The sequence below is a fragment of the Peptoniphilus duerdenii ATCC BAA-1640 genome (assembly GCF_000146345.1).
GTDB lineage: Bacteria > Bacillota > Clostridia > Tissierellales > Peptoniphilaceae > Peptoniphilus_B > Peptoniphilus_B duerdenii.
Map to the genome: position 1 here is coordinate 1,578,303 of NZ_GL397071.1, position 53,201 is coordinate 1,631,503.

Sequence of the window (53,201 nt, forward strand, 5' to 3'; positions counted from 1 at the left end):
GGTGGAATTGTGGCAGATGCATCTGAAGTTTGGGGAGGAAAATCAATTCCTTATCTTGCTTCATTTGAAGACAAATATTCTACTTATAATTGGGATATCTCTCTTAAAAATAGTGATCTAAAAAGAATATTTGGAAAAGATATATACTCTTTGGATCTAATTGAAAAAGATAGTTCAGGTAGGATTAAAAAGATTCTTATAAATGGGATTGAAGAATTAAAAACTTCTACATTTAGATCTAAAATAGGAAATGCAAAATTTAAATCTACACTTTTCGATATAGAAAGGACATCTGATGGATTTAAATTTACAGGAAGAGGATACGGTCACGGTGTTGGTTTTAGTCAATACGGGGCTGTTGAAATGGCGAAACAAGGTTTTAAAACCGAAGATATATTAAAATATTATTTTAAAGGTACAGACATAAGATGAGTTTAAAAACTAGTGATTTTTACTATGACTTACCACATGAATTAATAGCACAGCATCCTCTAAAGGATAGAGCTTCTTCTAGACTTTTAATAGTAAATAGAAACTCTAAAGATTTAGAAGAATGTCATTTTTATAATATTATTGATTATTTAAATGAAGGGGATGTTCTTGTAGTAAACAATAGCAGGGTTATCCCTGCTCGTTTATTTGGTCATAGAAAAGACAAAGAAGAAAAAATAGAAATTTTACTTTTAAAAAGGGAAGAGGACACCTGGCAATGTTTAGTAAAACCAGGAAAAAAAGCTAAAGTTGGAAGCGAAATTATATTTTCAGACAAATTAAAGTGTGAAGTTAAAAGAGTAGATGAAGAAGGCAATAGATATATCAAATTTCATTGTGACGGGATATTTGAAGAGATATTAGACGAACTTGGCAACATGCCACTTCCTCCATATATAACAGAAAAATTAGAAGACAAGGAAAGATATCAAACTGTCTATTCCAAAATTGATGGATCTGCCGCAGCACCAACAGCAGGACTACACTTTACCGAAGATCTACTTGATAGAATAAAAGAAAAAGGAATTAAAGTAGTGCCAATAACACTTCATGTTGGGCTTGGTACTTTTCGCCCTGTGAAGGTAGATGATGTTGAAAAACATCATATGCATTCAGAGTTTTATATGATGGATAAAGAGACTGCTAAAATAATAAATGATGCTAAGGAAAATGGTAAAAGAATTATAGCAGTGGGCACAACTTCTATGAGAACACTAGAAACCATAGGTAGAAATGGACGTGTGAAAGAAACTTCAGGATGGACTGATATTTTTATCTATCCTGGTTTCGAATTTAAAATAGTTGATGCTTTAATTACAAATTTCCATTTACCTGAATCGACACTTATGATGTTAGTATCTGCATTTGCAAGCAAAGATATAATATTTAATGCCTATGAATATGCAATAAAAAATAAATTTAGATTCTTTAGCTTTGGAGATGCTATGTTTATAAAGGGGAATTAATGCTAGAATATAAACTAATAAAAAAATCAAAAGATACAAAAGCAAGAGTTGGAGAAATAAAAACAAATCATGGAATAATTAAAACTCCTGTTTTTATGCCGGTTGGTACTCGAGCAACAGTTAAGACTATGACTCCAGAAGAAGTTAAAGACTTGGGTGCACAAATCATACTTTCAAATACCTATCATTTATTTTTAAGACCTGGTCCAGAAATTATAGAAAAAGCTGGAGGTCTTCACAAATTTATGAATTGGCATGGCCCTATTCTTACAGATAGTGGTGGATTTCAGGTTTTTAGTCTTAGTGCGAATAGAAAAATTACTGAAGAAGGAGTTACTTTTAGATCTCATATAGATGGATCTAAACAATTTTTATCTCCAGAAGTTTCAATTGATGTTCAAAATTCATTGGGCTCTGATATAATTATGGCTTTTGATGAATGTGCACCATATCCAGCTACCTATGAATATATTGAGCATTCTATGAACAGAACCACAAGATGGGCTAAGAGATGCAAAGATCATCATAAAAATACTGATAACCAAGCATTGTTTGGAATAGTTCAAGGTGGAATGTATAAAGATTTAAGAAAAAAATCTGCAGAAGATTTGGTAGCAATGGATTTTCCTGGATATGCTGTAGGTGGTCTATCTGTAGGTGAACCTAAAGATATAATGGTTGACATACTTGATTATACAACAGATTTTTTACCTGAAGATAAGCCAAGATATTTAATGGGAGTTGGTACTCCTGATTATTTATTTGAAGCAGTAGAGCATGGGATAGATATGGCAGATTGTGTTCTTCCTACTAGAATTGCAAGAAATGGAACTGCTATGACCTCAGTTGGTAGAGTAATTGCTAAAAATGGAAAGTATAAAGAAGATTTTACAAGTCTAGATGAAAACTGTGATTGCTACACTTGTAAAAATTATACGAAAGCATATATAAGACATCTTTTCAATGTCAATGAAATATTAGCCTACAGACTTCTATCTATCCACAATATATATTTTCTAACTAAATTAATGGAAAATATTAGAAATGCTATTTTAGAAGATAGATTTTTGGAATATAAAAAAGAATTTTACGAATCATATGGATATGAAGACTAAATATAAAGAGAAATCCTTTGACTACTATGTAGCAAAGGATTTTTTTATATCTTATTTTCTAGTTTATTTAATCTATATTGCACTTGATAAAATTTTAAATTAGAGCCACTCTTATTAAGCTGTTTTGCAATTTGTCTAGCACCAAGACCCATGCTTCTAAATTTTATAATTTGTTTAATTATTTCTTCTTCAGAAAGTTCTTTGTCAGCTAATTGATCATACTTTGTTTCGTGTATTTCTATGAGTCTACCTCGTAATTTGTCTAATATTACTCTTTCATCTTCATTTATATTTTCCAAAAATACTTCAAACAAGGCTGTACATTCATCCTTTGGTCCAGGTAAGGACAATATGATTGTATTTTTTTCAAGAACTATAGTAAGAGTGGAGAATAGATGACCATTTCTTCCATAAATATTTCTGGATAATATATTTTCAAAATTATTTTTTAAAACGTCGTGAACAATATCTTTGGAAAGAGATTCAGAAAAATTCCTGCCTCCACCAGTTCCTCCAATAATGATTATATAATCCGGATTTTTACTTAAATTTTGATTCAAAATTTCTAAGAAACCTTCACTATTATCTGGAGAAGGTTTGGATCTAATAATTGAAGAACCAGGGAGTTTTCTAATAATCATTCCTGCAATAATAGGGCTGTTTTGATCTTCAACTATCCCTTCTAATATTTCATCTCCAGTAGGAATAATTATAAATTTTTTATATGTAGATGAATTATCTTTATTATTTCTATTCAAAATTTTTATAATATTATTTCTAAGACTTTGTGCGAACTCAGCATTTAAAATATTTTTTATAAAAAATCTTATAGTTATTGAATTTTTTGTAATTCCTAGGATATTGAATTTATAATTTATAATTAGACTTAGTTCTTTTTCAAAATCGGAAATAGAGATTCCTCTTAAATCTATATTTTTTATATTAACAATATCATCTTTTATAGAAAAATCCATACATACCACCTCAAATATAGTATATCATTTATTTTTTAATTAAAGAACAAAATTGAGAAAAAATATAACAAATGTTATAATTATCTGAGGAGTGGAATATGGATATTAAAGAATTTTTAAATAAATTTAAAGAAGGTAAGATATCTCTAGAAGAGACAGAGACTTATTTAAAAAATCTTCCTTATGAGGATTTAGACTATGCCAAACTCGATTATCATAGATCAATAAGGTCTGGATTTGGTGAAGTTATTTTCTGCGAAGGTAAAGCAGATGAACATCTTCTAGGAATCTATAAGAGTTTTTCGCAAAGGGAAGGGAATGTTCTTGGAACCAGAGCATCTTCTAGGCAATATGAACTTATAAAAAAAGAAATTCCTGATGTGTTATTTGACGAAATATCAGGTGTTTTAAAGATAGAGAGAAATAAAAAGAAAAGAATAGGTAAAATTGTCGTTGCTACAGGGGGAACAGCTGATATTAGATTTGCAGAAGAAGCAGCTCAAACAGCAGAATTCTTCGGAGCTAATGTAGATAGACTATATGATGTAGGCATCTCTGGCCTACATAGGCTTTTAAATAATCTAAATCATTTTAAAGATGCAAATGCCATCATAGCCGTAGCAGGAATGGAAGGAGCGCTACCTGGAGTTATAGCTGGTCTTGTAGATGTTCCTGTAATAGCACTGCCTACTTCAGTTGGTTATGGAGCTAACTTCAAAGGAGTTTCAGCTCTCTTAACTATGCTTAATTCTTGTGCAGAAGGAATTAATGTTGTAAATATCGACAATGGTTTCGGAGCAGGGTACAATGCTGCTCAAATAAATAGATTGGTAGAAAGACATAATGGATATTAATATCGAAAAAAAATATAAAAAATTGGAAGATCTATTAAAGTCATACGGCAGGATTGCAGTGGCATTTTCTGGAGGAGTTGACTCTAGTTTTTTAGTAGTAGCAGCAAAAAAGATTTTAGGAAAAGAAAATATACTTGCAATAAACTTAATATCATCAATGCAACCAGAATCCGAAGAAAATTATGCTAAGGAATTTGCAGATAAATACGATATTGATTTAATTAGAATACCTGCAGATGAATATAGCATAGAAGGTTTCGTTGAAAATTCAAAGGACAGATGTTATTATTGCAAGCATTCAATCTTTTCAAAGGTTATAGAAATATCTGAAAAAAATGGTTTTAAAATAGTTGCTGATGGCACTAATGCAGACGATGAGGGTGATTATAGACCAGGGATGAAGGCTCTTAAAGAGCTAAATGTAAAGAGTCCTCTCAAAGAAGTTGAGCTTACTAAAAGTGAAATAAGGACTCTTCTTAAAGAAATGAATGTAGAAACTTATAATAAACCTTCTGCAGCATGTTTAGCTTCAAGAGTTCCATATGGAACCGAAATTACTAAAGAAATTTTAAAACAAGTCGAGCTTTCTGAAGAGTATTTAAAGTCTTTAGGATTTGTAAATCATAGAGTTAGATACCACGGAAATTTAGCCAGGATAGAAGTTACAGAGAATCAATTTGAACTCTTAATAGAACACAGATTAGAAATTGTAAAAAATCTAAAATCATTTGGTTTTATTTTTGTGACCTGCGACCTTTTGGGATACACAGTTGGTTCACATAATTTAGTATTAAAGGAGAAATAATTTATGGATTTATTATTAGAATGTTATTCAGGAATTTCCGGAAATATGTTTATAGGAGCTCTTTTAGACTTAGGAGTTCCATTTGAATATTTAAAAAATGAAATTGACAAATTAAATATACATGGATATGAGTTGGTGTATAAGAAGGTTGACAAGCTTGGAATAGATTCAACTTATTTTAATGTAAAATTACTAGAAGATGAACATCATACCCATGAACATTGTCACAATCACGAACATAATGATGATTTGAATGAAGATAAACATGATCATGGAGATGAGCATGAGCATAGTCACCATCATGAACATGACCAGGATAACCATGGGCATCACCATAGCCATGTCCACAGAAATTTAAATGATATAAAGACAATAATTAATGGTTCTGACCTATCAAATTATGTAAAAGAAAATTCTTTAAAGATATTTGAATATATTGCATGGGCCGAATCAAAAATTCATGGAAAATCTATTGATGAAGTTCATTTTCATGAAGTTGGTGCAATCGACTCAATAATTGACGCTGTAGGAGCCTCTGTATGCCTCGAATATTTAAAAGTGAACACAATATATGCCTCAAATATATACAAAGGCCACGGCTTTGTAAACTGCGCACACGGACTGTTTCCAGTTCCAGCACCAGCAACTCTTGAAATTTTAAACGAAACACCTTTTGAACTTAAACAATCAGTGGTGGAAAGTGAACTTATAACACCGACAGGAGCTGCAATCTTAGCTACTTTTGCCAAACCATTGATGAGTTCATACAAGAGCATCAAAACTTCTTATGGAGCTGGTACAAAAGATTTTGAAATACCAAATGTACTTAGAATTTCAGAAATTGAGCTTAAAGAGAATAAAAATAAAAAGACCAATGAAATTTTTCTATTAGAAACAAATTTAGATGACATAAGCGGAGAGGATCTCGGTTTCTTTATGAAGTTATGTATGAATGAAGGAGCACTAGACGTTTTCTATACGCCTATCTATATGAAGAAGAATAGACCAGCTTACAAACTATCAGTAATAGCAAAGAGAACAAATGTCAAATCAATGGCTAAGCTAATATTTAAGCATACTACATCTATTGGAGTAAGAATTTCTAAGTACAGAAGATTTGAAATGGATAGATCATTTGAGGACATTGACACTAAATATGGAAAAGTAACGAAAAAGATATTAAAATATGAAGATATAGAAAAAGAAAGCTATGAATACGAAGATTTAAAAAAAATAGCGACTGAAAATAATATATCTATAGAAGAGGTTAGATCAAATTTAAAATAGTAAATATAAACATAAAAAAATCCTGTATAACACAGGATTTTATTTTTTACATTTTTCTATACAGACCAACTATATGACCAAGGATTATAAGTTCTTTGGTGTAAATTGGATCCATAAATTCATTTTCAGGTTGTAATCTAAATCTATCTTCTTCTTTATAATAGGTCTTTATTGTAGCTTCATCGCCTATAAGCGCTAGAACTTTATCACCATTTCTAGCAGAGCTTCTCTTTTCTATAATTACGAAATCTCCATCTAGGATACCAGCATTAATCATAGATTCACCCTTAACTTTTAAAATGAATAAATCTTTATCCTTAGCAAAGTCAAGAGGTAAGGGGAAGGTATCTTCTATATTGTCAAAAGCCAGAATAGGCATACCCGCTGTGACAGTACCAACTATTGGTATATCTACAGTTTTCTTCTTTGCAAGAAGTAAGTCATCAGAAGGATCTAATATTTCTATAGCTCTAGGTTTAGAAGGATCTTTTCTAATATAATCTAACAATTCGAGTTTTTCCATAGCCGCATGAACAGTAGAGGTACTTTTAATGGAGCAACCATTACATATTTCTCTAACTGATGGCGGATAACCGTTATTTTCAATATATTTCTTTATAAATAAAAGTATGTCAACATCCCTTTGGGATAAATCTTCGTACATAATATCCTCCTAGCTATAATAATCTAATTTAATTATATCAAAACAAAATATTTAAAACAATAAAAAAGAACAAAAATTCGAACAAGTATTCTTTTTTCTGTTGACACGAACATATGATCGTGATATTATATGAATATAAAAGAACACTAGTTCAAACATATATTCAAACATGTATTCAGATATATTTTAATTTTAGATTATATAGAGGTGTAAAATGAAAAAGAAATCAATTTATTTAAAGAAAAAAAGAATACTTACATTATTAATATTAATGCTTTTATTCACAACAGGAATCACAACTTACAGCACTGAAAATAAAGACTACATTAAGCCAAGGTATCAAGAATACATTGTAAAAGAAAATGATACTATGTGGAAGATATCTGCGGGCTTTATAAATAGTAGTACAGATATAAGAAATTTTATTTCAAAAGTTGAAGAAATAAATAATATAGATTCACAAAAGTTAAAGCCAGGAATGGTAATATACATGCCAATAGAGCCTTAAATAGGTCCTTAATAAATTTCACTATGAAAAAAGCAAGTTTAACTTGCTTTTTTTATTTGTCGATATTACTTATATTTCGGAGGACTTAGTTTCGTAAAATTATTATTTAGCGAAGTTATATTTAAAATTAAACAATATTCTCTTCTAACAAATTTAAATAAAATATCTAAAAAAGACCTTCTATTATGGAAGGTCTAAGTTTATTTTTGATGTATTTATAAATTCTTTATTCGTTTTATATTTTTCTAAACTAGATAACATAAACTCTGTTACTTTTAATTTGTCATCATCTGAGGTAGCTCTTCTAATATAATTAGAAAATTCATATTCCTCTTTACTTAGTAGCAGCTCTTCTTTTCTAGTTCCTGATTTAAAGATATCTATGGCTGGGAATATTCTTTTTTCTGAAAGCTTTCTATTTAGATGCACTTCCATATTTCCAGTTCCTTTAAACTCTTCAAATATAATGTCATCCATTCTAGAACCTGTATCTACTAAAGCAGTTGCAAGTATCGTAAGAGATCCACCTTCTTCGATATTTCTAGCTGCTCCAAAGAACTTTTTAGGAGCATGTAGAGATAGTGGATCAAGTCCACCTGTTAAAGTCTTGCCACTTGGAGGTGTGACTAAATTGTATGCTCTTGCAAGTCTTGTAAGTGAATCTAATAGTATTACTACATCCCTTTTATTTTCAACAAGTCTCTTTGCTCTTTCAATGACCATTTCTGCGACCTTGGTATGATTCTTTGACATTTCATCAAATGTAGAAAATACAACTTCTCCATTTACCGATCTCTTCATATCAGTTACTTCCTCTGGTCTTTCATCAATTAATAAAACTATAAGATGTGTATCTGGATAGTTCTTTTCTATTGATTTAGCTATTTTCTTTAAAAGTGTTGTCTTACCACTCTTAGGTGGAGAAACTATAAGCCCCCTCTGCCCCTTTCCAAGTGGAGATACGATATCTATAAGTCTCATAGCTGTTTCTGTTGTTGTAGTTTCTAGTTTTAACCTTTCATTTGGATATATTGGTGTCAAATTATCAAAGTTAGGTCTTCTTGTGGCTGTTTGAGGAGGTAGGTCATTGACTTCATTTATATATATGAGAGCATTGAAATTTTCACCTTCTTTTGACGGCTTTACAACTCCTTGTACCTTGTCTCCTGTTCTTAATCTAAATCTTCTTATCTGTGAATGGCCTACATATACATCTCCATCTCCGGAAAGATAGTTTTTCATTCTTAAAAAGCCATAACCATCTGGAAGTATTTCTAAAAATCCCGTCACATAATTAATTTCATCCATTTTTTCAATTATTTTTTCTGCATTATTGGATAGATTTGTTGTATCAATTTTTGAAATATTTGAAGAGTTTTCTGATTTTATTTCTTCTTCGTTTGAAAAATCATCTTCACTTTCGTATTTATAGATATATTCCACAAGCTGATCTTTAGTAAGACTGTTTGGATTATCTAATCCGTATTCGATTGCCAAGGTTTTTAGATTGTCTATTGAAAGATTTTTTATGTCTAGATTATCATTGTTTTCATTATTTAAATTGAAGTTGTCTTGGGTAGATAAGATTTTTAAAATAAGGTCGCTTTTATTATATTTATAAGGGCTTTCAATATTGAAGAATTTTGCAATTTCTTTAATTGAAGTTAGATTTAAACTTTCTAAGTCTTCTTTTGAATAAGTCTTTGTTTTTACATTACCGGTTTCTATATACTCTATGTAGTCATTTTTATTAAATAAAAAATCATTAGCAAGGCCCATAGACCTTGCTATATTTTTTAAATCATCTAGTGATTTGCTATATAGTAAACCATTATTTTTGTTTACCATTATTTCGCATACTCCGGCTTCTTATTTAAATCATGGATACTTTTAATAAATCTAACTGTACCGCTTGGAAGTCTTAATACTAGTGTTTCGGTGGTAGCCTTGTTTCCTTTTAAATACTTAACTCCTTCTAAAAGTTCCCCAAAACTTACACCTGTTGCAGAAAATATTACATCATTTCCTTTAACTAGATCATCAATCTTATAGATTTTATTTAAATCTGAATGAAGTTCTTTGCATCTTTTCATTTGATGTTCATCTGTAGGAAGTAATCTTCCTTGGAAATCTCCATCTAAACACTTTAATGCTGCTGCTGCTATAACTCCTTCTGGAGCTCCGCCGATACCCATTACCATATCTACGCCTGAGCTTTCAAAACATGTTTCTATAGCAGTAAGTATATCTCCATCAGTAACCATCTTTATTCTGGCTCCTGTAGCTCTTATTTCTTCTACAAGTTTGTCATGTCTTTCTCTTTTTAAGACTGAAACTGTTATATCTTCAACTTTTTTTCCAAGAGCTTTAGCTACTCTATTTATATTGTTTTCTACTGAGTCTGTTAAATCGATGCATCCCTTTGCTCCAGGACCGCAAGCAATCTTGTCCATATAAACGTCGGGTGCATTAAGTAAACATCCTTTAGGTGCAGCTGCTAGTACTGAGATTGCATTATTCATACCATTTGCAATTGAGGTTGTACCATCTAGTGGATCAACTGCAATATCAACTTCATCTGCATTAGGTTTTTTGGTACCGATCTTTTCTCCAATATATAGCATTGGAGCTTCGTCAATTTCTCCTTCACCTATTACTACTTCTCCATTGATATCTACTGTATCAAATAATCTTCTCATTGCATCAACGGCAGCGCCGTCAGCTTCGTTCTTTTTTCCTTGTCCTAAAAATGATCCAGCAGATAAAGCAGCAGCTTCTGTTGCCCTTGCAAGATTTAGTGCTAAATTTCTGTTCATTATATCTCCTTTGTTTTTACATCTTTAAAGTCTTCTAAAAATTTTATAAGACCACTATCTGTTAGTGGGTGCTTAACCATTTGTTTCATAACTTTTGTTGGAACAGTAGCAATATCTGCTCCAGCAAGCATAGAATCTACTATATGAGTAGTATTTCGAATACTAGCTGCAATTATTTTAGTTTCTATATTATAATTTCTAAAAATTGTTGAAATTTCTTCTATTAAAGCCTTTGATGACACTCCTATATCATCAAGCCTTCCTAAAAAAGGACTTACATATGTTGCTCCAGCCCTTGCTGCTAAAATAGCTTGTGATGCTGAAAAAACAAGTGTTACATTTGTCTTTATGTTCTCTTTTGAAAGTATGCTTGTAGCTTTTAAACCTTCTTCAGTCATAGGGATTTTTATTATAACATTTTCTTTTATTTTGGAAAGTATTCTCCCCTCTTTTACCATGCCATCTGCATCAGTAGATACTACTTCTGCAGAAACTGGTCCATCTACAATCTTAGATATTTCGTCTATAACCTCTTCAAATACCCTTCCCTCTTTTGCAATTAGCGAAGGATTTGTAGTAACTCCTTCAATAACTCCCCAGGAATTAATTTCTTTAATTTCTTCGATATTTGCTGTATCTAAAAAGAATTTCACGCTTGATCCACCACCTTTTCTCCTAGTAATACTACCGCTTTAGCCGCTATTCCTTCACCGGTTCCTGTGAATCCTAAGCCTTCAGTAGTAGTGGCTTTTATAGAAATATTGCCTAGTGAAGTTTCTAGAGTATCCGCTATTTTTTTTCTCATTTCATCTCTATATGGGCTGAACTTAGGCTCATCTGCGATAATTACAGAATCAATATTTACAATATAAAAACCCTTGGTATTTATTATATCACTTACTTCTTTAAGTAAAACCAATGAACTAATATCTTTATATTTTGGGTCAGTATCAGGAAATATATATCCAATGTCGTTATAGCAAATTGCACCAAGCATTGCATCCATAATAGCATGTACTAATACATCCGCATCAGAATGACCAAGAAGCCCCTTTTTATGTGGAATTTCTACTCCACCCATTATGAGTTTTCTTCCTTCTACCAATCTGTGGACATCGTATCCTATGCCTATTCTCATAAATCCTCCTTTATTAAATATCTGTACTATTTATTAAAACTTCAGCTATTAGTAAATCTTCTGGTGTAGTTATCTTTATATTTTTATAGCTTCCCATCAAAATTTTAACCTTGCCACCATTTTTTTCAACAAAACTTGCATCGTCAGTGCCTGTGAAGTCTTCTTCCATAAGCCTATTATAAGCTGATACTATAATATCTTTTAAAAATACTTGAGGCGTTTGAATTTGAAATAATTCACTTCTAACAGGTGTAAAATCTACATTCATATTTGATTTTGAAACTTTGATTGTATCTTTTACAGGTACACCTACCACAAGTGATCCTGTTTCATTTACCTTTTCAATTGAAAGATCTATCAGCTCTGTATCTATAAATGGTCTAGCCCCATCATGTGTTAATACGATTTTAGTTTCTTCTGGTAAGTTTTTAAGTGCATTGAAGATTGAATCTGGCCTTGTTGAACCACCATAAACAATTTTGAACTTCTTATTTAGCTTTAATTTCGACAAAACTTCTCCAAGATAGCTGATGTCAGTTTCTTTAATAACTACAATTATATAATCTACGTATTTTGATTTATCAAATTTTCTTAAAGTGTGTTCCAGAACAGGAGTGTTATCTATGGTTAAAAACTGTTTATTCAGTTTCCTTTTCATTCTTGTTCCCATTCCAGCCGCTGCTATAATGGCAGTTACATAATTATCTAAATACATTTTAAATTCCTAAGTCTATGGAGTATTTCATGATATCTCCTGCTATTGGTGCTGCTATACTACCGCCGTAGTCATTTACATCTTCTAATACTACTGCTATGGCTATCTTAGGATCCTTAGCAGGTGCAAATCCGACAAACCAAGCGAAGTTTTCTTGTCCTTCTTGAGATTTTTGAGCTGTACCAGTCTTACCTGCAATGCCATATCCCCTTCTATAAGCATTTCTACCTGAACCTGATCCTACTACTGCTAGCATATAGTCTTTGATTTCAGCAGCTATTTCAGGAGTCAGAGCTTCACTTAATACCTCAGGTTCCTTTTTTAAAACTATTTCTCCCTTAGGACTTATAACAGATCCTACTAAATTCGGTTGCATCAATTTACCATCATTGGCTATCGCTGAAGCTACCATGCACATCTCAAGTGGAGTGGCAGAAACTGTTCCATGTCCTATACCTGAAGAAGCTAATTCCGTTTTAGAAATATCATTATACTTAAATAATGAACCATGATATGGTAGGTCAAATTTAAAATTCTGGTTAAACATAAATCTATCTGCAGTCTTGCCTAGAGCTTCTGCTCCAAGATCAGTGGTCTTTTTAACAAAATAGGTATTTACAGAATTAACGAATGCAGATTTTAAATCAAGTTTTCCATAAGTTTTTTCTAGAGCATTCTTAAATACTCTACCATCTATTTCCTGGCTACCTTCATCAATATAGTTTTGGTCTATATGATTTTCTAATATAGAAGCCGCTGTTATTATTTTAAATGTAGATCCAGGTGGATATTTAGTCCAAATAGCTCTATTATAAAGAGCACCCTTATTTTGTTCTGATAGCGCCTTATTATCTTTTGCAATTGATTCAGAGTTAAAGTCAGGTAGAGAAACCATAGCAAGTATATCTCCTGTTTTTGGATCCATAGCTACGATTGCTCCTGCGGCTCCAGTTTTGCTCAGAATTTCTCTAGAATAGTTTTGTATATTTGTATTTGTGGTTAGGTAGACATTGTTTCCTTTATCTAGCTCTACTTTTTTATTGTAAACTGACTTCAAAACCTTAATTGATCTAGGTACTTCTAATCCAAGCAAATAATTATCATAGCTTTTTTCAATGCCAGCTTTACCCATAACTTTGTCTGAATAGCCAATAATATGAGAATATGAAATTGGATAATTGTACTTTCTTATAGCTTTTGCTTTATCCCCTTCTGAATAAGCAAGAATATTGCCTTCTCTATCTAAGATAGATCCTCTCTCAATATTTTGTTCTATAATTGTTTCTCTTCTGTTCGCTGGATTGTCAATTATATTTTGTCCAACAAAAACAGTAAAATAACTTAGGTACAAAATAAGTGAAAGATATAAAACTATTACAGAAACAAGTACAACGAGTATTCTTTTATTATCTTTAAACATACTACCTCACTCATATTTATACGACATATCTTCGCTTGCAACCTGAAGTATTGCCAGACAAATAAAACTACTAAGCATAGAAGAACCTCCGTATGATATAAACGGAAGTGTTATACCAGTCATAGGAATGAATTTTACAACTCCACCTATGTTTAAAAATGCCTGAATAGCAAATAAAGTGCTGACACATATTGCTAGTATTCTATAAAATAGATACTCTTGACTAAGCGCAATTTTATAACCTCTATATGCAAGAAGCATGAACATCATAATAATTCCTATTCCAATAAATATTCCCATCTCTTCACAAATAAATGGAAATATTGAATCCGATTCTCTAACTGGAACGAGACTTGGAAACCCTCTTCCTATTCCCTTTCCAAAGAATCCACCTTCAGCAATTGCAAAAAGTGACTGTACAATCTGTGCACCATATCTATATGGATCATTCCATGGATTGACCCAAATTGATACTCTAACCTTTACGTGGTCAAATTGTGTGTATCCAAGTACAGATCCAAGTACAATTAAAATGAAATTTATTAGCAATATTTTTCTATCATTTTCATAAATATATACTGTTACTAAATATAGTGAAAGAAAAATTACAGACATACCTAAATCTCTTTCGATAAATAATATGCCTATAAAGAAATAAGTTATAAAAAGTAGATTATAAGCAGGCTTGTTTTTGTTTACAATGTCCATTTTATATCTATATTTTGTAAAATAAGAAGCTAATAAAAACATCATCAAAATCTTTGCAAACTCTGATGGTTGTACAGAAAATGAACCAATTCTAATCCAGTTGTAAGATCCATATTGTCTTCCCGTTTTAAAAACTACTGCAAAAATCAAAGTAGAAACTAAAAGAATAAAAATTCCTAATGCATAAAGCCTTGAATAATCCTCTAGTTTTCTAAATGCTCTTAACGCAAAATAGCAAACATAAAAAGAAAGAAGACCCAATAGAATCCAAACTAATTGCAAAAATCCCAAATGAGGACTTATTCTATAGATAGTTATGAGCCCAAGCGATAGAAGCATGGAAACTATCATAAATATATAGTTGTCCCCTTTTGAAATTCTTCCAAGTAGAAAATTAGATATATATATAATTAGGATTAATCCTACAAATAAAATAGTGATATATATATCTATGTGATTATTGTTGTAAAAAAACAATAAAATAAATGCTAAAAGTTCAAATAATAATAGAAGATCTCTAGGTCGTCTAAGTCTAGTAAAAAAGCTTAACATCCACTACCCCCTATTATCAACGAATATAAATTGAATTAAACCTACACCTATGGTATCGCCATTTCTAAGCTCAATAATATCTTCTATTTTATTTCCATTTAAAAATGTACCATTTGCTGAGTTTAAATCCTCAATAAAATAAGAACCTTCATCTTCAAAAATTTGTAGATGAACCTTGCTTACAAAATTATCTTTAATAGGAATTGTGCATCTGTTAGATCTTCCCATAGTAATTTTTTTGTCTAGAACATAGTATTCTTGCATTTTAAAACTAAGAGAATCAAGTCTATTTACAACCTTTAGGTAACAGGAGTCTATACTCGCTCCTACCTCGCTCATAGATTTAATATCTAAATACATAAGTCTAATAATACTTATTATAAAAATATAAATAATCACAATAAAAACATACTTAAGTACTTGTGAGACTATTTCAAACATATTTCACCTCATTATTACTTACTTTATAATAACATAAAATCATTATTTTTTACATAGAAAGATATAGAATTACTGTAAAAATCAACTTTTTCCTCTTATTAAATCGATTGAGAATAAAATTATCATATGATACAATCGAAATGAGGTAAATATGAATATTTTAAAAATTAGCTTTGATAAAAACACAAAGAAATACATAGTAGAGACTGATAAGGATACTTTCTACGTATATGAATCAACTTTCGTAAAATTTAATTTATATGTTGGTAAGGAAATAAACGAAGAAATCTGCGAAAAATTTAGCTATTATGATAAATTTCACGAAGCCAAAACAATATCTTTTAAGTTTCTAAAAAATTTAAAGACTGAATTTGAACTTCGAATGAAGTTAAAAAATTCATATATAGATGATGAAATAATAGATGAAACTATTAAATATATATATAGTTTAGACTTACTAGATGATAAGGACTATGCTTATAGTTATGCTCAGGATAAGAGTAAATTTAACAGATGGGGCAAGAATAAAATTAAATATAAGTTAAAAGAAAAAGGAGTTCCTGATAAATATATAGATTCAGCCTTAGAAACAATTTCAGATGACAATGAACTAAAAAATATTAGAAAAGATAAAGAAGCTAAAGAAAGATCTCTTAAACCGGATGCTAAGAATAGAAAGGCTAAAATAATGAACTTTTTATACAGGCGTGGGTACAGTATAAGTTTAATTAATAAGGTTATCGATGAATAATTATTATGTTTATATATTAAAATGTAGGGATAATACCCTTTATACTGGTATAACTACGGACTTAGAGCAGAGACTTACTAAGCACAATCAAGGCACAGGCGCAAAATATACTAGAGGTAGGACTCCTGTAGAGCTAGTTTACTATGAGAATGGATATACAAAATCAGAAGCTTTGAAAAGAGAAATAGCTATTAAAAAATTAACTAGAACAAAAAAAGAAAAATTAATAAATAGTTTTAATAACACAAAAAATTAAAAGAAGGTAGGTTTATAAAACTTACCTTCTTATTTTTTAATTGCTTACTATTCCAATAATTAGAGCAAATAATATGCTGACTAACCCTGCAGCAACACATGTTATAAATATAAAAATGTTGTTCAAACTAACAGGATCAAACAGATTGTCTATTACTGAAAAAATCGAGAATAAGCCTACAAATATGAGTACAATTCCTGGTAGGTACTTAACAAATTTAAGCTTTCTAGCTACAAAATTAAGCACTAGAGTCACAAAAACCGCAACTCCTATAATGACCAATGCAACACCCATGTACTCAGTATTGCCTGGAAAAATTTCTGTTATTTTACTTAATAATTTCCCCATTTGTTCCTCCCAATGTACTAATAAACTTCTGCCATGTATTAGTATAATCTCCTGTACTCCATTCAGTCATAATGGCTACTGGGTTCTTTATATCATCTTTATAAATCTCTTTCTTATCTATCTTTCCTCTATCTAGATTATAAACCATTATCCTATTATTTTCCAAGGTTATAATAAATTTATTATTAGGAGTTGTAAAAGCATCTGTTACAGCAGGAAGTGTCTTTCTAATATTGATTATAGGTATGGACAAACTTTCATATTTAACAATCTTTTTAGGGACAAGTACATTTATATCGAAGTCAGTATACTTATCGTAGTCAACGTATTGCGCCCTGCCAAAGAATTTCCAAAAACCTCTATTTCTTCTAAGCCCAAAATTAAAATCATCTATTATAACATTCTTGTCAGTAGAAATTTTGGATTTTGCACTTTCAGAAAATATTTTATCTCCATCTTCAAATAAGTCTTCAAGAGAAAGACTCTTATCGGCGTCTTCTCTACCTAATGACCTAAAATTTAAACTAATAAGCTCACCTTTTTGTGATTTTATATCCATTCCATAATAATCTGAACTTAGATAGTTTATTTCTTTCTTAGTTCCAGTGGCTTCATCTTTTGTAAGAGTCTTTTCAGAAACCATAGTTTTGCCTACTACATAATCACCATGATCCGTAGAATGCACTCCTACTTCTACAAATTCATTGTCTTTTGGACAGATAAGTTTATCTAACTTTTGAACTTCTTGTAGATTATTGCCTTCAAACTTGAAAAAATATGTTGCGTAGGAAACCTTGTTATTTTCATTAAATTTCAGTCCTAAAAGAAATCCATTTAACGAATCCTTTTTGGAACCATCCATATAAACAAGTCCACTATCTACATTTCTAAGAACCATTTCTTCAAAATCTTTTCCATCTATATCGTCTTTGACTTTAGATAATTTAATAAATGAAGAACCCATTCCATTCATAACAACATATGTGTTTTCAGGACTTTCTTTAATTATCTCGCAAAAGAAATCACCACTACTATACACATCTATTACTTCCAACATATCACTTTTAATTTCTAATTTTTCTTTGTTAGTGTTGTATTTATTAAGTAAGTAATTGAGTGCATTTACATTCTTAACTTTAAAGTTAGGATTTTGGATATAGTACTCCCCAATAAGTGCGCCGTTTGTACTAAATCCAACTTCTTTTCCTATGAAATCTTTTAAACCAAATGAATCTACAATATCTTTATTGTCAACGATTATTTTCGAAATAGTATATTGACCACTAAGTGGCGTGTTTGAAATTGTAGGTTTTTCAATTTCTGTAAACTCTTCTTTAATTATCGTGCAGCCTGTGAGCATGAAGATACATGTTATTATTAATAATATTCTTTTCAATTATGCTATTCCTTCTGTAACTATTGGTATCTTAACCTTAACCACAGTCCCAATATTTTCTTCTGAAAAAATATCTAAGGAACCGCCGTGAAGTTTTGCTATTTCTTCTGATATAGATAGTCCTAAGCCAGAATGACTTTTAGAATGTCTACCTTTATAAAACTTTTCTTTTACTAAGTTAATTTCATCTTTACTAATTCCAACGCCATTATCAGATACAATTATGACGAAATTTTCGTCCTCAACTTCTGTTTTTATCTTAACCCATCCCTTTTCAGATGTGAATTTAATTGCGTTGTCAAGGAGATTAATTAGTATTTGCTTAATTCTGTTTTCATCTCCTACAGTTATAACTATGTCAGGATAAATTTCAGTTATAAACTCTAGTCCATTTAGATTAGCACGAAGTTTCATCTGTTTTGCAACAGAAATAACTGTGGAGGTAATATTAAATGTATCCTTATCAAGAGTAATCCTTCCAGAGATGAAACGAGAAAAATCTAGTAAATCTTCTACCATTTTAGAAAGTCTATCAGATTCTTTTTCTATAATAGAAAGACCATCCTCCATAAGTTCTTCATTCTCCAATGAATCTTTTAAAACTACTGCCCACCCTTTAATGGATGTAAGTGGAGTTCTAAGTTCATGAGAAATAGAAGATATAAAATCATTTTTAATTTTATCTTTATTCACTATTTCGTCAGCAAGCGCGTTCAAAGCATCAGCGAGTGACTCTATTTCATCTCCAGTTTTAATATTTGCCCGTGATTTATATTGACCATCGATGTACAGAGAAGCTATCGTAGTTAACTCTCTAATCGGTTTTACAATAGTGTCTGCTATATAAGTAGCTGCAGTAATTGCAATAATCATAACAATTGCAGAAAATGCAAATATTGCTATTGCAGTATTAATAATTACGCTATTTTGAGATTTCAAACTTGATAAGAATCTCATATACCCAATAGTTTCGTTATTCGAATTTTCTATTTTACTAGTTACAGCAATGACAAACTCATTTCTTATATTATTCTTTCCTATCCAAGTTCCATAATTCTTTGTGTTTGCATCCCTAATATCAGAAGTATTTATTGGATTTTTATCTGTAACTCCTATGTTATCCATAAGAATTACTCCATCTTTATTTAAGATTTGAATTTCTGATGGTACATCTAGAAATAATAAATCAATTTCATCTGAAACAAGAGATTCTAAAGATCTATCAGCGTAGTTTTTATAATAATAGTCCATTGATATTTCAAGTCTATTTACTAGCTGACTTTCAACTGCCTTGTAGTAGAATTCCTTTATACCAAGTATTAAAAATATATCAGTTACAAGAACAACTAGAAGCGTAAGAATAGTAAAATTATTTCTTAACCTATTACTTATACTATTTTTCATCATTCCATCTGTATCCTAATCCCCATACAGTTTCAATATATTTTGGGTCTGCTGAATCTCCTTCAATTTTAGATCTAAGCCTTCTTATATTTACATCAACGATTTTAGAATCACCAATAAACTCTTCTCCCCAAACTTTATTTAAAAGCTCTTCCCTAGTTATAGCTCTTCCTTTATTTTCCAGGAATGTCTTCATAATTAAAAATTCTGTTGGAGTTAAATCCAATTCTTTCCCAGCTTTGTAAAACTTTCTAGAATATGTATCCATCTTGAAAATATCCGATTCTATAATATTTTTCTTGTCTTCTTCATCTTCTGGAATAACTCTTCTTTCTAAAGATTTAATTCTAAGAGTAAGTTCTGTTGGATTAAAAGGCTTAGTCATATAGTCGTCTGTTCCATATTGTAGACCCATTATTTTATCATAATCTTCTGCTTTAGCTGTAAGCATTATAATTCCTAAGTCCTTATATTTCTTTCGTAATGTTTCACAAACTTTAAATCCGTCAATTCCAGGTAACATTACATCCAAGACAACTATTTTTATATCTTCTGAATCAGCAATTTCTATGCCTTCTTCCCCTGTTCCAGCTTCGTAAACATCGTATCCTTCTCTTTCTAGATTTATTTTAATAAATTTTCTTATAGCATCTTCGTCTTCAACAAGAAGTATTTTTGTTTTCATTTAATCCTCCAAGTAATCTCATAATTTTAAAATTTAAGAGAAACAGTATCTATTTTATTGGCTAAACTTCAGTATTTAACAAATATATATTACTTTAATATTATCACAAAATAAGGATGTTGTACACTTTGTACACTATGGCAATTTTATAAGTTTTTGCTTATTAGTAAATAATAATTTTTAAAATTCTATTAAAATATATCGAATATTTGTTAGCCACATTATATTATGTTAAAATATTACTTATCGAATAAAGGAAGGTTTTATGAGCAATAATATAAATTTAACAACAAGAGCCGATATAAGAAATCGAATTTGGCAACTTTCTTACCCTGCAATGGTTTCTATGTTACTTCAAACAGTTTATGATTTAGTTGATATGGCTTGGGTTGGACAGATATCAAAACAGGCAATTGCAGCCGTTACTATATTTTCAACAATATTTTGGCTTTTTTTATTTTTTAATGAACTTATCGGTGCTAGTTCAGTATCTATGATTTCTCAAAATTATGGAAAAGGCGACAAAGAAATGACAAGACTTGTTTCAGAGCAAACTATGTCTTTCAAAGTTTTTATGGGATTTATTTCAGGTGTTTTACTGTACTTTACCATTAATCCACTATTAAATTTCTATTTAAAAAATCCATCCACAGTTAAATTAGCTATGGATTATGGATATATAAGAATATTTTTTCTTCCCGCAATGTATGCATCTTATTCTGTAAACACAATATTTAGATGCCAGGGAGATCCAAAAACTCCGATGAAAATTATGATTTTTTCCACAATTTTAAATATTATATTAGATCCAATTCTTATGTTTGAAACTATTCCATTTACAAACATCCCTGGATTTAATATGGGAGTTAAAGGTGCAGGAGTGGCTACAGTCATTTCTGTGATGTTTTCATTAATATATGGATTATCTATTTTATTATCAGGAAAAAATGAAATATACGTCTCATTAAAAGGATTGTTTAAATTAAACTGGAACATAGACTTAGACTTACTTAAGATTGGTCTTCCAAACGCGCTTAAACAGTTTGCAGGCGGTCTATTTATGGCAATAATGGTAAAATTTGTTTCCCATTACGGCGACTCTGTAATTACTGCTGTTGGAATAATTGCAAAGCTACAAACATTTATATATATGCCAGTAAATGGACTGATGATGGGAGGAAGTATCGTCGTTGGTCATTTCTTAGGAAGAAGAGAAATAGAAAATGCTGAGATTTCAGCATCAATAGCTTCTAGGATAAATTTTTTAATTATGGCATTTTTCTCAATACTATTTGCAATTTTCCCTCAATATCTTTTTAGTATTTTTAATAAAGACCCTGAAATAATTCAAATGGGAAAAGAATTAGTACCTATCGTAACCCTTACCATACCTCTAACAGGATATGCATTCGGACAATCCATAGTGTTTATGGGTTCAGGCTATACTAAACCTTACTTGGTAGGTTCGCTGGTCTCTCAATGGCTACTACAGCTTCCATTCGTTGCCATATGTGTATATGTACTAAAACTATCATATAGATCCATTGCATTTTCATTTCCTCTTGCAGATATAGTATATTTTGTAATTATACTAATATTCTTTAAGTCTGGAAAATGGAAAACTATGGATGTTACTAAAAAAATAAATAGTAATATGTAGTTTATAAAATAAATAATTTTCATATAAAACAAAAAATATTAGACAAAAAAAAGAAACCTTCTAAAAGGCTTCTTTTTTGTTTTATTATTTACTTATATAGTTTGGTGATTCTCTAGTTATTGTTATATTGTGTGGATGGTTTTCAATAAGGGTTGCAGGAGTTATCTTCATAAATTTAGAATTATTCATTAATTCTTCTATATTTCTTGAACCTGTGTAGCCCATTCCTGATCTCAAGCCACCCATAAGTTGGTAGACAACATCTCCAACAGAACCTTTGAATGGTACTCTACCTTCTACTCCTTCAGGTACTAATTTCTTTGTATCATTTTGGAAATATCTGTCTGAAGAGCCAGCTTTCATAGCGCCTATTGAACCCATACCTCTGTAAGTTTTATATCTTCTACCTTCAACAAATATTTCTTCTCCAGGTGATTCATCAGTACCAGCAAATAGTGATCCTATCATTATTACGTTTGCTCCAGCAGCTATAGCTTTAGCAACATCTCCTGAATACTTAATACCACCATCTCCTATAATTGGTTTTCCGAATTCTCTTGCGGCTTTTGCAGCTTCAAGAATTGCTGTTATTTGTGGAACACCAACACCAGATACTACTCTAGTTGTACATATTGATCCAGGTCCAATACCAACTTTGACACAGTCCGCTCCAGCTTTGAAAAGATTTTTTGTTCCTACATAGGTTGCAACATTTCCAGCTATAAGTTGTACATTTGGATAATGATGTTTTATATTTCTTATAGCATCTAGTACTCCTTTGGATTCTCCATGAGCAGTATCAACGGTAATAACATCTACCTTTGATTTAACAAGAGCATCTACTCTGTCTAGTATATCTTTAGTTATACCTACAGCAGCTCCAACTAATAATCTTCCTGATGCGTCTCTTGCAGAATCAGGATAATCTTTCATTTTTTCAATATCTTTTATGGTAATAAGTCCCTTTAGATAGTTACCATCGTCTACTAATGGAAGTTTTTCTATTTTATGACTCTTTAATATTTTAAGTGCATCGTCTAAGCTTATATTTTCAGGTGCAGTTATTAGATTTTCAGATGTCATAACTTCACAAATTGGTCTTTCATAATTAGTTTCAAATCTGATATCCCTATTAGTGATTATTCCTTCTAAATGTCCTTTTTCATTTACAATAGGAACACCAGAAATTTTATAATTAGACATTATATCAAGGGCATCTTTGATTTTATGATCTTTAGTCAAAAAGAAAGGATCAGTAATAACTCCATGTTCAGATCTTTTTACTCTGTCTACTTCTTTTGCTTGTTCTGCTATAGGCATATTTTTGTGAATTATACCTATACCTCCAACTCTTGCCATTGCTATAGCCATAGCTGATTCTGTTACTGTATCCATACCAGCACTCATTAGTGGTATGTTAAGCTTAATATCATTTGTTAAGTAAGTTGTAAGATCAGCCTCGTGTGGCAAAATTTCTGAATATGATGGCATCAAAAGAATATCATCAAATGTTAGTCCGTCTCCTATAAATTCCATATTACCTCCTTAATTATTTGTATTTTCATCAGATGTCAATTTAATTATAAAATTATTTGAAGCATCTACTAAGCTAACGCCTTCTGGAAGATCTAACTGCACATGTATTGGTCCCTTTTCCAAATCTTTTATATTAAATGGAACTGTCGGTATTTCTTTAACTTTGTTGATAACCGCACTATTGCCTTTAATTAAAACGGCGTTAGGATCAACAATCATGTGACTTTGATTTACTATATTTGAATATCCAAAAGGTCTCATTTTAATTGGAACAGTTTCTGTTTTTAAAACAGGAACTCCCACCTCAATTTTTTCAGGATTAAGTGTAACTCCAGATAATTCATCATGATTCTTATCTAGAACTTTAACTTTTTCAGTAAGAATAGTAGTTTCTGAAATTCCTGAAATATTAACTGTACATACTAATTTATCAATGGTATCTACTAATGATTTGGCGCCTGTTACTTCTATTTCAGTTTCAGGTGACATCTTACCAAGAACATAATCTTTAGCAAGACTACCAACCGTATTAATAGATACCTTCATATTTTTACTTATTTTTTCATCAATTTTAAAAATAGCTGAATCTGGTTCAAACCTTTCTGCTCTAATTCCTTTATCTAGTACATTTATAAATATCGGTATTTTCTGTTCACCGGATGTAGCATTTTTAAAATCAACATAGGCTACAATTGCCTCTTTTCTGATATTTCTCATATCAGATGTTTTTCCTTTTAAAGTAACATTAACTGTAAGCTCACCTGGAGACATAAGTACGAGATTATTATCCTTTAGAGAAAGAACATTATCATACCTAACAGGTATCCCCTTTATAGTTTCTATTGTCTCTGGATCCACTTCATTTCTTACATATGAAAAAAGTAAAAGCGCAAATATTATTGAAAATAATTTCATAGTAGTATTTTGACCCAATATATTCTTAAACATATCTTTATTCATTTTCAATATCTTCACCCTTTCCCTTTGATCTAGCAAAAAATTTAGTAAACACTGTATCATCCATTGAATTAGAATACAGAGATGTAAGGATATTTTCAAGAGTTTCTATATCTAAGTATCTGCTTATTTCACCATTTTCAGCGATAGAGATACTTCCATTCTCTTCAGAAACTATAAGAGATAAAGCGTCAGATCTTTCCGTAACACCTATACCAGCTCTATGCCTTGTTCCAAGTTCTTTCGCGATACTATTTGAATCAGATAGTGGTAAAAAACATGCTGCCGCCTTAATTCTATCACCTTTAATTATAACCGCTCCATCGTGAAGAGGTGTATTTGGAATAAATATATTTATTAATAGAGAACTACTTATATAGCTATCTAATCTAGTACCTGTATCAGCTATATCATCTAATCCTGTTTTTCGTTCAAATATTATTAAAGCTCCAATTTTTTGTCTAGACAGAGAAGCCACAGCATCTACTATTTCTGTTACTTGAGAAGGAACTTTATTTTCTTTATTTAATAAAGCATTTTTAATTGAGCTAGTTCTACCTAAAAACTCTAATCCCCTTCTAAGCTCTGGTTGAAATACAATTAAAATTGCAATAAAACCAAAATTCATTATATTAGAAAAGATCCATTTTATAGTATAAAGCCTTAATAAGTCAGAAATTTTTGTAAGTATTAAAATTACCAAAATTCCTTTGAAAAGCTGTTCTGCTCTTGTTCCTTTAATAATCTTTATAACATAATAAAACATGATTGCTACTAAGGCAACATCCACAATGTCTTTAAACCTTATTAGCTCGAAAAATTTTAGTATAAAGTCCACTTTTAATTCTCCTTAGTCGACAAAATATATATAAATATTCCAATTGAAATCAATATATCACCTATGCTTATTAATCTAGGATAAATGTAAGGCATTGGAATAGGAATAATATCAGATAAAAATTTAAGTTTAGCATTATCTATAAAACCATGACTTAAAATTTTTCCATTTTTTATCATTTCATATTTATCATAATCCATTACTAGATGTGCAAAATTTTCTGAAACAGGCATTTTTCTATTTAAAAAAATTACCAATGAATTAAGTAGTGTTCCTAGTCCACAAATACATAGACTCTTCCCATTTGAAAAGAAAAATATTGATAACAATAATAAAAATATCGAATCAATCAAGTAATAGTTATTAGCTAAAATTTCAATACTTAAAAAATTTTTAACTAATAATTTTGCGGTAACAATTATAAATAAAAAATATACTTTTTTTAAATTGAAATTATTAATGAATTTAAAATTTTTATCTTTAAAATATCTAATAATTAAACCCACAAGAGTTAATTCTATTATCATAATTACCTCTTATAATAAATAATATCACAGATTTCTTTTAAACTACAAGTAGTAGCTAAGTATTTCTTTTATAAGTAAGCTCTTAGTAATCCTGCCTACACCGCCAGGTACTGGGCTAATTGCAGATACTTTATCAACTACATCATCGAATAAGACATCTCCTGTTACTTTGCCAGATTTATAATTTGTAGAAATATCTACTACTATATTTTGAGAATTAAAATAACTAGAATCAAAAAAATCTGCTTTCCCTATTGCAGTAAAAATATACTTATTATTCTTTATCAAAGATTTTAAATCTTTAGATTTAGAATGGGCAATAGTCACTGTCGCATTTTCTTTAAGTAGCATTAGGCTAAGAGGTATTCCAACCACTTGAGACCTATTGATAACAAGACATTTTTCACCAGTTAAATCGTATCCATAGAATTTTAATAGTTCTAATGAAGCTAGAGCTGTTATAGGAACATGTCCAGAAAAATCCAAATCATAAATTTTAGCTTTACTTCTAAAATTAACAGCATCTAGATCCCTTTTATAATCTATTATGTCATCAAGTTTTGATTCTAATTCTTTATTTTTAAATGGTTTTAATAAGAGTATGCCTCCTATGGAATCATCATCTAAATATTTTTTAACTTGATCTATGATTTCATTTTCATTATCATCTTCATTAAAAATTAACTTAATATATTCCCCACCATAGCTATTTATAGTTTTTTCAAGAGATTTTTCATAAAGAATAGAACCGTAGTCATCACCAACTCGTATGCTTAATAGTTTGACCTTAATATTCTTTTCTTTTAGCTCTTGTAAAATTTCAAAATTTTCTTTATTTATTTTATTTTCTAAATCTATCGCTTTTAATAACATTTAACACCTTATAAAAAAGCTTCCCTTAACGGGAAGCTAAATTTCTAATTATTCACCTAAATTATCAAGGTCAATGTCGATTAGATCTCCAATTGTTGTATTAAATTCATCTTGTTTTGGTTCGATAATTTCTGGTTTAAATTCTTTCTTTGGTCTTTCTTTTTTAACTCTAGGTTTTTCTTCTTTCTTTTCTGGTTCTGGAAGAAGAGCCTTGATTGAAAGAGATATCTTTTTATTTTCTTCATCTATATCTGTAACTTTAACAGTTACTTCATCGCCGATATTTAGTATATCAGCAGGTTTTTCGATATGATCTCTTGAAATTTGAGATACGTGAAGAAGTCCATCAACACCTGATTCTAATCTTACAAAAGCTCCAAAATCAAGTAGATTTACAACATGTCCTGTAACTGTATCTCCAACTTCAACTGATGAAACAAATTCATCCCAAGGTCTTTTAGTAGTTTGTTTTAATCCTAGTGCAATTCTATTTTTTTCTTCATCAAGGTTTAAAATTTGTACTTCAACATTTTCTCCTGGAGCTACTACTTCTGAAGGATGTTTAATTCTATTCCAAGACATTTCTGAAATATGAATTAGTCCATCAACTCCTCCAACATCTACAAATGCTCCAAAGTCAGTAAGTCTTTGTACTGTACCTTCAATTACATCACCTTCGTGAAGTTTTGAAAATACTTCTTTTCTTGTATCTTCAAATTGTTTTTCTTCTATATTTTTTCTAGAAAGAACAATTCTTCTCTTAGCCTTATCGAAATCTATAATTTCACATTCAAGGTCTTGACCAACGAATTTATTTAAATCTCTTTGGAATCTCATAGCTACATGTGAAGCAGGTATAAAAGCTTTTAGACCATCTACATCTGCAGTAAGTCCACCTTTAACTACATTCTTAACATGAGCAACTACATTTTCCTTATTTTCGAATTTTTGTTCAAACTCGTCCCAAACTTTCATAGCTTCAACTCTTTTATGAGATAAAACTACATTACCATCACCATCATCAATTTTAATTACATAAACTTGAATGGTATCTCCTGGTTTAAACAAATCAGATGGTTTTACATCAGGGTTTGAAGATAATTCTTCTCTTGAAACTATTCCATCAGATCTGTATCCGATGTTAACCATAATTTCATTGTCGGTTACATAAAGGACTTCCCCTTCTACTATTTCGCCACGTCTAACTCTTTTAAATGAGTTTTCAATGGCTTCCATCATTTCATTGTTGTCAAAATTTTCCATACTACTAACAGCCTCCTTGATTACTGAATCCGGAGTGGATGCTCCGGCAGTAATACCAATTTTATTAAATTTTTTTAACTCGTCAAGATCTACCTGATGAATATTTTCTACTAAATATACATTATCTAAATATTCTTTGGCAACGATAGCGAGTTTTTTCGTATTTGAAGAATTTACTCCTCCAAGAACGATCATTGCGTCAACTTCTTTTGCAAGATTTTTGACTTCATCTTGCCTAACTTTAGTTGCACTACAAATAGTATTATAAACTAAAACGTCATCTTTTAAAATAGCTTTTATGATATTTGTTACATTTTTAAAGAAATTTTGTTCATTTGTAGTCTGAGAAACAATAATTGACGGTTTTATTTCTATATTTTTAATGTCATCTAAATTTTCAATTATTATACCTTTATCATCACAATAAGAATTAATTCCTATTACTTCTGGATGATCTTTTTTACCTATAATAATTATCTGTCTATCTTCTTTATATTTTTCGACAATTGTATAGACATATTTAACTTTTGGGCAAACACAGTCAATTATTTCATTTTCATCATTTATTAAATCCTTAAGTATATTTTTATGAACTCCATGGGATCTTATAATTATCTTCTTATTTCTTATATTTTTATTATATTGTTTTACACCTTTAGCTGCTAATTCTTGTACAACATCTTTGTTGTGTACCAATTCCCCATAAGCGTAAGTATTATCTGAAGCATTCTCATTGGCCAATTTAACAGCTCTCTTCACTCCGAAACAAAACCCTGCTGATTTTGCTAATAAAATCTCCATTTAATCACCATAATAAACTTTTTTCATTATATCCACTGATAAATCTAAGTAGTCTTCATTAGTAAGCTTAGGGACATCTGCAAAATCTATCGGATCTCTAACTAAAAGTCTCATCTTTCGAAATATTTTATAATCTCCCTCTATATATATTGGTACAACCTTAGATTTTGTCCTTTGAGCTATCATTGCTATTCCAGGTTTAACTTTTGATTCATCAAATTTTCCAACTCTTGTGCCTTCTGGAAATATGCCTAGCACAGAGTTATTTCTTAAAATAACCATAGATTTTTTTACTGCGGCAATATCCGCAATATCTCTATCTACAGGAAATGCTCCAAGTTTATATAAAATCTTTGCCAATAACTTATTTTCAAAGAGTTCTATCTTTGCCATCCAACTAATTTTCCTCTTTATAAGGGAACTTATGAGGAGTGGATCCTGAGCATTTTTATGATTTGCAATAATTATTACAGGTCCATCCAAAGGAATTTTTTCAGATCCAATTATTTCTATATTAAATACAAGCTTATAAATTATAAATGTTATAGTCTTTAAAATTGTATAAAACATTTAATCACCTACATATGACAAAATTTTATTTACTACATCTTCAACAGTCATTTCACTGGTATCTATATAGTTTGAATCTTTGGTTATTTGCAGCGGCGAATTTTCTCTAGTTTTATCTCTCTTATCTCTTTCTTCAATTTCTGCAATAAGCTCATCTAAAGTTATTTTGCTGTCTTTACCCTTTAAATCATTTAATCTTCTTTTTGCTCTTACCATTGGATTTGCATCTAAATAAAATTTATATTCAGCATCTTTTAATACAACTGAAGTGATATCTCTTCCCTCCATTACACAAGAAACTTTATCAGCAAGTTTTCTCTGTAAATCTACTAACTTTTCCCTAATTTCTTTATCTTTTGAAACTTTTGAAGCCAGACTAGAAATCTCATTTGTTCGAATAAAATCAGAAATATCTTTTCCATTAATAAATGTTCTCTCTTTTTTAAATTCTATATTAATCAAATCCATCTCATTCTTTAATTCTTGAAGAGATAAATTATTTTCATTCATATAGAATGCAAGAGCTCTATACATAGCCCCTGTATCAATATATTCTATACCTAATGTCTTCGCTAATTTTTTTGCAATTGTACTCTTACCTGATCCTGCTGGACCATCTATTGCTATCTTCATATGTCCTCCGAAATGCTCTTGCCGCATAGCGCTCCTGTTGACCACGCTATTTGTAAATTAAATCCACCAGTTACTGCATCTAAATCAAGTACTTCTCCTACAAAATATAATCCCTCTACTAATTTGGATTCCAAAGTAGATGGATTGATCTGTCTTAAGTCAATTCCTCCTTGAGTTATAATTCCAGTTGAAATATCCATAAGAGATTTAAAATCTAATTGATAATTTTTAATAATCTTTACTAGTTCTTGTCTCTTAGACTTTGTCATTTGATTGACAACTGTATTTTGATTTCCACTTTTATTAACAATTATTGGAATTATAGCTTTTGGCAACAATTGGTAAAGAGCATTGACTACTAATTTATTTTTATTTTCCTCAAAGTCTCTAAGTATTCTTGCATCTAATTTTTCTTCATCTAGCCCAGGTTTAAAATCAATAGATAACTTAACTTTATCTTCATCATTTATAAAGCATGATGCAGAAAGAACTAGTGGTCCAGTTATACCAAAGTGAGAAAACATCATTTCTCCTATATCTTCAAATATAATTTTCTTATTTTTCTTAACTCTAAACTTTACATTTTTTAAACTAAGTCCAGTTAAAGAATCTTCTGGATTGTTTAACATTATCCCGCATAGACTAGCCTTAAGCTTTGTAATTTTATGTCCAAATGATTTTGCAAATTTATATCCGTCCCCTGTCGAACCCGTCATAGGATAAGAGATTCCACCTGTTGCAATTACAAGTTTATCAAACTCTTCTCCATCGATTATAAATTTATCATTTTCTTTTTTTATATTTTTTACGTTATGATTTAACACTACTTTTACATTATTTTTATTGAGAATTTTTAAAAGTGTAGCTAGAACATCCGAAGATTTATCAGATTTTGGAAAAATCCTGCCTCCTCTTTCAACCTTTGTTGTAAGACCATTCTCATTTAAAAGTTTAATAATATCTTTGTTGTCAAAATATTCAAACGCAGAGTAAAGAAACTTTTTATTTTTTACAATATTATCAAAGAACAGATCCTTTTCGCAATCATTAGTAATATTGCATCTACCTTTTCCAGTTATAAATAGCTTCTTTCCAATTTTTTCATTTTTTTCAAATATTGTTACATTGTTATTTTTTGACGCAAATATTGCAGCCATCATTCCAGCAGGTCCAGCGCCTATAATAGCTATATTTTTCATAGTTTCTCCGCCAAATAAACAATCGGAGGATTATTTATTTGATTATAAAATTCATTTTTTAAAACTCTAAATTTCTTTTGACATAAATTTTTAAAAAAAACATCAGTAATCTCACTTTCTTCAAATGATCCCTCATGTCCAATATACTGAGCAAAAAATATTACTCCTCCAGTCTTTAAAGCTTCTACAGAAATTTCTAAAGCTTTAGTTAAAGTCTGTCCATCAGTAATTATTTTTTTATCAGAGCCTGGTAAATATCCTGTGTTGAACACTATTAAATCAGGACTGTCTTTTAAATATCTATCCATATTGGAATGAGAATCTAAAATGAGATTATACCTATCTCTACTAAAAGTTTTTAATTTTTCCAAAGAAGATTCTAACGCCATTTCTTGAATATCAAAAGATGTTACATGAGCATCTGTATATTTCAATATACTATATGTGTCGTTTCCATTTCCTAATGTAGCATCAACACCATAAGAAAAATTATTTTCTTTTAATAGATTCAAAAATATATGTTTAAAATTATAACTAATCATATAGATTTTAACTCTTTAATTTCTTCATTTGTTAAGTATCTATATGCCCCAATTTCAAGATTTGCAAGTTCTATTGGTCCAAAACTTATTCTTTTTAATTTCTTGACAGGATTTCCAATTCTTTCAAACATCTTTTTAACCTGTCTGTTTCTACCCTCGTGAATAGTTACTCTTACTATTGAGTCAGACTCATATGATTTTAAAATTTTAATTTCAGATTTGCTTAACTTGTAACCATCAATGGTAATTCCATTTCTAAGTTTATCCAAACCAGATTTTGAAGGAGTTCCTTCTACAGTTGCTATATATACCTTATCAATTTCTTTTCTTGGATGCATTAATTTATTTGCTAATTCTCCATCATTTGTAAGTATTAATAGTCCTGTCGTGTCAATATCTAGTCTTCCTATAGGATATATTCTTTCATCATTTGGAACTAAATCTACAACTGTTTTCCTATTTTTTTCATCCTTAGCTGTAGATACAATTCCTATTGGTTTATTAATCATTACATAGGTATATTCTCTTACTAATTTTAATTTTTTGTCATCAAAGTAAACTTTGTCTTTCAATGGATCTACTTTATATCCTAGTTCAGTGACAACCTCTCCATTTACTTTTACTCTACCATTTAATATTAACTCTTCTGACGTTCTTCTAGATGCTACACCAGCATGAGCTAAATATTTTTGTAATCTCATTTTCCCTCCAAGAAAGTTAGTTCTTCATTTTCTTTAAAATTATCTACTTCTGGTAAATCTTCAATTTTTTCCAGACCAAACTGTTTTAAAAATTCTGAAGTTGTCCCATAAATTATTGGCTTACCTATTCTATCTAACCTTCCAACCTCAGTAATAAGATTTAAGTCAGATAGAGTTTTTAAAGTGTAGTCACACTTAACTCCTCTTATCTCTTCTATTTCAATCTTAGTTATCGGTTGTTTATAAGCAATAATTGAAAGAGTTTCCATTGAAGCACCTGAGATATTCTTTTTATTTCTATCTACAACAAAATCATTTATATAATCATATATTTCAGGTTTTGTACCTATTTGCACAGAGTCATCAATTCTTATTATTCGAAGGCCTCTAGATGAATTATCCATATCACCTATCATTTCATCTATATATTTATTAGTTTCTTTTTCAGATATCTCTAAAGATTTTGCAATTTCCGAAACTTTAACTTTGTCGCCCCAAGCGAATAAAATCCCTTCAATTATAGCTTTGAAATCCATTCTATCTCCTTAATATTAGGATATCACTTAGATCTTCATTCTGATCTAATGTAATCTTTCCATTCTTTGCTAATTCTAATATTGCTAAAAAATATGTGATTATATTTTCTAGACTTTGATCTTTTACAACTTCAATAAAACTAAGTTGTTTACAAATTTTTAATTTTTCTCTTATAATATTCATAGCCATTTTGTTAGTGAAAAGCTCTGTTCTAATAGTATAGTTCTTTTCTTCGGCTTTCATATTTTTAATAATATTAGAAAAAGCAATAGCTAGTTTATCTGTCGTTAAATTTTTTATAAAATCAACATCATCTATAGATGCAAAATCTTCTTGTAGTTTATAAATACTCCTATTTTCAAAATCATGGGATGTCTTTAAAATATTAGAAACCTCCCTGAATTTTTCATATTCAAGAATTTTTTGAACTAACTCTTGTCTTGGATCCTCTGTCTCCTCTTCTGATTCATCTTCATCTTGATGTTTAGGTAGTAGCATCTTAGATTTTATCTCTATAAGGGTCGCAGCCATCAATATAAAGTCGGATGTAATATCCATGTTTAAAGTCTTACTCAAGTTTAAATATTCTAAAAACTGTTCAGTTATTAAATGTATCGGAATATCATAAATATCAACTTCATTTTTTTTAATCAAGTCCAACAGTAGATCCATTGGACCTTCATATGACTTCAAACTAATATTGTAACCCAAATTTTAACTCCTATATTAAAGAAAAAATTGACTATAGACATTATTATCGGACTTATTATTTTACTTACTACTCCTGTCATTACAAGTATAAAAAGTGCAAAGTAAAAATATCTTTCATATTTATATACTAAGTATTTCGTGTCATCTGGCATAAATGATAGCAAAATTTTAGATCCATCTAGTGGTGGTAGAGGAACAAGGTTGAATACTCCAAGCATTACATTGTACCACATTACCATCATTACAAATCTATTTAAAAGTTCATAACCAGAATTCTTAACCATTAGATATGCATAGATTATTGCAAATAGAAAAGCAAATACAAAGTTTGTTACTACTCCTGCTATAGAAATAATAAACATGCCTATATTTTTATTACCTTTTATTTTACTCATGTTAATTGGAACAGCTTTTGCCCAACCAAATCTGAATATAACCATTGCTAAAATTCCAAGAGGATCTATATGGTTTAAAGGGTTTAAAGACAATCTTCCATCATCTTTTGCCGTGCTATCTCCTAGCATGTATGATGCATATCCATGAGCTATTTCATGTGGTATTATGACGAACATAAGAGCTATTGCTGTTACTAAAAAATCTTTTATGTCAGGCGTCAAAATACCCATTATTCAATCTCCTTATAAATTAACTTGTAAGGTTGACTATTTTTTTCGCCTATTTTATAAGCTTTTTTAATATTTTTTATGGCATTTACTACTTCATCATCTTTATTTGTGTAAATAGTTGCAAGCAAATCTCCTTTGGTTACTTCATCATCAATCTTTTTATTTAGAACTATTCCAGAGCCAAGATCAAGAACTGTATCTTTAGTTATTCTACCTGCTCCAAGATCTCTAGCTACCTCTCCAATAAGTAATGCATCGATTGATTTTACATAGCCATCACATTCTGCATAAACCTCTTGTTTTATATTAGATAATTTAAATTTTGAAGGATCTTTGATATAAGAAGAGTCTCCTCCTTGTTTTTCAACAAGTTCTACTAATTTTTCCAATGCTAATCCATTTTTAACATTTTCTTCAAGTAAATTAATGGCTTCTTCTTCACAAGTACATTTTCCACTCATCACTAGAAGCTTAGATCCAAGTTTTAAACATAGATTATACAAATCCCTAGGACCATGTCCTTTTAGTGTTTCTATAGCTTCTATAACCTCTAATGAGTTTCCAATGGCATATCCAAGTGGTTCTTCCATAGATGTAATCAATATTTTTGTATGTCTATTAAATTTCTTGCTAACTTCAATCATCATTTTTGAAAGTTCTTCAGCCATTTCTAAATCTTTCATAAATGCGCCAGAACCAACTTTTACATCAAGCACAAGACAATCAGCTCCCATAGCAAATTTCTTACTTAAAATTGATGAAGTTATTAAAGAAATATTATCTACAGTAGCAGTGATATCTCTTAAGGCGTATAACTTTTTATCTGCTGGTGTTATATTAGAAGTTTGCCCAGCTATAGCTATCTTAATTTCATTAGTGTTATCTATTAATTCTTCAGTTGAAAGATCTATGTGCATTCCTGGAATTGACTCTAGTTTATCCAAAGTACCACCAGTATGACCTAGCCCTCTACCGCTCATCTTCGCAAAAGGAATACCAAGAGATGCTACCATTGGTCCTAGAACAAGAGTCGTAGTATCTCCTACTCCCCCTGTAGAATGTTTGTCCACTTTTTTACCTTCGATTTTTGATAGATCTATTTTATCTCCTGACTCTATCATTGCTTTTGTAAGAGTATATGTTTCAGAAACATTAAGTCCTTTAAAATATATTGCCATGAGAAGTGCAGCCATTTGATAATCTGGAATTTTATCTTCAGTAAAATCATTAACTACATATTTAATTTCCTCATCGGTTAAAATTTGACCGTGTTTTTTCTTTTCAATAATATCGTAAATATTCATCTTAGATTTCCTTTAAAATTTCAGTAATAAAATTCTTAAATGTATTTTTAACTCTATTAGATACTTCTATAACCTCTTTGTGATCAAGAGGTTTATCTAACATTCCAGCTGCCATGTTGGTTATACATGAAATTCCAAGTACTTTTACTCCCCTATGATTAGCTACTATTACTTCTGGAACGGTACTCATACCTACTGCATCTGCTCCAACTATCCTCGCAAATTTAACTTCAGCTGGTGTTTCATAAGTAGGGCCAGAAAACCACATATAGACTCCTTCTTTTAAATCCATATCCAATTTCTTTGCTACAGCTTTTGCGGTATTTCTTAAATCTCTATCATAGGCATAGGATTGATCCAAAAATCTTGGCCCTACAGAGTCATCATTCGGTCCTATTAATGGATTTACTCCAGCAAAGTTGATATGATCAGAAATAAGCATTAAATCTCCAGGATTAAATGTTTCATTCGCACCACCGGCAGCGTTTGTAACTATAAGTGTCTTTATCCCTAAGTCACACAAAACTTTGGTTGGATAGACAACTTTTTCTATACCAATTCCTTCATAGAAGTGAATTCTTCCTTTCATAGCTACAACTTCTAGATTACCTATATTACCAAAAATAAGTTCTCCACTGTGTCCTTTAACAGTTGATATAGGAAAGTTTTCAAATTCTCCGTATTTAATTACTACTTTATTTTCAATATTATCAGCAAAATCTCCCAAACCAGATCCTAATATTAATCCTACTTCAGGAGTTTTATTAATTTTTGATTTTATATATTCTATTGATTTATCCATTATTTACCTCTACTAAATTTATCATAAAAAAGTATTGATGAAATTGTTTTTCCATCCATTATTTCTCCAGATTCTATCATACTCATAGTTTCTTCTAACGGCATTTCAACTACTTCTAGATTTTCTCCTTCATCTAGATTTTGACCTACAAATTCTAAATCCTTTGCGTAAAAGATAGAAAGTTTCTCTGTACAAAATCCGGGAGTAGAATAAAATTCAGTCAAATATTCAATGTTTTTTGCTCTGTATCCAGTTTCTTCTTCTAATTCTCTTAGTGCTGCATCTTTTGGATTCTCATCATGTTCTATCATTCCTGCAGGAACTTCGTAAATAATTTTGTCCACAGAAATTCTATATTGTTTAACAAGTAAAATCTTGTCATCGTGGATTGCAACTACTGCTACTGCATTGTCGTGAAGCACTATTTCCCTTTTGGAATACTTTTGATCAGGTAACTCCACTGTGCTTAACTTAACAGATAAAATTTTTCCTGAATAAACTTTTTCAGACTTTATTGTTCTTTCTATAATCTCCATCTCATTCTCCTCTAAGCATCTCTTTAGCTGCTTTTATTGTATTGTCAGTTATAACTGGACCGCCTATAAGTCTTGCTATTTCATCAATTCTTTCATCATTTTTAAGTTTTAAAATATTTGAAACGGTCTTATCTCCAACTTCTTCTTTATAAATCTTAAAGTGTGAGTCTCCTAAAGCTACAATCTGTGGCAAGTGGGAAATCGCAATTATCTGTCTCTTCTTTGAAAGTTCTTTTATCTTTTTACCTACAATATTCGCGGTAAATCCACTCAACCCTGTATCAATCTCATCAAAAATAAGTGTTTCTATTTCATCATAATTTGAAATGATAGACTTAAATGCGAGCATAATTCTGCTCATTTCTCCGCCAGATGCTGTCTTTGCTAAACTTAAAAAATTCATTCCCAAATTTGTTTTTATAAAGAATTCAGCATTATCAATACCGTTCTTGGTAAGATTTTGCTCTTCAATCTTTATCATAAAGTCAGAATTTTTTATATTTAAATCTCTCATTTCAGATTTTAATTTAAGTTCTAGATCTTTTGCCGTTGACTTTCTCTTGCAGCTTATATTTTTTGCAATTTCATAAGCTTTTTTATATAAATCTTCCTCTTTGATTTGCAAATTAGATAGAATAGATTCTAAATTTTCAAGTTCATTTAATCTTTCTTTAGTTTTAGAATAGAATTCTTCTATATCAGCTAAAGTATTGCCATATTTCTTTTTAAGATTATTCACTAGGTCCAATCTACTCTCTAAGTATCTCAAATTATCTTCATCGACTTCTTCTGTTGAAAGTTTTCTATTTAAATATAATGAAATGTCTTGAATTCTATATTTTATATCTTCTAATTCACTTATTGTATCTTGGTAAGTTTCATCATATTTAGAAATATTTAACATCTCTCCAATTGCAGAATCAATTATGCTAAGAGCATCGTTATTTTCATAATCTGAATTTAAATACTCTTTAGCTATATTAAGATGAGCTATTATCTCAGACATATTATTTTGTTTCTTATAATCTTGTTCTAATTCTTCTTCATCATATGGAGATAAATTAGAAGAATCTATTTCATCAATTTGGTATTTTAGAACATCTAACTCCCTTTCCCTATTTTCGGATTTATCTTTTAGGCTATCTATTTTTTTTCTAATCAATGAAATTTCATTGATTAAGTTTTCAAGAATACTTAGATTTTCTGATTGTTCTTTGCCACATAAAAAATCAAGTAATTTAAGTTGATTCTTTGTATCCATCAAAGATTGACTCTCCTCTTGGGCAAATATATCAATAAGATTTTCTGTAATTTCATTTAGAACGTTTAGAGTAACAGCGGCTCCATTAATTCTAGAAATAGATGGACGATCTAATTTAATAATTCTGTTAATAACCACCAAATCTTCTATCTCAATTCCAAGATTTTTTATTTTATTCTTTATCTGTTCACTTGATGTAGAAAAAACTGCCTCTACATATGCACTTTCACATCCAGCTTTGATCATTTCTTTATAGGCTTTCCCACCAAGTACCGTAGAAAGAGCATCTATGATTATTGATTTTCCTGAACCAGTTTCACCAGTAAGAATATTTAATCCATCTGTAAATTCTATGGTAACATCATCTATTATTGCAAAATTTTGAATTTTTAATTCAAGTAACATATATCACTCCAAGTTTTCGCTTCTGAGCAAAACATCATCGATTATTTTTTTATCTAGTGCTTCTATTTTATTATTTTTTAACAAGACTAGAAATTCAACATTTCCCTTTGCGCCTTTAATTGGACTATAGGTTAAATTTACTGGAGAAAACCCAATATCTATAGAAAAATTAAATATATCTTCAATTACATCTTTTCGTGCTTTTATATCTCTAACTATTCCATTCTTTCCTACTAGTTCTTTTCCAACTTCAAATTGTGGTTTAATTAGTGCCACGATATATCCATTCTCTTTTAATATTTCTTTTGCTACAGGTAGCACAAGTTTAAGAGAAATAAAAGAAACATCTATAGATATAAAATCAATTTCATTTGTTATTAAAGATTTATCCAGATATCTAATATTTGTTTTTTCCATAACTACAACCCTAGGATCTATCCTAAGTTTGTAGTCAAGTTGGTTATAGCCAACATCTATCGCATATACCAATTTAGCACCATTTCTAAGCATAACATCGGTAAATCCTCCGGTAGAAGCTCCAATATCAACAGCAGTTACATCTTCTAAATCTAAATCGAAATAGTCTATTGCTTTTTCTAACTTTAAACCTCCACGAGAAACATAGTCTACCTTGGATTCTTTGATAGTGATCTTTTCATCTTCATCTATCTGTTCGCCCGGTTTTTCGATTCTCATAGTGCCTAAAAGCGCTCTGCCTTCCATTATTATTCTCTTTGCTTTTTCTCTAGATGGTGCAAGCCCTTGTTCAAATATTAAAACATCAGCTCTTTTTTTTGCCATTACTTACTCCTGTTTAAAAGATCTCTAGCAATGTTCTTTAATTCATCGGTATTTCTATCTATCTCTTCCAAATAATTAATTGCTTTATTATATGTCTTCATAAGCAGGCTTTCCAATTCTTCCTTGCTAACAAGCTTAGATAATGTAGCAACATCACTATTTAAATCATCTTCATAATCTAGAATATCATCCTTAATTTGATATTGAAGTCCTAGTTGTTCAGCATATCCTTCTATTGAAATCAGCTCTTCTGGTGTTGCTCCACCCATTATTGCACCTACAGCTAAAGGGGCTTTTATAAGCGCACCTGTCTTAAGTTTGTACATTGTTTCAACCTCTTCTAAACTCATTTCATCTACTGAAAGGTCTATGTCTATTGTCTGTCCGCCGACCATTCCTTGAATTCCAGAGCTTGAAAAAATATATCTAAATGATTTTATAGCTCTTTTTAATTTTATTGGATCTGTTATACCTTCTAATTCTTTGGCTACAACTTCAGCAGCTAAGTTTAATAAACCGTCACCTGCCAATATAGCTATAGCTTCATTATAAACCTTGTGATTTGTTGGTTTTCCTCTACGTATATCGTCATTATCCATTGCTGGAAGATCATCATGAATTAAACTGTAGGTGTGAATATATTCTAAAGCTACAGCAAATGGAATAATTTCAGAGAAATTTTTTGAATCATCATTAAAAATACTATAACTCACAAGAGCTAGAATTGGTCTTACTCTCTTGCCTCCAGTTGATAGTGAGTATTTCATAGATTCATAAATCTTTTTTTGAAAATCATCAGTAGTTGGAATATTGGTATATAAATTTTGATCGATTATATTTATAAGTTCTTCATACCTATTTGTTGTCACGACTAAATTCCTCCAGTTTTATTTCTCCGTCTTGATTTTTAGAAAGAATTTCTACTTTATTTTCATATTCTTGCAAGAGCTTACTGCAGTTTTTATAAAGTGCTATTCCTTCTTCGTATTTTTTTATTGATTCATCTAAACTTAAGTTTCCGCTTTCCAAATCTTCAACAATCTTTTCTAATCTCTTTACAGATTCTTCATAACTAAGATTTTCCATTTATTTCCTCACTTTTTCTATACTTGTAACCTCTAAGTTAAGTATTCCATCTTCCAATAAAGATTTAATTGTACTTCCTACTTCTACATCATTTACAGATTTTATAAGTTTACCGTCTTTATAAATTCCAAAATTCTTTCTATGTTCCATATCTAATTTTGATTTTAAAATATTAAGTTTTAACAAATTATTCTGTAATTTTGAATCAATATTTGACTTTATCTTAGATTCAATAGAATTTATATCAATTCTAAGATGCTTTATTTTAAAATAAAGATCTCTAAGAGATATTTCGTTATAAAGTGCTTTATTCTTTTGATATGCTTTGCTAATTTCAAGGAGTATATGTTTATCAAGCCTATTCTTATTGTAAATTAACCGAGTTTTTTTATAGTATAAATTATTTTGTAAAGATGCACTTATAAATCTATAGTTTTTTAAATTAATTTTGTGTCTATTTATATTTTCTGCAATAAGTCTATCTTTAAAATTTTTTAATTTTACAACTTCTAATCTATTACTAGTTATCCTTTCCTTGGTGGACCAAGTAATCCTATCTCTATATAAACTTAACTTATGTTTATTTTCGTTTATTAGTAAAACAGGAGAATGAGAATTTAAACCATATCTTAATCTTTGCAATTTTGTATCCCTAATCATTAGCTTGTTAGAAATACTAACATCCATTCTCTTTTTTAAATCAAAAATATTTTCAATCATATCAGACAGCTTACATGAGACAAGCTCTGCTGCTGCTGATGGAGTTGGTGCTCTTAAATCTGCGACATAGTCACTAATAGAGAAATCTATTTCATGACCAACTGCTGAAATAATAGGAGTGCTTAGTTTAAATATTGTCCTAGCAATATTCTCGTCGTTAAAGACGAATAGATCTTCTTTAGATCCACCACCTCGAGCCAAAATTATACAGTCAAGTTTCATTTTATCCAGAGTCTGAAGCCCTTCTATTATAGTTTCTGCTGCCCCTTCTCCTTGCACCAAAGAAGGATAAATTATAATATCTATATTTTTATTCCTTCTTTTCATTACATTTAAAATATCTGTAATAGCCGCTCCTGTAGGAGAAGTCACAACTCCTATCCTATTTGGAAACTTAGGTATTTGTTTTTTATGAATCGAATCAAATAGCCCTTCTTTGTCTAGTTTTTCTTTTAAAAGTGTAAATTTTCTAAGTAATGATCCTTCCCCACTTAGTTCGAAGCTTTTAACTACAAAAATGATTTTTGAAGTTTTTTCAGAAAGTGTAACTGCTCCAGTTATGATTAATCTATCTCCCTCCTCAGGAAATAATTCAATATCTGAGGTATCTACAACACTCATAAAACAATCTATCTTTGAATTGTCATCTTTTAATGAAAAAAATAGATTGCCTGAACTGTGTTTATTATAGTTACTTACCTCTCCTTCTACCGAAAGATCATTGATAAAATAATCTAATTTTAAATATTTCGATATGTAATTGGTTAATTCACTTACTTTTAAAACACTCATTTAAACACCAAGTACCCAGAGTGCCTCTGAGTACTTAACTTTCTTTTGCAAATTTTCTAAAAATTGTACCTAAAATTCCATTAATAAACTTAGGTGCCTCATTTGAGGAATATTCTCTAGCTATTTCTACAGCTTCATTTATTACAATGTTTGATGCCGTTGAAGTAAAGTATAATTCATAAACAGCAATTCTAAGTATCTGTCTATCAATATTTGAAATTCTTTCTAAGGACCAACCTTCAAGATTTGATTTGATAATTTCATCTATTTCTTCAAACTTGTCTATCATTCCCGAAATATGTTCTCGAATAAATTCGACTTCGTCTTCTTTTAAATCTGAATTTTCAAAATAAAAATCTAAAGCTTCATCAGAATAATCTTCATTTATATCCATTTGATAGAGAAGTTTCATTAGCCCTCTTCTAGCTACTCTTCTACTCATTAGGCTCTATCTTTTTCTGTGATATGGATGCCACTTACATGGACATTCACTTCTACTACAAATAGTCCAGTCATTGTTTCAACTTTTTCCTTGACTTCATCCTGAACTTTTTTTGCAATTTCTACTATATTGTTTCCAAATTCTACTGTTACATATATGTCGATTAATGCTTCTTTTTCACCAGCAGAAACTTTTACTCCACGATTTATATTTTTTACACCTAGTATGTCTGATACAGAACTTTTAAGGTTAGATTGTAGTCCTACAACTCCCTCAACTTCTGCTGCTGCATAAGATGCTATACTTTCAATAACTTCATCAGAAATTTGAATTGTTCCTTCTGAAATAGTGTCTACTAAATATTTATTTACCATAGCACACCTCCCTATCGTTTATTATAACAAAAAAAAGGCTGTAAAACAATAAAAATAGCCTCAATTGAGGCTATTCGTATTATTCACAACCTTCACAATTTTCATCATCACAACATGAATCAAAGTCAAAGTCGTCATCATCATAAAAATCAAAATCTTCTAAATCATCATAGTCATCATAATCAGAATCTTCGTTATAAACATAATCTTCAAGATCATCTAAATCTTCATCAACCATGGTTATATACTCTTCTAAATCTTCGTTTGATTCTTTCATTACATCTACAATGTCTTCTAGAACATCAACGATTTCGATTAGAAGTTTAGCTTCTTTTGATTCTTCGTCTAATTCAAATCCATCTGTTAGGCCTTGTAAATAGGCTACTCTTTTTAATAAATAATCCATATGTCCTCCTTATGCTCTTGACATATATTCACCAGTTCTAGTGTCGATTCTTATAACATCTCCTGTGTTAATGAATAGTGGCACGTTTAGTGTAAAACCAGTCTCTACTGTTGCTGGTTTAGATCCACCTGAAGATGTGTCACCTTTTACTCCTGGTTCAGTAAATGTTACTTCAAGTTCAACGAAGTTTTCTGGTGTAACTCTAAATGGTTTACCTTTATAAAAGTTGATAGTCGCTGTATCATTTTCACGAGTGAATTGAAGTGCATCTCCTACCATATCTTTGTCAAATGGAATTTGTTCGTAAGTTTCATTGTCCATGAAATAGTATAGTTCTCCATCATTGTAAAGATATTGCATTTCTTTAGTTTCTATAACTGCACGTTCAAATCTTTCACTTGGGTTAAATGTTGTATCTTTTATTCCACCTGTAAGTACAGATTTAATTTTAGCTCTTACAAAAGCTGCTCCTTTTCCAGGTTTAACGTGTTGAAAGTCTATTACTTCATAAACATCATTATCATATTCAAAAGTTAAGCCTTTCCTAAGATCTCCGGCTGAAATCATATTCTACCTCCTATATGTTTATCAAATTTATTATATCAATAAGTTTATCTTACTACAAGTAATTTCTAATTGACAATATCTGACGTTGTTATTTTATCAAGTTTAAAATTAAAATATTTAGGTAAATCATAACGAATGTCTTTTAGAAAATTAAAATTATATATTAATTTTTTAGGCTTGACATAGTAAGCAGCAGTTCCCTTTACAATTATATTCTGTGATTTTTTAGAAAAGTCAATAAGAATTCCTCTTACAGTAAAGTCAAATTCGTTATCAATTTCTCCATTGTTTATAAACATACCCTTAATAAAAATAGAATCCCTAAATACTAACCTACCGTCGTTTATTATTGCTACAAATATATAGCTTGGAAATCTTTCAACAATTTTATTTGTTTCAACATCTTTAATTACTATTTCATCATTATCCAAAAAAATTTCATTTTCATTTTTTAGATGAATCTTCGTTAAAACTCTAGGCTCATAAAACTTGAAAATACTTAGATTTTCTGAATCCTCCAAGGATATACCTTCTTTTTTAAGATAAATATCATTTATATCATGTCCACCAGCAACGCATCTTGTTGTAATTCCTTTATATTTTGATGTGATTCGAATTAAAAATTTGTTGTAATTGAAGGCTGGATCACTTTGAATAGTCGCTGTTATATCTGCATCATAATACTTTGAAAAATCAAATGGCAAAGTCATAGGACTTTCAAGAGAGCTATAATTATTTTCATAAAATTTTTCAAGTTCATCAATATGTTCACCAAATATAATATTTACAATTGATTCCGGTATATAATCTGCTTGTACTTGATTCTCTATATTTTTCAAAGAATTTACTCTATTTACACCAATTTTAATAATGCTAATAGCTAAAACTAATATAATACTGATAGTAATTAATGAGGTTAATAGCACATATCCGTTACGTCTCATCTCTACACCTCACTGCTACATTTTTCTTATATGTTAGACCAGAGGATGAAATTATTTCTATCTTTACAACTCCATTTTCTAAATTAATTGCAAAACTTTTTATATCATCTGCAAGTCTATTAGTTCCTATATTTTTATACTTTGAGATTCCCAAATTATATTTTTTTGAGGATGAAAAAGAATATCTATAAATAGAATCAAATTTTCTTTTATATGAAATATGTTGAAATCTGTTATTGGGTTTTACATTTTCTCCCCAATCAATTCCTATTAATATTTCATCATTATTTACAGATTGAACTATAAATGAAGCTGCGCCTATTTCATCTGCTATATAATTTAAAGCAAATTCGCAATCATTGTAACCCTTGGTATATTTAGATAAAACTTTATAGGTGTTTACACTATTATTAAAAGCGCTAAATAAAACCATTAAAATAATTGAAGATATGGCTATTGAAACTATAAGCTCAATCAGTGTAAATCCCTTTTTCCTTGAGGTATAAAATAATTTCATAATTATTTCCCCTATTATCTTCTTTTTTTAAAATAATCTTTTTTACTCCGCCAAAGTCCTCTTCTTCAAAATCTCCTGTAAGAACTCCTGATTTATAGTACGCCCCTATTAAAGATTCAGCATTATTTCTTAATTCTTCTATTACTTTTTCTTTAGATTCTAGATTATAGATTGATTTTGATATAGTGCTAATTCCGGTCACTAAAGCAATCGAGATTATAGAAATCAAAAATATAGAAATGACAGATTCTAATAAAAAATATCCCTTTTTCATCATTCCACCCTCATATTTACATTTCCTGTAACAGGAGCAACTGTGATTGTGTATATTTTATTTTTCCCACCTAAGATCAAAGTTCCTGGTCCTTCATAACTAGGAGATCCTCTTTTTGTAAATGAAAAACTTTTGTTTTGATAAGGATATGAAATTACGTTTAAAACTTCAAAATCATAACTAAATTGTAGTTCACTTCCTAAGTATTGCTTATATCCAATGCTACTAAATTCTAATTTTGTTGTATCCCTCATCTTCATTGCCAATGTTCTGGTAGATTTTATATCATCTACTATCCTTTCTATTTCATGTTTTTCTTTAAATAATCCTAAATTCTTTATTCCATAGAATGCAGTGGATATTAGTATTGAGATAATAGATAAAACAAGAATCAGCTCTATAAGAGTGAATCCAGATTTTTTTGTATTTTTCTTATTCATCTTTATTTTTATTATTTATATTACTTTTAGAATTATTGGTTTCATTTAAATTTGTTTTTTCATTTTTCAATTTTGATTTCTTTTTTCTTTTAACCTTTGTAGTTTCTTTGTCTGAAGAAAGTTCTTCTAACTCATCATCATCTTTTAAATAAGTCAACTTAAGTTCTTTTTCATTGTTATAACTATCAACTATAGACATCTTTACAATATAGAATGTACCTTCCTCTAGTCCTTTGTATGTATTCTCATCAATTTGGTAATAAAAACCGTTTATATCTTTTGCATCGGGAATTATGATTTGATTATTCTTCTCTTGAACATAGCCTGCATAGATAGGATATCTCTTCATATCTTCTATATAACCAAAAGTTCCCCATTGATTTATAGGATAATAAATAATTTTTAAAGATTCGCCATCTTTTAATTTTAAATTCTCAAAGAATAGATCTATAAATTGCATGTCAAAATTATTTTTGAATTCAAGATTTGTATACTTTACTTGAATCATGTCATCTATTGATTTTATAGCAGCATTTTCTGATGAACTTTCTATGTAGAACTCCCCATTATTTTTAATTAAATCTTCTTTTTTATCTGATTTTCCATCTATTTTATCATTATTAGACTTTTTAACATCATCTTTTTCTACTGAAGATTCAACATTTTTATCTTTCTTTAAAAATATATCTTTCAAACTTTTTGTACTATCAATTTGATTTGTATTTTCTTCAATAGTTATCTTTTCATCAGTCTTAGCAAATATATTTCCGCTATATCCATCTTCTAATAAATCAAATTCATAAGCTCTTCCTTTTACACCCAAAGTGTTTATGGCGGTAATAATATCGTCATAACTTCCTTTAAAGCTAAAAGTATAAGAATTGTCATCTTCACTATTAATAAAATTTGTGACCTCAGATTTTTTTAGGTTTAGAAAGTTTTGAACTGAACCTTTATTTTCTTCTTTTTTAATATTTGCCTCTGGTTTCTTTTCAATATTTTGTTTTTTTAATTTATTGTCTTCAATTTGATTTTCTAATTTTAAAATACTTAGATTCGACTCATAAATATCCCTATCTTTAGGCAATATTAAAAACTTATAAAAAATAAACTCTAGCAGAGTAAATAGAAATATTGCAAATAAAATTTTTTCTCTCTTACTTAATTTTCTATGAAATATTTTTTCTTCCATATTTATCTCCTGAAGTATATGCAAAACAATTTTTAATAATTAAATTTAACTTAATTATAGAATATCACATTAATCTATTTTTTATATTAAACAAAACATAGATTTCTAATTATCCTTTTAAATCTCATTAAATGCTCGCAAATCCTTATTCTAAAGGGCTTCGAGCATTTTTACTGTTGGAAGATACTTCACGTTTCCTTATATATTTCCTCATGAATTGACTGTCAGAAGTGGTAAATTAGTAGTAAATTCATCTGTACTACTAAGCAACAAGACGTTCCTGCTGTTTCTTTTTTTCCAAGCGGTTCATCTCTGCCATAGCAGAATCGAATGTAGCATGTGCGTAATAGTTCAGCGTCATGTTTATATTCGCATGCCCCATAATGTACTGCAATGCTTTTGGGTTCATTCCTGCATTTGCATAGTTAGTGCAGAACGTATGACGCAAAATGTGTGGAGTGATATGGGGTAGCTTATCCTCATGATATTTATTGTATTTCTTGACAAGGTTTTTCAACATACCATTGTAATCACTTGCCACTTTAGGATAGTCTTTCCCATTGAGAAAAAGGAAATTACTATAACCATCAATCACAACACATTTACGGTTCTTCCGATTCGCCAGCACTCGCTGAAACGCTTGATAGGCTTCTTCAACCATAGGAACTTGTCGTTCGCCACTTTTAGTCTTGGGAGTTTCAATGTAGTATCCATTTTCAGTATCTCGTAGTAACTGATGGTCTACCTTGACAAGACGATTTTCAAAATCCAAATCTGGAAGTGTCAGACCGCCAAACTCTGAAATACGAAGACCCGTTTTTAAGAGTATCAGGATTTCATCATAATTCTTGCTGTAGGTCTTATCAGCTTTCGCAAAGGATAACAGCTTTTCTTCCTGCTCCGTTGTCAATGCGACTTTAGGAACAGTATCATCATCAATGACGGTATTTAGCTGGAAGTCAAAGGGATTCTTCCGAACACAATCGTCTTCAATCGCAATATAGAATGAAGCCCTTAAAGAACGCTTATAGTTATTGATGGTTTGATAAGCATATCCATCTTCACTCATTCTAATCGCCCATTCTTTAGCGTCAGACGGTTTAATGCTGTCTATGCTCCTTGCACCTAACTTGTCCTTTGTCAAAATATCCATCAGATATTTCCGTCCAGTTTGCGTGCCTTTCTTCACATTGGGTCTTTGAGCATTCTGCTTTGCGTAAAGCTGACAAAGTGTCATTTTCTTTCCTACAACATCAATGCCATCATGAATGTCTTTCAGTAGCTCCGCAACTTTTTCCCGAAGAGGAACACAATCACGCTTTCCTGCTGGTACTCTGTCTGTAGCCACCAGTTTCCATGAGTAGATAAATTGCGGTTCTCCAAATGAATCTACATATTTATATAAGTATCTTCCGTCTTTTCGTTGGCTCTCCCCAGTCTTTAAAATGCGACCTTTATTGTCACGTCTTTTCTCTGACATGGCTTTCGCTCCTTTCCAAAATGGAAAGAGCCTTGATACGACTTAATGCTATTTTATCATATCCAAGACCCTTTGGCGACGCTAGATTGCGTCCAATTTATCAATAATTTTTTCAAACTGTTTTCGCTTTATCTGAATACGATTGCCATTCATAATCAGCCAATCAGCATTTTTATTTTCATCTGCCAAACGACGGAGCTTATTTTCGCCAATACGGAAATACTTAGACGCTTCTTCAATGGTCAGGGTATAACGCTCCCAGATAGGAATATCTGTCTGCTTCATAAAATCCTCCTTTCCCAATCACACGTTAGATTTCATAAAAGTAGTTTTACAAGCAATCGAACAGCTTTAGCAAAGCTCACGGGAGTTCCACCCTTGCACGGTTCTCGTCCAACTGTACTCATTGCCTGCGACGCTTTTAACGCTCGGACTATGACGATACAGGAGTATCATTATTACGATAAGAATGTCTTCGCTGGCAATCCTGCTAAAGATTACTTCTCGGATCACTGACATGAATCGCTCGCTATCTTTACAGGGCAGGTCATGGCGGTCAGCTCCGTTGGCTCTTTTCTTATCGAAATGTATTCGACTGCTGTTATTCAGTTTTCAAAGAACAGATGGCTTGTCAGCCTATCAAAACATACTGAAAGACAATATGCTTTGATGGAATAACAAACCTCCCCAATCGGGAAGTATGGAAAGCTCGTCCGCACTTCCACGAAAAGAGAGATAAATCGGTGCTACTCAATCTCAAATGACAGGATTTTTGTAATCAACCTGGTTTCCATTCGTCCACGTAAGACCTCATCAACGACCATACTTTGATTGCCATATTCATCTTTCATCAACCGTAGAGAGCGTTTAGCAATGTACCCTCTGTAATAATGTAGAATCTGGTTAATCGCTTCTGTATCGCCATCACAAGCCTTTACAATCAATGGGAATGGAATTCTGGAATATTCTTTTCTCATTCTTCGTTTTCCTCCTCCATAAACTTCTTGATTAAGGCTAGTCCACTGGTTCTATGCCGATAGACAGTAGAACGGTTCAATTTCAACAGGTCTGCAATTTCTGAATCGCTCATGTCCATAAAGTAAAACAGCAGTAGAATTTCACGTTTCTTGTCTGGCAACTCACGTAATGCTTCACTCAACAAATCATTTTCAACGCCTACTGATAACCCATTGAGTGTAAAAATCTGAAAGTCAGTTGAATAGTTATCTGTTGTCGCAAACTGGCTAACAAGATAATCGCCAACATCCGAAAAGGACACCTCACGCTTTGCAATCCTTGAAAGATAAAGCATATAATTCTTTCGCTCGTCTTCCATAGCACGTTTACAGATATAGTCAAACTGATTTTCTATTGTGGTCTGAAAAGAAGATGGTTTCATGTTTCTCACCCCCTTTCTGTCTAGGAAAGGAAGTGAGCCTTGCTCGTTTATCTCCTTTCACTCTTAGTCCCAATGTGAAAGGGGGATTTGTTGCATTACTGATAAATAAACTTTGTAAAAAAGTTCTGAATAGCCAAAAAAGCATATAAACAGATTTATTTCTCTGTTTACATGCTTCTGTTATTCTATCTATATGATTTATAAAACCACATTGGTGGACGTACTTATCTATTGCAGATAGACGACTTTTTTTGACAAGAACCCAATGTAAGGAAATTTATTGTATATGATGTACTTCATGGCGACGTTGACCTCCAACAAACCGCCATTTGGAAGTAATATACAATATTTTAACAGCGTAAATAGCACTACCATATAACGGTTTTTTTTATTGGCGTTTAGTAGTGCTTTTTATTAAATATAAACCTATAAACCATATAACACGTTTTTCTATACCTGTTTTTAATTCAGTAGGAACAATAAAATGTATAGAGGTGGTCTACTATGCGTAAAAAAGAAGATAAATATGATTTTAGAGCCTTTGGTTTAGCCATTAAAGAAGCTCGATTGAAACGAGGTTTAACTCGTGAACAAGTGGGAGCATTGATTGAAATTGACCCACGGTACTTAACTAATATTGAAAATAAAGGGCAACACCCCAGCATACAAGTTCTTTATGACCTTGTATCGTTACTTCATGTTTCCGTTGATGAATTTTTCTTACCTGCTAATAACTTGGTAAAAAGCACCCGACGATTACAGATAGAGAAATACATGGATAGCTTTACAGACAAAGAACTATCCTTAATGGAATCTTTAGCCAGCGGTATCAACGAAGCAAGAAACATCGAAGACTAATTAAAAGAATCCATACATAACGGAAAGAGCCGATAAAATGAGATTGTATTAATCTCATTTTATCGGCTCTGCGTCTTTGCGTCTGGCTCTGTAATCACAGTTACTTTGAACTGCTTTATTTCAATTAAATTTTCTTGTCTGCATTTCGGACAATAGAGGGGGAATTTTTTTAATTCAGTATCTTCCCTTATAATCGTGTTTTATTTCCACATACAGGACACAATATCCACTTGTAGTTTATAATAACTATCTCCTCCTTTACACTTTAATTCAAATCTTTATTAAAGAATATTTCATCTTATTTAACAAGAAACCATATTTATATAACAACATAAAATACACTAAGTTATTTTATTGAACATATATCGTACTTTATCTATCCTACTATTTGGACGACGGGGCTGGCAAACAGGTTCACCGGTAGTAACATGGTACCCTTTTAACTCTGTTAAACAAACACTACGTCCATTTGTAAAGAAAGTTAAATCACTACGATATTCTTGAATACATCGAGCAGGGATTTCTCCACTAAGAATGACCTCATTATTTTTCAATTGAGTGTCTACGATGTTCGCACAATATTTAGGAGCATCGTTGTATGCTCGTGAAAGATATTCCTGTGGCGCATAAATTTTAAAACTAAGATATGGCTCTAACAATTCTGTTCCAGCTTTTTTTAAGACTTGTTCCAATACAATAGGAGCAAGCATTCGAAAATCTGCTGGGGTACTAACAGGGCTATAGTATAAGCCATACTTAAAACAGATTTTACAGTCCGTCACATTCCAACCATACAATCCTTGTTCACAGCCATAGCGTATCCCCTCCATAACTGCATTTTGAAACGATTGATTTAAGTATCCAAGAGAAACCGAGCTCTCATACTGTACTCCGCTCCCTAATGGAAGCGGTGCTACAGATAGACCAATGGAAGCCCAGAAAGGATTCGGTGGAACTTCGATGTGAATGGTATACTCTGCTTTTTTTAACGGTCTTTCCATATAAATGACTGTAGGCTCTTTTAGTTCTATCTCCACATGATACTTTTCTTGCAACAGTGCACTAATCACTTCCATTTGTACTTTCCCTAAGAAAGAAAGTATAATTTCATGTGTCGTAGAATCCACGTAATATCGTAGAAGCGGATCACTATCTGAGATTTCCAAAAGGGCATCAAGCAACATTTCTCTCTGTTCAGGTTTACTCGGTTCAACAGTTGTTTGTAGTAGAGGGTGCGGATTTTCAATCTTTTTTCTCTGTGGCAATAGTTTTGTATCTCCAAGAACACTATTTAACTTCAAAAACTCATTTTGCAAAATAACAATTTCTCCAGAATAAGCTCTATCAATCTTACATAATTCACCATTTATTGAAGTATACATTTCTGTAACTTTTATTTTTTCTTTTTCTGATACTCTAACCGAATCTCGTAAATGTAGTACTCCACTATAAAGGCGTATATATGCAAGACGTTGTCTTTTTTTTGTATATTCAATTTTGAAAACATTTCCGCAAAGTTCAGACGGACCTCGATGTGTTGATGAATAAAATTTATTCGTAATCACTTCTATAAGGTTATCAATCCCTATATTGTTTTTTGCACTTCCGTGATAAACAGGGAACAGGGAACAATTATGAAATCTTATGCTTTCCTCTTGTTCGAGTTCCAATGCTTCTAATGATTTACCGGACATATATTTCTCTAAAAGGTCATCGTTTCCCTCTATTACCGTATCCCATTGTTCAGATTCGGTAAAGTTCGTCACACACATATTAGGATACAGTTCTACCTTCTGTTTGATTACAATTTCGGCAGAAAGTTTCTCTTTAATATCCTGATAAACCGTTGATAAATCAATTCCATTTTGGTCAATCTTATTGATAAAAAAGATTGTGGGAATCCCCATTTTCCTAAGTGCATGAAATAATATACGAGTTTGTGCTTGTACGCCATCTTTTGCAGAAATCAGTAGAATTGCCCCATCTAAAACTGATAATGAACGATATACTTCTGCTAAGAAATCCATATGTCCTGGCGTGTCTATGATGTTCACCTTCGTATTTTCCCACTGAAAAGAGGTTATTCCTGTCTGAATTGTAATTCCTCTCTGACGTTCTAAAAGCGTATTATCCGTCCTCGTTGTACCTTTGTCCACGCTTCCTAATTCTGTAATCGCTCCACTGTTATATAATAAGCTTTCTGTTAAGGTAGTTTTTCCTGCATCAACATGAGCTAAAACTCCAATATTAATAATTTTCATGTGATTTTCCTCCATTCAAAAACCCAAAAGGGCATAAAAATCCCAGTGATAAATACTTTTATCACTGGGATT

At 30.7% G+C, this 53,201-nt stretch carries 62 protein-coding genes and 1 pseudogene (1 of these 63 only partly in view); 11 read left to right on the forward strand and 52 right to left on the reverse strand.

Features of this window, described 5'->3' with window-relative positions; translation table 11 throughout:
- The 3 genes in view from HMPREF9225_RS07070 to tgt are tightly spaced (each overlapping or abutting the next) and all read left to right on the forward strand, a layout consistent with a single transcriptional unit that may run on beyond the window.
- On the forward strand, window positions 1–432 hold the end of the coding sequence (locus HMPREF9225_RS07070; RefSeq protein WP_008902259.1) for a SpoIID/LytB domain-containing protein. 663 nt of this gene lie to the left of the window's left edge; 432 of the gene's 1,095 nt are visible here — the last part of the coding sequence; its start codon lies beyond the left edge, outside the window; its stop codon occupies window positions 430–432.
- Window positions 429–1,457: a tRNA preQ1(34) S-adenosylmethionine ribosyltransferase-isomerase QueA gene (gene queA / locus HMPREF9225_RS07075; RefSeq protein WP_008902260.1), complete on the forward strand. Its 1,029-nt coding sequence runs from the start codon at window positions 429–431 to the stop codon at window positions 1,455–1,457. Before HMPREF9225_RS07070 ends, queA begins: the two co-directional genes overlap by 4 nt.
- Window positions 1,457–2,572, forward strand: coding sequence for a tRNA guanosine(34) transglycosylase Tgt (tgt, locus tag HMPREF9225_RS07080; protein WP_008902261.1), 1,116 nt, complete (start codon window positions 1,457–1,459; stop codon window positions 2,570–2,572). Before queA ends, tgt begins: the two co-directional genes overlap by 1 nt.
- A 44-nt stretch (window positions 2,573–2,616) precedes the next feature.
- Here the strand turns inward: tgt and HMPREF9225_RS07085 are convergent, their stop codons facing one another.
- Entirely contained in the window at window positions 2,617–3,546 is a 930-nt protein-coding gene (locus tag HMPREF9225_RS07085) for a molybdopterin-binding protein (RefSeq protein ID WP_008902262.1), read from the reverse strand.
- 98 nt (window positions 3,547–3,644) lie between these two features.
- Between HMPREF9225_RS07085 and larB the strand changes: the two genes are divergently transcribed.
- Genes larB through larC form a run of 3 tightly spaced genes read left to right on the forward strand, consistent with a single transcriptional unit; the run spans window position 3,645 to window position 6,492 of the window.
- A complete protein-coding gene (gene larB / locus HMPREF9225_RS07090; RefSeq protein ID WP_008902263.1) occupies window positions 3,645–4,400 on the forward strand; it encodes a nickel pincer cofactor biosynthesis protein LarB in 756 nt (251 codons plus the stop codon).
- Window positions 4,390–5,205, forward strand: coding sequence for an ATP-dependent sacrificial sulfur transferase LarE (gene larE / locus HMPREF9225_RS07095; protein ID WP_008902264.1), 816 nt, complete (start codon window positions 4,390–4,392; stop codon window positions 5,203–5,205). Before larB ends, larE begins: the two co-directional genes overlap by 11 nt.
- A 3-nt stretch (window positions 5,206–5,208) precedes the next feature.
- On the forward strand, window positions 5,209–6,492 hold the full coding sequence (gene larC, locus HMPREF9225_RS07100; RefSeq protein ID WP_008902265.1) for a nickel pincer cofactor biosynthesis protein LarC: 1,284 nt from the start codon (window positions 5,209–5,211) through the stop codon (window positions 6,490–6,492).
- Window positions 6,493–6,538: 46 nt separating this feature from the next.
- Here larC and lexA read toward each other — a convergent pair whose 3' ends face one another.
- Window positions 6,539–7,156 carry a transcriptional repressor LexA gene (lexA, locus tag HMPREF9225_RS07105; protein WP_008902266.1) on the reverse strand — a complete coding sequence of 206 codons (618 nt, stop codon included), beginning with the start codon at window positions 7,154–7,156 and terminating at the stop codon, window positions 6,539–6,541.
- Between the two features lie 214 nt (window positions 7,157–7,370).
- Between lexA and HMPREF9225_RS07110 the strand changes: the two genes are divergently transcribed.
- A complete protein-coding gene (locus HMPREF9225_RS07110) occupies window positions 7,371–7,664 on the forward strand; it encodes a LysM peptidoglycan-binding domain-containing protein (protein WP_008902267.1) in 294 nt (97 codons plus the stop codon).
- A gap of 183 nt (window positions 7,665–7,847) precedes the next feature.
- Here the strand turns inward: HMPREF9225_RS07110 and rho are convergent, their stop codons facing one another.
- The 8 genes from rho to HMPREF9225_RS07150 are packed head-to-tail and all read right to left on the reverse strand — an operon-like array spanning window position 7,848 to window position 15,454.
- Window positions 7,848–9,512 (reverse strand): transcription termination factor Rho, encoded by a 1,665-nt coding sequence (gene rho, locus HMPREF9225_RS07115; protein WP_008902268.1) that lies wholly within the window; start codon window positions 9,510–9,512, stop codon window positions 7,848–7,850.
- On the reverse strand, window positions 9,512–10,480 hold the full coding sequence (gene glpX / locus HMPREF9225_RS07120; protein WP_008902269.1) for a class II fructose-bisphosphatase: 969 nt from the start codon (window positions 10,478–10,480) through the stop codon (window positions 9,512–9,514). Before glpX ends, rho begins: the two co-directional genes overlap by 1 nt.
- Complete coding sequence (gene fsa, locus HMPREF9225_RS07125; RefSeq protein WP_008902270.1) at window positions 10,480–11,133, reverse strand: fructose-6-phosphate aldolase; 654 nt, start codon at window positions 11,131–11,133, stop codon at window positions 10,480–10,482. The genes glpX and fsa overlap by 1 nt, the downstream gene beginning before the upstream one ends.
- The gene (ispF, locus tag HMPREF9225_RS07130; RefSeq protein ID WP_008902271.1) at window positions 11,130–11,618 is read right to left on the reverse strand and encodes a 2-C-methyl-D-erythritol 2,4-cyclodiphosphate synthase; all 489 of its coding nucleotides are present in this window, start codon (window positions 11,616–11,618) and stop codon (window positions 11,130–11,132) included. The genes fsa and ispF overlap by 4 nt, the downstream gene beginning before the upstream one ends.
- 13 nt (window positions 11,619–11,631) lie before the next feature.
- Complete coding sequence (gene ispD, locus HMPREF9225_RS07135) at window positions 11,632–12,333, reverse strand: 2-C-methyl-D-erythritol 4-phosphate cytidylyltransferase (RefSeq protein WP_008902272.1); 702 nt, start codon at window positions 12,331–12,333, stop codon at window positions 11,632–11,634.
- A gap of 1 nt (window position 12,334) precedes the next feature.
- A complete protein-coding gene (locus HMPREF9225_RS07140) occupies window positions 12,335–13,753 on the reverse strand; it encodes a peptidoglycan D,D-transpeptidase FtsI family protein (RefSeq protein ID WP_008902273.1) in 1,419 nt (472 codons plus the stop codon).
- Between the two features lie 6 nt (window positions 13,754–13,759).
- On the reverse strand, window positions 13,760–15,013 hold the full coding sequence (locus tag HMPREF9225_RS07145; protein WP_008902274.1) for an FtsW/RodA/SpoVE family cell cycle protein: 1,254 nt from the start codon (window positions 15,011–15,013) through the stop codon (window positions 13,760–13,762).
- Window positions 15,014–15,016: 3 nt separating this feature from the next.
- Window positions 15,017–15,454, reverse strand: a complete 438-nt coding sequence (locus HMPREF9225_RS07150; protein WP_008902275.1) for an FHA domain-containing protein — start codon at window positions 15,452–15,454, stop codon at window positions 15,017–15,019.
- A 151-nt stretch (window positions 15,455–15,605) separates the two neighbouring features.
- Between HMPREF9225_RS07150 and HMPREF9225_RS07155 the strand changes: the two genes are divergently transcribed.
- A complete protein-coding gene (locus HMPREF9225_RS07155) occupies window positions 15,606–16,205 on the forward strand; it encodes a regulatory protein RecX (RefSeq protein WP_008902276.1) in 600 nt (199 codons plus the stop codon).
- Window positions 16,198–16,461, forward strand: a complete 264-nt coding sequence (locus HMPREF9225_RS07160; protein ID WP_008902277.1) for a GIY-YIG nuclease family protein — start codon at window positions 16,198–16,200, stop codon at window positions 16,459–16,461. Before HMPREF9225_RS07155 ends, HMPREF9225_RS07160 begins: the two co-directional genes overlap by 8 nt.
- A gap of 36 nt (window positions 16,462–16,497) precedes the next feature.
- Here the strand turns inward: HMPREF9225_RS07160 and HMPREF9225_RS07165 are convergent, their stop codons facing one another.
- Genes HMPREF9225_RS07165 through HMPREF9225_RS07180 form a run of 4 tightly spaced genes read right to left on the reverse strand, consistent with a single transcriptional unit; the run spans window position 16,498 to window position 20,294 of the window.
- Entirely contained in the window at window positions 16,498–16,809 is a 312-nt protein-coding gene (locus tag HMPREF9225_RS07165) for a cytochrome c biosynthesis protein (RefSeq protein ID WP_008902278.1), read from the reverse strand.
- The gene (locus tag HMPREF9225_RS07170; RefSeq protein WP_040551426.1) at window positions 16,790–18,205 is read right to left on the reverse strand and encodes a hypothetical protein; all 1,416 of its coding nucleotides are present in this window, start codon (window positions 18,203–18,205) and stop codon (window positions 16,790–16,792) included. The genes HMPREF9225_RS07165 and HMPREF9225_RS07170 overlap by 20 nt, the downstream gene beginning before the upstream one ends.
- Window positions 18,206–19,612, reverse strand: a complete 1,407-nt coding sequence (locus HMPREF9225_RS07175) for a sensor histidine kinase (RefSeq protein WP_008902280.1) — start codon at window positions 19,610–19,612, stop codon at window positions 18,206–18,208.
- Window positions 19,599–20,294, reverse strand: coding sequence for a response regulator transcription factor (locus HMPREF9225_RS07180; protein ID WP_008902281.1), 696 nt, complete (start codon window positions 20,292–20,294; stop codon window positions 19,599–19,601). Before HMPREF9225_RS07180 ends, HMPREF9225_RS07175 begins: the two co-directional genes overlap by 14 nt.
- A gap of 265 nt (window positions 20,295–20,559) precedes the next feature.
- Between HMPREF9225_RS07180 and HMPREF9225_RS07185 the strand changes: the two genes are divergently transcribed.
- Complete coding sequence (locus HMPREF9225_RS07185) at window positions 20,560–21,954, forward strand: MATE family efflux transporter (protein ID WP_008902282.1); 1,395 nt, start codon at window positions 20,560–20,562, stop codon at window positions 21,952–21,954.
- A gap of 84 nt (window positions 21,955–22,038) precedes the next feature.
- Here the strand turns inward: HMPREF9225_RS07185 and guaB are convergent, their stop codons facing one another.
- The 35 genes from guaB to HMPREF9225_RS07360 form a co-directional block, all read right to left on the reverse strand.
- Window positions 22,039–23,490, reverse strand: a complete 1,452-nt coding sequence (gene guaB / locus HMPREF9225_RS07190; protein WP_008902283.1) for an IMP dehydrogenase — start codon at window positions 23,488–23,490, stop codon at window positions 22,039–22,041.
- A 9-nt stretch (window positions 23,491–23,499) separates the two neighbouring features.
- Entirely contained in the window at window positions 23,500–24,465 is a 966-nt protein-coding gene (locus HMPREF9225_RS07195) for a CdaR family protein (protein WP_169304155.1), read from the reverse strand.
- Window positions 24,443–25,285: a diadenylate cyclase CdaA gene (gene cdaA / locus HMPREF9225_RS07200; RefSeq protein ID WP_008902285.1), complete on the reverse strand. Its 843-nt coding sequence runs from the start codon at window positions 25,283–25,285 to the stop codon at window positions 24,443–24,445. The genes HMPREF9225_RS07195 and cdaA overlap by 23 nt, the downstream gene beginning before the upstream one ends.
- A 2-nt stretch (window positions 25,286–25,287) precedes the next feature.
- Window positions 25,288–25,812, reverse strand: coding sequence for a DUF5317 domain-containing protein (locus tag HMPREF9225_RS09845; protein WP_008902286.1), 525 nt, complete (start codon window positions 25,810–25,812; stop codon window positions 25,288–25,290).
- Between the two features lie 42 nt (window positions 25,813–25,854).
- Entirely contained in the window at window positions 25,855–26,685 is an 831-nt protein-coding gene (locus HMPREF9225_RS07210) for a tetrahydrofolate dehydrogenase/cyclohydrolase catalytic domain-containing protein (protein ID WP_008902287.1), read from the reverse strand.
- 48 nt (window positions 26,686–26,733) lie between these two features.
- Window positions 26,734–28,749, reverse strand: a complete 2,016-nt coding sequence (locus tag HMPREF9225_RS07215; RefSeq protein ID WP_008902288.1) for a bifunctional 4-hydroxy-3-methylbut-2-enyl diphosphate reductase/30S ribosomal protein S1 — start codon at window positions 28,747–28,749, stop codon at window positions 26,734–26,736.
- Window positions 28,750–29,319 carry a lysophospholipid acyltransferase family protein gene (locus tag HMPREF9225_RS10260; RefSeq protein WP_008902289.1) on the reverse strand — a complete coding sequence of 190 codons (570 nt, stop codon included), beginning with the start codon at window positions 29,317–29,319 and terminating at the stop codon, window positions 28,750–28,752. It abuts the gene before it with no gap.
- Complete coding sequence (gene cmk, locus HMPREF9225_RS07225; RefSeq protein ID WP_008902290.1) at window positions 29,320–29,952, reverse strand: (d)CMP kinase; 633 nt, start codon at window positions 29,950–29,952, stop codon at window positions 29,320–29,322.
- The gene (locus HMPREF9225_RS07230) at window positions 29,949–31,151 is read right to left on the reverse strand and encodes a BaiN/RdsA family NAD(P)/FAD-dependent oxidoreductase (protein ID WP_008902291.1); all 1,203 of its coding nucleotides are present in this window, start codon (window positions 31,149–31,151) and stop codon (window positions 29,949–29,951) included. Before HMPREF9225_RS07230 ends, cmk begins: the two co-directional genes overlap by 4 nt.
- Window positions 31,148–31,693 (reverse strand): tRNA 5-(aminomethyl)-2-thiouridylate-methyltransferase MnmM, encoded by a 546-nt coding sequence (gene mnmM / locus HMPREF9225_RS07235; protein ID WP_008902292.1) that lies wholly within the window; start codon window positions 31,691–31,693, stop codon window positions 31,148–31,150. Before mnmM ends, HMPREF9225_RS07230 begins: the two co-directional genes overlap by 4 nt.
- Window positions 31,690–32,394 (reverse strand): pseudouridine synthase, encoded by a 705-nt coding sequence (locus tag HMPREF9225_RS07240; RefSeq protein ID WP_008902293.1) that lies wholly within the window; start codon window positions 32,392–32,394, stop codon window positions 31,690–31,692. Before HMPREF9225_RS07240 ends, mnmM begins: the two co-directional genes overlap by 4 nt.
- Window positions 32,391–32,930 carry an SMC-Scp complex subunit ScpB gene (gene scpB / locus HMPREF9225_RS07245; RefSeq protein WP_008902294.1) on the reverse strand — a complete coding sequence of 180 codons (540 nt, stop codon included), beginning with the start codon at window positions 32,928–32,930 and terminating at the stop codon, window positions 32,391–32,393. The genes HMPREF9225_RS07240 and scpB overlap by 4 nt, the downstream gene beginning before the upstream one ends.
- A gap of 1 nt (window position 32,931) precedes the next feature.
- Entirely contained in the window at window positions 32,932–33,642 is a 711-nt protein-coding gene (locus tag HMPREF9225_RS07250) for a segregation and condensation protein A (RefSeq protein ID WP_008902295.1), read from the reverse strand.
- Window positions 33,621–34,268, reverse strand: a complete 648-nt coding sequence (locus tag HMPREF9225_RS07255; RefSeq protein WP_008902296.1) for a site-2 protease family protein — start codon at window positions 34,266–34,268, stop codon at window positions 33,621–33,623. Before HMPREF9225_RS07255 ends, HMPREF9225_RS07250 begins: the two co-directional genes overlap by 22 nt.
- Window positions 34,268–35,572, reverse strand: coding sequence for a thymidine phosphorylase (locus HMPREF9225_RS07260; RefSeq protein ID WP_008902297.1), 1,305 nt, complete (start codon window positions 35,570–35,572; stop codon window positions 34,268–34,270). Before HMPREF9225_RS07260 ends, HMPREF9225_RS07255 begins: the two co-directional genes overlap by 1 nt.
- A gap of 1 nt (window position 35,573) precedes the next feature.
- Window positions 35,574–36,374 carry a purine-nucleoside phosphorylase gene (locus HMPREF9225_RS07265; protein WP_008902298.1) on the reverse strand — a complete coding sequence of 267 codons (801 nt, stop codon included), beginning with the start codon at window positions 36,372–36,374 and terminating at the stop codon, window positions 35,574–35,576.
- Window positions 36,374–36,910 (reverse strand): NUDIX hydrolase, encoded by a 537-nt coding sequence (locus HMPREF9225_RS07270; RefSeq protein WP_008902299.1) that lies wholly within the window; start codon window positions 36,908–36,910, stop codon window positions 36,374–36,376. The genes HMPREF9225_RS07265 and HMPREF9225_RS07270 overlap by 1 nt, the downstream gene beginning before the upstream one ends.
- Before the next feature lies 1 nt (window position 36,911).
- Entirely contained in the window at window positions 36,912–38,576 is a 1,665-nt protein-coding gene (gene recN / locus HMPREF9225_RS07275) for a DNA repair protein RecN (RefSeq protein WP_008902300.1), read from the reverse strand.
- Window positions 38,577–38,579: 3 nt separating this feature from the next.
- The gene (locus tag HMPREF9225_RS07280; RefSeq protein ID WP_008902301.1) at window positions 38,580–39,377 is read right to left on the reverse strand and encodes a TlyA family RNA methyltransferase; all 798 of its coding nucleotides are present in this window, start codon (window positions 39,375–39,377) and stop codon (window positions 38,580–38,582) included.
- On the reverse strand, window positions 39,377–40,246 hold the full coding sequence (locus HMPREF9225_RS07285; RefSeq protein ID WP_008902302.1) for a polyprenyl synthetase family protein: 870 nt from the start codon (window positions 40,244–40,246) through the stop codon (window positions 39,377–39,379). Before HMPREF9225_RS07285 ends, HMPREF9225_RS07280 begins: the two co-directional genes overlap by 1 nt.
- Entirely contained in the window at window positions 40,233–40,463 is a 231-nt protein-coding gene (gene xseB / locus HMPREF9225_RS07290; RefSeq protein ID WP_008902303.1) for an exodeoxyribonuclease VII small subunit, read from the reverse strand. The genes HMPREF9225_RS07285 and xseB overlap by 14 nt, the downstream gene beginning before the upstream one ends.
- A complete protein-coding gene (gene xseA / locus HMPREF9225_RS07295; RefSeq protein ID WP_008902304.1) occupies window positions 40,464–41,975 on the reverse strand; it encodes an exodeoxyribonuclease VII large subunit in 1,512 nt (503 codons plus the stop codon). It abuts the gene before it with no gap.
- Between the two features lie 34 nt (window positions 41,976–42,009).
- On the reverse strand, window positions 42,010–42,417 hold the full coding sequence (nusB, locus tag HMPREF9225_RS07300; RefSeq protein WP_008902305.1) for a transcription antitermination factor NusB: 408 nt from the start codon (window positions 42,415–42,417) through the stop codon (window positions 42,010–42,012).
- Entirely contained in the window at window positions 42,417–42,791 is a 375-nt protein-coding gene (locus tag HMPREF9225_RS07305) for an Asp23/Gls24 family envelope stress response protein (protein ID WP_008902306.1), read from the reverse strand. The genes nusB and HMPREF9225_RS07305 overlap by 1 nt, the downstream gene beginning before the upstream one ends.
- A 79-nt stretch (window positions 42,792–42,870) precedes the next feature.
- Window positions 42,871–43,197, reverse strand: a complete 327-nt coding sequence (locus HMPREF9225_RS07310; protein ID WP_008902307.1) for a CD1247 N-terminal domain-containing protein — start codon at window positions 43,195–43,197, stop codon at window positions 42,871–42,873.
- Window positions 43,198–43,206: 9 nt separating this feature from the next.
- Window positions 43,207–43,764, reverse strand: a complete 558-nt coding sequence (gene efp, locus HMPREF9225_RS07315) for an elongation factor P (protein WP_008902308.1) — start codon at window positions 43,762–43,764, stop codon at window positions 43,207–43,209.
- Between the two features lie 65 nt (window positions 43,765–43,829).
- Window positions 43,830–44,708, reverse strand: coding sequence for a hypothetical protein (locus HMPREF9225_RS07320; RefSeq protein ID WP_008902309.1), 879 nt, complete (start codon window positions 44,706–44,708; stop codon window positions 43,830–43,832).
- A complete protein-coding gene (locus tag HMPREF9225_RS07325; RefSeq protein WP_040551430.1) occupies window positions 44,698–45,225 on the reverse strand; it encodes a prepilin-type N-terminal cleavage/methylation domain-containing protein in 528 nt (175 codons plus the stop codon). Before HMPREF9225_RS07325 ends, HMPREF9225_RS07320 begins: the two co-directional genes overlap by 11 nt.
- Window positions 45,179–45,502: a hypothetical protein gene (locus tag HMPREF9225_RS07330; RefSeq protein ID WP_008902311.1), complete on the reverse strand. Its 324-nt coding sequence runs from the start codon at window positions 45,500–45,502 to the stop codon at window positions 45,179–45,181. Before HMPREF9225_RS07330 ends, HMPREF9225_RS07325 begins: the two co-directional genes overlap by 47 nt.
- Window positions 45,499–45,939: a type II secretion system protein gene (locus HMPREF9225_RS07335; RefSeq protein ID WP_008902312.1), complete on the reverse strand. Its 441-nt coding sequence runs from the start codon at window positions 45,937–45,939 to the stop codon at window positions 45,499–45,501. The genes HMPREF9225_RS07330 and HMPREF9225_RS07335 overlap by 4 nt, the downstream gene beginning before the upstream one ends.
- Window positions 45,932–47,131 (reverse strand): hypothetical protein, encoded by a 1,200-nt coding sequence (locus tag HMPREF9225_RS07340; protein ID WP_008902313.1) that lies wholly within the window; start codon window positions 47,129–47,131, stop codon window positions 45,932–45,934. The genes HMPREF9225_RS07335 and HMPREF9225_RS07340 overlap by 8 nt, the downstream gene beginning before the upstream one ends.
- A 262-nt stretch (window positions 47,132–47,393) precedes the next feature.
- The gene (locus tag HMPREF9225_RS07345; protein WP_001291569.1) at window positions 47,394–48,611 is read right to left on the reverse strand and encodes a tyrosine-type recombinase/integrase; all 1,218 of its coding nucleotides are present in this window, start codon (window positions 48,609–48,611) and stop codon (window positions 47,394–47,396) included.
- Between the two features lie 81 nt (window positions 48,612–48,692).
- Complete coding sequence (locus tag HMPREF9225_RS07350) at window positions 48,693–48,896, reverse strand: excisionase (RefSeq protein WP_000814510.1); 204 nt, start codon at window positions 48,894–48,896, stop codon at window positions 48,693–48,695.
- 461 nt (window positions 48,897–49,357) lie between these two features.
- A complete protein-coding gene (locus HMPREF9225_RS07355; RefSeq protein WP_001224508.1) occupies window positions 49,358–49,588 on the reverse strand; it encodes a helix-turn-helix domain-containing protein in 231 nt (76 codons plus the stop codon).
- Window positions 49,585–50,010: a sigma-70 family RNA polymerase sigma factor gene (locus HMPREF9225_RS07360; RefSeq protein WP_005957428.1), complete on the reverse strand. Its 426-nt coding sequence runs from the start codon at window positions 50,008–50,010 to the stop codon at window positions 49,585–49,587. The genes HMPREF9225_RS07355 and HMPREF9225_RS07360 overlap by 4 nt, the downstream gene beginning before the upstream one ends.
- Before the next feature lie 504 nt (window positions 50,011–50,514).
- Between HMPREF9225_RS07360 and HMPREF9225_RS07365 the strand changes: the two genes are divergently transcribed.
- Window positions 50,515–50,868, forward strand: coding sequence for a helix-turn-helix transcriptional regulator (locus tag HMPREF9225_RS07365; RefSeq protein ID WP_001227347.1), 354 nt, complete (start codon window positions 50,515–50,517; stop codon window positions 50,866–50,868).
- Between the two features lie 59 nt (window positions 50,869–50,927).
- Here the strand turns inward: HMPREF9225_RS07365 and HMPREF9225_RS10110 are convergent.
- From HMPREF9225_RS10110 to HMPREF9225_RS10670, 3 genes and pseudogenes are all read right to left on the reverse strand, one after another.
- Window positions 50,928–51,091 (reverse strand): annotated as a pseudogene (locus tag HMPREF9225_RS10110) (cysteine-rich KTR domain-containing protein).
- 118 nt (window positions 51,092–51,209) lie between these two features.
- Complete coding sequence (gene tet(M) / locus HMPREF9225_RS07370) at window positions 51,210–53,129, reverse strand: tetracycline resistance ribosomal protection protein Tet(M) (protein WP_019117172.1); 1,920 nt, start codon at window positions 53,127–53,129, stop codon at window positions 51,210–51,212.
- A gap of 15 nt (window positions 53,130–53,144) precedes the next feature.
- Window positions 53,145–53,201: hypothetical protein (locus HMPREF9225_RS10670; RefSeq protein ID WP_425357261.1), on the reverse strand; the 57-nt coding region annotated here is incomplete at its 5' end.

Excerpts from the sequence above, each read along its gene's own strand:
- queA (WP_008902260.1), top strand. The coding sequence starts at position 429 with ATGAGTTTAAAAACTAGTGATTTTTACTATGACTTACCACATGAATTA.
- tgt (WP_008902261.1), top strand. The coding sequence starts at position 1,457 with ATGCTAGAATATAAACTAATAAAAAAATCAAAAGATACAAAAGCAAGA.
- HMPREF9225_RS07085 (WP_008902262.1), bottom strand. The coding sequence starts at position 3,546 with ATGGATTTTTCTATAAAAGATGATATTGTTAATATAAAAAATATAGAT.
- larB (WP_008902263.1), top strand. The coding sequence starts at position 3,645 with ATGGATATTAAAGAATTTTTAAATAAATTTAAAGAAGGTAAGATATCT.
- larE (WP_008902264.1), top strand. The coding sequence starts at position 4,390 with ATGGATATTAATATCGAAAAAAAATATAAAAAATTGGAAGATCTATTA.
- larC (WP_008902265.1), top strand. The coding sequence starts at position 5,209 with ATGGATTTATTATTAGAATGTTATTCAGGAATTTCCGGAAATATGTTT.
- lexA (WP_008902266.1), bottom strand. The coding sequence starts at position 7,156 with ATGTACGAAGATTTATCCCAAAGGGATGTTGACATACTTTTATTTATA.
- HMPREF9225_RS07110 (WP_008902267.1), top strand. The coding sequence starts at position 7,371 with ATGAAAAAGAAATCAATTTATTTAAAGAAAAAAAGAATACTTACATTA.
- rho (WP_008902268.1), bottom strand. The coding sequence starts at position 9,512 with ATGGTAAACAAAAATAATGGTTTACTATATAGCAAATCACTAGATGAT.
- glpX (WP_008902269.1), bottom strand. The coding sequence starts at position 10,480 with ATGAACAGAAATTTAGCACTAAATCTTGCAAGGGCAACAGAAGCTGCT.
- ispF (WP_008902271.1), bottom strand. The coding sequence starts at position 11,618 with ATGAGAATAGGCATAGGATACGATGTCCACAGATTGGTAGAAGGAAGA.
- ispD (WP_008902272.1), bottom strand. The coding sequence starts at position 12,333 with ATGTATTTAGATAATTATGTAACTGCCATTATAGCAGCGGCTGGAATG.
- HMPREF9225_RS07140 (WP_008902273.1), bottom strand. The coding sequence starts at position 13,753 with ATGTTTAAAGATAATAAAAGAATACTCGTTGTACTTGTTTCTGTAATA.
- HMPREF9225_RS07145 (WP_008902274.1), bottom strand. The coding sequence starts at position 15,013 with ATGTTAAGCTTTTTTACTAGACTTAGACGACCTAGAGATCTTCTATTA.
- HMPREF9225_RS07150 (WP_008902275.1), bottom strand. The coding sequence starts at position 15,454 with ATGTTTGAAATAGTCTCACAAGTACTTAAGTATGTTTTTATTGTGATT.
- HMPREF9225_RS07155 (WP_008902276.1), top strand. The coding sequence starts at position 15,606 with ATGAATATTTTAAAAATTAGCTTTGATAAAAACACAAAGAAATACATA.
- HMPREF9225_RS07160 (WP_008902277.1), top strand. The coding sequence starts at position 16,198 with ATGAATAATTATTATGTTTATATATTAAAATGTAGGGATAATACCCTT.
- HMPREF9225_RS07165 (WP_008902278.1), bottom strand. The coding sequence starts at position 16,809 with ATGGGGAAATTATTAAGTAAAATAACAGAAATTTTTCCAGGCAATACT.
- HMPREF9225_RS07175 (WP_008902280.1), bottom strand. The coding sequence starts at position 19,612 with ATGATGAAAAATAGTATAAGTAATAGGTTAAGAAATAATTTTACTATT.
- HMPREF9225_RS07180 (WP_008902281.1), bottom strand. The coding sequence starts at position 20,294 with ATGAAAACAAAAATACTTCTTGTTGAAGACGAAGATGCTATAAGAAAA.
- HMPREF9225_RS07185 (WP_008902282.1), top strand. The coding sequence starts at position 20,560 with ATGAGCAATAATATAAATTTAACAACAAGAGCCGATATAAGAAATCGA.
- guaB (WP_008902283.1), bottom strand. The coding sequence starts at position 23,490 with ATGGAATTTATAGGAGACGGACTAACATTTGATGATATTCTTTTGATG.
- HMPREF9225_RS09845 (WP_008902286.1), bottom strand. The coding sequence starts at position 25,812 with ATGATAATAGAATTAACTCTTGTGGGTTTAATTATTAGATATTTTAAA.
- HMPREF9225_RS07210 (WP_008902287.1), bottom strand. The coding sequence starts at position 26,685 with ATGTTATTAAAAGCGATAGATTTAGAAAATAAAATAAATAAAGAAAAT.
- HMPREF9225_RS07215 (WP_008902288.1), bottom strand. The coding sequence starts at position 28,749 with ATGGAGATTTTATTAGCAAAATCAGCAGGGTTTTGTTTCGGAGTGAAG.
- HMPREF9225_RS10260 (WP_008902289.1), bottom strand. The coding sequence starts at position 29,319 with ATGTTTTATACAATTTTAAAGACTATAACATTTATAATTTATAAGCTT.
- cmk (WP_008902290.1), bottom strand. The coding sequence starts at position 29,952 with ATGAAGATAGCAATAGATGGTCCAGCAGGATCAGGTAAGAGTACAATT.
- HMPREF9225_RS07230 (WP_008902291.1), bottom strand. The coding sequence starts at position 31,151 with ATGAAAAATATAGCTATTATAGGCGCTGGACCTGCTGGAATGATGGCT.
- mnmM (WP_008902292.1), bottom strand. The coding sequence starts at position 31,693 with ATGATTAGTTATAATTTTAAACATATATTTTTGAATCTATTAAAAGAA.
- HMPREF9225_RS07240 (WP_008902293.1), bottom strand. The coding sequence starts at position 32,394 with ATGAGATTACAAAAATATTTAGCTCATGCTGGTGTAGCATCTAGAAGA.
- scpB (WP_008902294.1), bottom strand. The coding sequence starts at position 32,930 with ATGGATTTCAAAGCTATAATTGAAGGGATTTTATTCGCTTGGGGCGAC.
- HMPREF9225_RS07255 (WP_008902296.1), bottom strand. The coding sequence starts at position 34,268 with ATGGGTATTTTGACGCCTGACATAAAAGATTTTTTAGTAACAGCAATA.
- HMPREF9225_RS07260 (WP_008902297.1), bottom strand. The coding sequence starts at position 35,572 with ATGAATATTTACGATATTATTGAAAAGAAAAAACACGGTCAAATTTTA.
- HMPREF9225_RS07265 (WP_008902298.1), bottom strand. The coding sequence starts at position 36,374 with ATGGATAAATCAATAGAATATATAAAATCAAAAATTAATAAAACTCCT.
- HMPREF9225_RS07270 (WP_008902299.1), bottom strand. The coding sequence starts at position 36,910 with ATGGAGATTATAGAAAGAACAATAAAGTCTGAAAAAGTTTATTCAGGA.
- recN (WP_008902300.1), bottom strand. The coding sequence starts at position 38,576 with ATGTTACTTGAATTAAAAATTCAAAATTTTGCAATAATAGATGATGTT.
- HMPREF9225_RS07280 (WP_008902301.1), bottom strand. The coding sequence starts at position 39,377 with ATGGCAAAAAAAAGAGCTGATGTTTTAATATTTGAACAAGGGCTTGCA.
- xseB (WP_008902303.1), bottom strand. The coding sequence starts at position 40,463 with ATGGAAAATCTTAGTTATGAAGAATCTGTAAAGAGATTAGAAAAGATT.
- xseA (WP_008902304.1), bottom strand. The coding sequence starts at position 41,975 with ATGAGTGTTTTAAAAGTAAGTGAATTAACCAATTACATATCGAAATAT.
- nusB (WP_008902305.1), bottom strand. The coding sequence starts at position 42,417 with ATGAGTAGAAGAGTAGCTAGAAGAGGGCTAATGAAACTTCTCTATCAA.
- HMPREF9225_RS07305 (WP_008902306.1), bottom strand. The coding sequence starts at position 42,791 with ATGGTAAATAAATATTTAGTAGACACTATTTCAGAAGGAACAATTCAA.
- HMPREF9225_RS07310 (WP_008902307.1), bottom strand. The coding sequence starts at position 43,197 with ATGGATTATTTATTAAAAAGAGTAGCCTATTTACAAGGCCTAACAGAT.
- efp (WP_008902308.1), bottom strand. The coding sequence starts at position 43,764 with ATGATTTCAGCCGGAGATCTTAGGAAAGGCTTAACTTTTGAATATGAT.
- HMPREF9225_RS07320 (WP_008902309.1), bottom strand. The coding sequence starts at position 44,708 with ATGAGACGTAACGGATATGTGCTATTAACCTCATTAATTACTATCAGT.
- HMPREF9225_RS07325 (WP_040551430.1), bottom strand. The coding sequence starts at position 45,225 with ATGAAATTATTTTATACCTCAAGGAAAAAGGGATTTACACTGATTGAG.
- HMPREF9225_RS07330 (WP_008902311.1), bottom strand. The coding sequence starts at position 45,502 with ATGATGAAAAAGGGATATTTTTTATTAGAATCTGTCATTTCTATATTT.
- HMPREF9225_RS07335 (WP_008902312.1), bottom strand. The coding sequence starts at position 45,939 with ATGAATAAGAAAAATACAAAAAAATCTGGATTCACTCTTATAGAGCTG.
- HMPREF9225_RS07340 (WP_008902313.1), bottom strand. The coding sequence starts at position 47,131 with ATGGAAGAAAAAATATTTCATAGAAAATTAAGTAAGAGAGAAAAAATT.
- HMPREF9225_RS07345 (WP_001291569.1), bottom strand. The coding sequence starts at position 48,611 with ATGTCAGAGAAAAGACGTGACAATAAAGGTCGCATTTTAAAGACTGGG.
- HMPREF9225_RS07350 (WP_000814510.1), bottom strand. The coding sequence starts at position 48,896 with ATGAAGCAGACAGATATTCCTATCTGGGAGCGTTATACCCTGACCATT.
- HMPREF9225_RS07355 (WP_001224508.1), bottom strand. The coding sequence starts at position 49,588 with ATGAGAAAAGAATATTCCAGAATTCCATTCCCATTGATTGTAAAGGCT.
- HMPREF9225_RS07360 (WP_005957428.1), bottom strand. The coding sequence starts at position 50,010 with ATGAAACCATCTTCTTTTCAGACCACAATAGAAAATCAGTTTGACTAT.
- HMPREF9225_RS07365 (WP_001227347.1), top strand. The coding sequence starts at position 50,515 with ATGCGTAAAAAAGAAGATAAATATGATTTTAGAGCCTTTGGTTTAGCC.